The following is a 57,671-nucleotide window of genomic DNA, read 5'->3' as shown; positions in this document are numbered from 1 at the left end:
TGTATTTTCCACTTTGGCAATGGGCAGGAACTGTTCTGCCATAAAGATCTGGGTACCAGCATTCTTGAAGTGGCTGTATACGATCTCCACGGCGTCAAATTCACCTTTCATGAAGCCTTCCATAGCCACTGCGGCGGCCTGTTTTACATTTTCAAAGCTAAAGCTGGAGAAAAGGTGCCAGTAGTTGTCGATGGTCTTGTAACCGCCGTTCTTCTGGAAGAACTCATACCCTTTCTTACCGATGGGCATTATGGTTACCTGGCCTTTGGCAAATTGTTCTGCGTATTTCTCGCGGATGGTGGTTCGGGCCAGTTTGATCAGGTTGGAGTTATAAGCACCGCAGGCGCCACGGTCGGAAGTGATCAGCACGATCAGGACCTTTTCGACAGGGCGGTTTGCAGCCAGTGCCAGGTCAATATCACCTTCGCTGTTGCTTACAATGTTTTGGAGCATTTCCTGCAGCTTCAGCGCATAGGGCCGCATCTGGATGATGGCATCCTGGGCGCGGCGCAATTTGGCCACGCTCACCATTTTCATGGCTTTGGTGATCTGCTGGGTAGATGTTACAGATTTTATACGGTTACGAACTTCTTTCAGTTGTCCGGACATAATATAAGGCCCTTTTATTTAGGCCGCAAAAGTACTAAAAAACGGCAATTATTTTTGTTTTCACCCCGATTTATTCTGATTTATGCCCCTTAGCCGGCAAAAACATCAAAAAAATCCCGATCTGCTGCTTATTTTTAGCGTATTAACCATGCTTTTTACCCAAACATGCCACGATTTATGAAGAAACATCTCCTCCTGGCGGCCCTGCTCCTGGCAGGCGTATCCGCTGCATTTGCGCAAAACAAACTGACCGCACAGGAAAAAAAAGAAGGCTTTAAACTGCTGTGGGACGGCAAGACCAGCAATGGCTGGCGGGGCGCCTTCCGGCAAGACTTTCCCACCCACGGCTGGGAAATGAAAGACGGCATCCTCACCGTGTTGCCCAGCAATGGCGGCGAAGAAGGTGGCGGGGGCGACATTGTAACCGTAGATACCTACAGCGCCTTTGAGCTTCGCTTCCAGTTCCGCCTTACTCCCGGGGCCAATAGTGGTGTCAAGTATTTTGTGACCGAAGCTGAAGCTACCGGTGGCAAATCTGCCATAGGCCTGGAATACCAGGTGCTGGACGACGAACGCCACCCGGATGCCAAGCTGGGCCGTGATGGCGACCGCACCCTGAGCTCCCTGTACGACCTCATTCCCCGTAAAAACATTCCCGCGGCCATGAAGCCCATCGGCGAATGGAACGAAGGCCGCATCATTGTGCGCCCGGACAACCACGTTGAGCACTGGCTGAACGGCTACAAAATGGTGGAATACGAGCGCGGCTCCGAAGCCTACCGCCAGCTCGTGGCCATCAGCAAGTACAAGAACTGGAAAGACTTTGGTGAAGCCAAGGCCGGCCACATCCTCCTGCAGGATCATGGCAACAAGGTGTCTTTCCGTGACATCCGCATTAAAACGCTGTAGCAGCAGACAGGGCTCCCCGTAAAACAGCTATAGCCAGGGTATATTTCGTGCCAGGCCTGTATCAGTGCCTGTTTGCCCTCACTGGATAAGATAAAAAAATAGCGGCGCCCCCCCGGTGCCGCTGTTTCATTTTAGTGATTCCCCGTTCCTGCCCGTACAATGCCGGATAAACGTTAAATTGTGCAGGTCAACCGCGAACCTGCAATTACATTCTCCACCCCCACATCTAACGTTTATGCACGTACGAAATTTATGCTTCTCGCTTTTCGGCACCATTGCTTTATTTGCCTGCAATGGCCCGGCCAGACACGAGGCGGTGAACACACAGGCCACGGCCGATTCACTGAACAAGATCCTGGACGATTATTACGAAGATGAAATGCGCATGGTGCCGGTAGTAGCCACCTTCCTGGGCGATAACCGCTACAACGACCAGCTGCCGGTAGACATAGGCCAGGCCTGGCGCAATGAACTGGACAGCCTTTGTGCCGGCTACCAGGTAAAGCTCAAAGCCCTGGATACATCGGCCCTTACACCCAATGACCGCATTAGCCGGGATATGCTGCTGCGGGAAGTAACGCTCTTCCGCAAAGGGCTCACCTTCCATGATGAGCTGACGCCCGTTAACCAGTTCAGCTGCATTACGCTCATGCTGGCCCAGCTGGGCTCCGGCCAGAGCGCACAGCCTTTTGCCAACCAGCGGGATTATGAGAACTTCATGAGCCGCATGCGCCACTTTGCCGAGTGGTCTGATACCGCCATTGCCAACATGCGGCGGGGCATGGCGCAAAACTATGTGCTGCCCAAAGCATTGGTGGTAAAGATCATTCCCCAGCTCAAAGACCTTTCCTCCCCCGATACCGCGAAGAACGTTTTCTTTGCCCCGCTGAAAAAAATGCCGGACAGCATTGCCCCGGTAAGCCAGGCCGCCCTGCGCAAGGCGTATGACAGCAGCATCCGTGCTTACATCCTGCCTTCTTATGCAAAGCTGGCCAGGTTCCTGCAGGAGGAGTACCTGCCCAAAGCACGCACCAGCAGCGGTGTGGGCGCCCTGCCTGATGGCGCCGGTTATTACGCTTACCAGATCCAGAACTACACCACTACCGATAAGACCCCGGAAGAGATCTTCAACCTGGGACAAAGCGAAGTGGCCCGCATCCGCAAGGAAATGGAAGCCGTGAAAGACAGTGTAGGCTTTAAAGGTGACCTGAAGGCCTTCTTTACTTTCATGCGCACGGACAAGCAGTTCAATATTTTCAAGGACGATAAGTCCGTGATCGATTCCTTCCAGGCCATTTACCAGCGCATTAAACCCAAGGTGGATGAGCTGTACGGGCACCAGCCCAAGACGCCCTTCGAGATCCGGCAAACGGAGGCTTTCCGCGCCGCATCTGCCAGTGCGGAATACAATCCCGGCAGCCCGGATGGCAAGCGTCCCGGCATTTTCTATGTGCCCATCCTGGATGCAAAAAAATTCAGCTACGTGGGCATGGAATCCCTGTTCCTGCACGAAGCCATTCCCGGCCATCACTTCCAGATCTCCCTGCAACAGGAAGACACGTTGCTACCCAAATACCGCCGCTTTAACGGCAACAGCGCTTACCAGGAAGGCTATGCCCTGTACTGCGAAAGCCTGGGCAAACAACTGGGCCTGTACACCAACCCCTACCAGTATTTTGGCCGCCTGTCTGATGAAATGCTGCGCGCCGTGCGGCTGGTGGTAGATGCCGGCATGCACTCCAAAGGCTGGACCCGCGAACAGGCCATCCAGTTTATGGAAGACAACCTTTCCACCCCGGAACATGAGATCGTGTCCGAAGTGGAACGTTACATGGCCATTCCCGGCCAGGCGCTGGCTTACAAGGTGGGCGAGCTGAAAATTGAAGAGCTGCGGGATAAGTATAAAAAACAACTGGGCAGTAAGTTCAGCCTGCGCGATTTCCATGATGAACTGCTGAAAGATGGTGCGCTGCCGCTTTCCATCCTGGAAGAAAAAATGGACCGCTGGGCGGCCTCGCGCTAGTCTGCAGCAGGTGCGGCAGGCCCCGGCTATGAGGCAGGCATTCTCCCATAAAAGGGCCGCCTTTTCAACGGGAGCGCCTGTTTCGTATTCCCCGTAAAAAAATCCACTTTTTTAAGTATAAACGCTGCATTTTCCGCGGGTGTTCCCTGGAATGCAGCGTTTTTCTTTGCGGGGAGCCGTTTTTTGCGTGCTGATCGTTGAAAAGTGATACCTATGTTAAATTTTTGCAGATTTTATCGTTAAAATGCCCGCCAATGCTTAAATGTAGCCAATACGCTTATCACAAACCCTTTACTATGGCTGGTTTCATGGACCCAGCGGGTATTTAGTCCCCATCACGCAGGCGTATTAATATTACCGCCGCGCTTGCGCAGGCGATGCGGTTTATTCTGTACCTTTACGTAACACCTTCTAAAAACCCGCAGCATGTTTGAACTCATCAAAGAATACTGCCTTTCCCTGCCGGCAGTTGCTGTAAAAGAAAAGAGGAACGGAGGGCTTTATTTCTCCGTGTACGACAGGTTGTTTTGCATTCTTTACCAGGATGCACCGCAGCAGGTGGCCTTCAAATGTACACCCGAGGTGTTCCATTTCCTGATCAGCCGCCCGGCCATTGTACCTGCGCCCCAACTGGCGCGTTACCACTGGGTGCAGCTGGAACGCAGTGATGTATTCCCTTTCAGCGACCTGGCCATGCAGATCCATGCCGCTTATGATATGGAACGCAAAGCCGGCGAGCCCCAGGTAAATGTGATCCCCGTGCCGCGCAGCGCGCCTGCCATTTATTTTCCTACGCGGTAAGTGATACTGCGCTACTGCTTATTTCCCTATCTTGGTTGATACTGCTACTGGTTAACCTTTTTAATAAAACGATTTACTGGAGATAATGAAAGCGCATGGGCGAATGCCCGCGCCGGCAGCCTGTGGAGGGTAATCAGCGCAAACACCGCGCTGTTAAGATCATTCCGCTACAGTGTTCTATTTTACCGCAAGCGTGTATACGATATCAAACACCCCAAACCCGATCAACGTAAACGCAAACAGCCTTTCCAGCCTGGCAGTGTTCATCCGCACGGAAGTCCGTGCCCCCAGCCAGGAAAACGGCAATGCCGTTACCGCCAGCACAAGTGCAATAGACCAGTCGATATGGCCCAGGTGCCAGTGCCAGATAGTGCCGGGTATGGAAAGTAAAGCGGAGAGTACTACAGAGCAAGCTAACGCCCGCTTGATAGGCATATGTAGTTTTTTGATGAAGAAGGTGCTGAAAAGCACGCCTCCCGCATTAGCTAGCAGGCCGGATAAGAGCCCGATTGCAAAGGCAGCAACAATAATGTAGATGTTTACTGCGGAAGCCTGCTGGCCGGCGGTATTACTGGTGGTGTTGTAATTTTCTTTATCATGTTTCCGGAGAAAAGTAACGGCCAATGATACCCCCAGACCGATGATGAACAACGCGGTGAGCACCATGAGCGTTTTGCCTTTCAGGTAATCCGAGACCTGCGCTCCCATTACCGTAGCCGGTATGCCTACTACCGCACAAAGCAGGATCACTCTCTTGTCGAACAAATGTTCTTTCCGGTACACTGTGGACGCGGAAATAGTGCTGGTGATAGCAGCAGGGAGCGGAGACGCCAACGCATAAAATGGATTTATTCCTGCAAATATCTGTAGGGCTGGTGTACTGATGGCGCTACCGCCTTTTCCTAATAAGCCTGACAAATAACCTACTACCACCCCGATCGCAATTACGACCAGGTAGTTGTTTTGTTGTACTAAATCCATCATGGTCGGCGGCCCCCTCGTGCCGGGAATTACAGGTTGGAAGCAAACGGGTGTACAAAAAGCGATCGCCTTTTGCGTGTCATACTTCTCTCTAAACAGGTTGGTTTCAAAGCGGCTGCATTGCTGTAGCCACTGTGGCAAAGGTACAGTGAAACGGAAGCGTGATGGAATAACTATATGTAATGCCCAATAACTTGTAGTTATGAAAAAACGGGTGCATCTTTATCCTAAAAAGGCACCCGTTTACATTGATAATCAAATTAATATGCCAGATAAAATTTAGCGCGGCCGCCCTTCTTCATTTAGCCTATAAAAACGCTATACTACCGGTTTCCAGCCATCTTCGTAGCTGCGGCCCCAGCGTGCCATGGCGTCTTTATCGTTGAGGATATGGCCGTTTTCAGGATTGCAGTGCAGGGTATGGCCGGTGCGCTGCGCAATGTTGCCCAGCTGGCAAAGCAGTACGCTGCGGAAGCCGGTATTGATCTCCGCATGGAGGGACGCTGTGCCCCTTATGCTTTCCAGGAAATTATTGAGATGTACTGCATCGAGGAACTCACCGGCGGGGCTTACTACGTTGGTCACATCGTGGTGGGTTTCTTTCACTTCCTTGACCAGCTTTCCTTTTGCATCCAGGATCTTATAGCTATCGCCACCGCTGTTGTACAAGCTGCCGTGCTCCCCAAAGATGGCGAAGCCGCGGCCTGCGCCTTCCAGCTCGTAGTTATTGCAGCTGCGGCCTTCCCAGGTAATGGCCTTGCCTTGTGCAAATTCAAAGGTGATGGATTGTGTATCGGGGGTTTCCCAATCATCTTTGGGAAAGGCAAAACGGCCACCGCCGCTGCTTACTTTTTCCGGGTGCTCCACGCCCAGGAACCAGCGCATGCAATCTATTTCATGGGTGCCGTTGTTGCAGGCCTCCCCGGTGCCCCAATGCCAGCGCCAGTGCCAGTTGTAATGCACAATATTATCCAGGTATTCCTTGCGGGGCGCTGGCCCCTGCCACAAGTCCCAGTTCAGCGTGGAAGGCACGGGGATCACCTTGCCTGTACCAATGGGTGCACGGTTATTGACATACCAGCCACGCGCATAATACACGTTACCGATCACTTTATCTTCCCGGATCTCTTTTACGGCTTGTTGCATATTAGGCCAGGAGCGGCGCTGGCTGCCCATTTGCACCAGGCGGCCATACTTTTTGGCGGCGGCTATGAGCCACTCTCCTTCCTGTGGATTATGGCTGCAGGGCTTTTCCACGTACACATGTTTGCCGGCAGCGCAGGCCATGATGGCGGCGGGTGCATGCCAGTGGTCTGGTGCGGCAATGATGAGGGCATCAAAGTCCTTGCGCTCCAGCAGTTTGCGGATGTCGCGGATCACTTCCGGTTTGCGCTCCTGCACTTTGGCTACTGCGTCCAGGCCCTTTTTAATGGCGCCATCCTCTACATCACAAATGTAGGCGATCTCGGCGCCGGGCAGTTTTGCCACTACCTGGGCCAGCCAGTTGCCGCGGGAGTTTACGCCCATTACGGCGAGGATTATTTTGTTGGAAGGTGCTGCTTTGCCCAGCAGCGGGAAATTAAGCAGGGTAAGGCCCAGGCCGGCCAGGGTTCCGTTTTTCAGGAAGGTTCGTCTTTGCATGGTGGAATTTATTGTACCGGAAAATACAAAGACGGGAGCGGATTTCAAAACGTATACCGCATACTCACGCCGCCCGGCCCCGCTCCAATGTCCATCCGGTTAAAGCGGCTGAATAACTGGTGCCCGTGCTTATAATGGATCGCGTAATTCACCACATCAAACAACAACAAAAATCCGCCCTGGAAAATGATGGAATTGCCATACCCATGCAGGCGGTCTGCTTTCCCGGCATCCAGCGTATTATCGCCCCGGCTGCGGAGGTAAAGCCCCGTGGCAATGTAAGTAAGATCCAATGCGCCGTTGATGAGATAGATCTTTTCAATGCGGTTCTGTGCATCAATGCTTTGCTGCCAGTTATTGCTGCTGTCGGCAGCCTTGCGGGCGTGGATGTAACCGGCAATGGCGATGCCCAGGTTTGCCGTGTTCCAGATGGCATTCATCTGGTGGAAGTATTTCGTTTGCCCGTCCGTATTGCTGCTCACAATGAGGCCCACGCCAATATTCAGCACAGACCAGCTGCCCAATGCCACCATGCTGTTTTGGGTATAACGTACCCGGTCTGCATTGTATTGCGGAAGGGAAAAGGTCTGCTGGGCCACGGTGTGCAGGGGCCATAAGCAACACAGTAGCGCCAGTAACAGGCGTTGGGGACCGTTCATATACAGGGCTTTTAGGTGCATGCGGAAATTGCCTACTCCCTTACCAATTGCTGCCAGATCACATCATACACGCCGGTGGCGGGAATAGCGGCTGCCTGTGGCTTACCGGTAATGAGCACCGGCTGCCAGGCGGGATCTTCGGTGAGGCGACCGTGCGAGCCTTTAATGAGCGTAGCATCCAGCGGGATCACGTCCATCAGGTAGCGGAAGCCCAGTTTCTTCTTTATCAATTTTCCTACCACTTTTAGCTTCACCAGCGGGTCTGCGGGGTTCAGGAACATCTCCACGGGATCATAGCCCGGTTTGCGGTGAATGTCTACAATGCGGGCAAAATCCGGCGCCCTGGCATCGTCCTCCCAATAGTAGTACGTGAACCAACTGTTCCTGTCTGCCACGGCAACCAGGTCACCAGCGCGTTCATGATACAGCTCGTGGGTTTGCTTACCTTCCCGGTCCAGCACTTTTTCTATGCCAGGTGTGGCCTCCAGCAGTTCGCATATTTTACGGTAGGTAGCGCGGTCTTTGTCATTGATGTACACATGCGCCACCTGGTGGTCTGCCACGGCAAATGCCCGCGAGGCACCTGCATCCAGCAGTTCTGTGCCCCGCTCCACCCGCACGTTTATCAGGCCTTCTTTGCGCAGCAGGCGGTTAATGTGAATGGGATTATTGACCGGCGTAATGCCATACTCGGAGAGCACAATGATTGCAGCGCCCTTGCTTTCGTAGTAACGGATCAATTGCTCCACCACCTTGTCCACCGCCTGTAGCTCCGGGCCCACCTTGCTCATATCGTGCCCGAACTTCTGCAGGCAATAATCCAGGTGGGGCAGGTAGATCAGCGTCAGCGTAGGATCGTGCCACTGGTCTGTAAGAATGGAGGCATCTGCTATCCATTGGGTGGATTTGATATTGGCTCCCGGGCCCCAGAACTGGAACAGGGGAAAGGTGCCCAGCTTGTCCTGCAGCCGGTCCCGCAGGTCGGCCGGGTGCGAGTAGCAATCCGGCAGCTTACGGCCGTCTGAAAGGTACTGTGGGCGGGGTGTTACCGAAAAGTCCACGCTGGCGTACATGTTGTACCACCAGCACATTTGTGAAACGGTAAAGGAAGGGTCTATGCTGCGGGCGTGGTCCCAGATCTTGGGAGCATCCACCAGGTGATTGGATTGTTTCCAGAACTTGATCTCCGCATCGGTCTTATCATACCAGCCATTGCCTACAATGCCATGCTCACTGGGCCAGCGGCCGGTGAGATAGGTGCTCTGCACCGCAGTAGTTACCGCGGGCAGCATGGGCTGTATCTGTGATACGTGGTGCTTGCGCGCATATTGCTCCAGGAAGGGCGTGTGAGGCCCAATGAGCCCGGACGACAATCCTACCACATCAATAACAACCGTTTTTTTCATAGACATGTAAAGTTGACACCAAGAAGAGGTTCCGTTAGTAAAAGGCCGTTCCATGTGCCTTGTCAGCACAAAACTAGCCTCCGGGCTCCACAATTCCAATTTAACCTACCGGGCGTTCCCGGCTCACACTACGGGCGCTTTGCACGGTTTCAAATGTATCCTTAACCCATTGAAGCTCACGGATAATACCTTCCGTCATGTCAGTGCGGAGGTCTTCGGGCAGCACGTCCCAGGTGTAGGTTTCCACTTCCATATGCCGCGTAAAAGGCTGGCGGGCCTGTAGTTGCAGGATCTCGGAAATATCCGGCTGCGTAGAAGCAAGCACGCCGTAGTGGTCCAGGAAAATGGGCACGTGGAAATGGGCACGCCACTCGCTCACCCAGGGATTGTCTGCATCTTCCAGTGCGTTTGGCAGATCCGGATAGTGGATGAGCGTATCGCCTTTCCTGGCAATGACCTGGTGCAGGTAAATAGGTTCGTCAAACTGGCGGAAAGCATCCACCACCGCGGCCCTTGCGGGGCCAGGGGCCGGCAGGACTGCGCGCAGTGCAGCACTGATCTGCAGTTTGCCTACTTTGAGCTGGTGTGTTTTCAACAAAGAAAGTACGCCCTGCGGCGGCTCATAGGCTACCGCAAAATGACATACATCGTAGCACAACTGCACATGGTCCTTGAGCATCTTTTCTGCTTCCTGCTCGTCTATCCTATACTTGTCTGTAAGAATGGAGATGCCTACCGGCACCAGGGTTTGCTCATACCAGTCTATGTAACCGGCAATGTCTTCCAGCATACCATCCGGTTCCGGTTCAATATCAATGTGCACAAACGGGCCGCCGGTAATGCGCATGCGTGCCAGTTGCACCACTACCTCCACGATGTTGAGCGTGGCAGATGCAATGACATCATTCCACTTATCTTTTGCGTGCCAATGTTTGTAGGATAAAGGTGAAGTGGAGATCCCCCCTTCCATGCCCCTGGGGAGCAGGTTTGCCAGGATGCGCGCCAGGCGCAGGGTGTAGGCCACGCGGTCATACTCCGACCAATCCGGCACATGTACTTTGTCTTTCACTGTAGCTTCGTGAAAATCACCATAAGGGAAACCATTCATGGTAAACACGTAGCAATGTTCCGCATCCAGCCACGCTTTAAACGCAGTGAGATTTTCTTCTTTAGACAGCTGCAGGCTGGCCAGGTTGCTTAGGCGCAGCCCAATGCCAAAGGGTGCATTGGGAGATAGCGCCTGCTTCACGGCAGGTATATGTTTTTTCAGCTGGAAGAAATGATCTTCCCAGCTTTCGCCACTGTGAATGTTGGAACAATACGTTAAATGACCGTAGGAAGTTTCCATATCAAAAGTACCTCTCGGAAAGTTTGTTGCATTGAAATTGGTAATCAACAAAGATAAGCCCTTTATGCCACATGCAGGCCGGGGCTGCTAGGGCACCAGCGCATGCAGGGAAGCGGCAATGGATTTAAGCAACGCGGCTGCCTGTTTTAATTTTTCCAGGTCCATCTGGTGCACTTCTTCTCCCCTGCCCACCGCCCGCAGCAGCGTGATGGTGAGGCGGCCGCCCAGGTGCTCCCGGAATTCTTCCAGTCCTTTGATCACCGGGCTTTCCCCGCCTTCCTGAGCATCCAGCAAGGGGTGCCATACCGGTAGCCCCAGGCCGGCCAGCAGGTGCACAATGCGCAGCATATCCGCTTCGGAGATCCATCCTAACGTATATGAATACACGCTATCCAATGCTATGCCAATAGATACGGCTTCTCCATGTCTTAGTTCAAAGCGGGTAAGCGGCTCCAGTTTGTGCGCGCTCCAGTGCCCAAAGTCCAGCGGGCGGGAAGAGCCGCTTTCAAACGGGTCGCCCCCGCGGCCGATGTGCGCCATGTGCAGGGCCGCACACTGGTAAATGAGCTCCTGCATGGGCGCCATATCCCTGGCTGCCAGCGCACTGGCCGCCCTTTCCATCCAGGCAAAGAAACCGGCGTCCTTGATGAGGGCCACTTTCACAGCTTCCGCCATCCCCGCGGCCCAATCCCGGTCGTGCAGGGTAAGCAGGAAATCACTATCGTTAAACACCGCCGCCGGTGGCGCAAAGGTGCCGAGGAAGTTCTTCTTGCCCTGATAATTGATGCCGTTCTTCACCCCCACACCGGAATCATTCTGCGAGAGCACCGTGGTAGGGATGCGGATATGCCTTACCCCGCGATGGGCCACCGCAGCGGCATAGCCGGCCAGGTCCAGGAGGGACCCACCGCCGATGGCCACCAGGTAAGAATGACGGTCGATGCCGTATTGCTCCACCGCCCGGATCAGTTGGTCAAATAATGCAGTATTGTTCTTGGATGCTTCCCCACCCGGCAGCACCAGGATGGGTGCCAGGCTGAAATCTGCCAGGGTGGCGGCATAGGCCGTGACCTGGGCAACGAGTTGCGGATGATGAACGGCTACGCCTTCATCGATCACGAATAATAATTGCTGTTGCAAGCCTTCACTGCGGCGGGATGCGAGGAATTCTGCAAAAACCGGGTTGGCTGTATCAAAAAGACCTGTCGTAAAAAATACCTGGTAATGGTACGAAACCTGGAAAGCCTGTTCTAAAGATGATCGCATGGTAAAAATGTCAAAGTCACAATGCTAAAAGTACGCCTTTTGAAGCACAATGAACGTTGCATTTTTGCAGGATAAAAACCCACGGAAACCCGCGCGTATCCTGCATTGCAAAAGCATTGCGCGCAGCGCGGCGCCACAAGATCAGGTTACGGAAAAAGCACGTGCCAGGAGCATAGACACCGGCAGCAGGACCAGGATGATCAGCGCGTATTGCCAGTCTGCAAAGGCAGCTGCCCACGCGGCATTGATGACGATAAGGGCCAGGATGCCACCTTTTACGGCCTTGCCGATATTGGGCCCAATGGGCTCCCTTATGGCTACCATGAGTGGGCGGAAAATGATGAAAGCGGTGAGGGCCACAAAAGGCAGCGTGGGCAGCAAATGCCCGTTGCGCCAGGAAATAAGGAGAATAGTGCTCAGCACCAGGGCGTATAACAGTACCGCCAAACGCAGGGCCCTGTTGCTGCCTCCGTGCACTTCGCCGCGGCTGATCATGGTAATGGCGGCAATATAAATAACGGGCACGGCGCTGAGCCACCAGAAGCTTTGCAATACCCCGGGCAGGATGCTGATGCCCAGCAGGAGGTTCAGGCCGCGGCACAGGCCCATATTCAGCGGGCCCCAGAAATCGTGGTGCTTGCCCCAGCGGTCGTACCCGAGGGCAGACAACGCAATGGCGATGCCCAGTATGCCAGACGCCATGCTTACGGTAAATGCCGCCAGGATGCCCACCAGCAGCAGGTATACCCCTAATATCACGGCTTGTGTACGGGAAATAACGCCGCTTGGGATGGGGCGTTCCGGGCGCTCTGCGGCATCCAGCCGGGCGTCCATCACATCGTTAAATACAACGCCGCCCCCATACAGCCCCAGGGTGGCCAGGCAAAGGCAGGCCAGGGGCAGCATATCCAGGTAGCTGCTGAATTGGGTTTTAAGGTAACCCGCCACGGCTACACCGGCCAGGATATCTGCCACTGCGGTAAGAAGATTGGCGGGGCGCATAAGGCGCAGGTAACCCACCAGTTTGAGTACAATGTAATTCACGGATTTGGTTTGTGGAGCACCACGGCCTTGCCCATACGGCAGCCGCCCGCTCATGGCACTTGGTGAAATGCCTTTCTAAATCAATTTTACAGGTGCCGGGGATGCTTACGGTATAGATCCTTTTTTACTGCGCATCTCAACGGATAATTTTATTGTGCTTGTCTATGCGCGGTTGCTGGCCGCCACGCAGGATGGAGCTCCCGTTGAATTTCGCCGTCTGATCCACAACCGGCGCGGTTTCCCAGTCGGCCTCGTTGATCTGGCCACTCTGTGCGAACGCAGTGATCGCATTGCGGTAAGTTACCAAATGAATGTCATTCAAGTCAATACCACTTTCGTGCATCAGCGCTGCGGTCTTAGGCACGGCCAGCGGATCACTGATGCCCCAGTCTGCGGCGGAGTTCACCATAATGCGTTCGGCTCCGTATTGTTTCACCACTTCCACCATGCGCTCATTGCCCATTTTGGTAAAAGGATAGATGGTGAAGGCCGCCCAGAAACCGCGGTCCAGTACTTCCTTTACCGTTTCTTCATTATTATGATCCACGATCACCATTTTGGGATCCAGCCCGTGCTCTATCGCGATGTCCATGCTGCGCTGGGTGCCGCGTTTCTTATCGCGGTGCGGGGTATGGATCTGCACCGGCAAACCCGCTTCCTTAGCCAGTTCCAGCTGGGCGCGATAATATTTTTCCTCCAGGGCGGTCTGGTCGTCAAAGCCTATTTCACCAATGCCTACCACGCCTTCCTTGTACATGAAAAGCGGCAGTATTTCCATCACCTGTTCTGCCAGTGCTTCGTTGTTGGCTTCCTTGGAATTGAGGCCAATGGTGCAGTAATGTTTAATGCCAAACTGGGAAGAGCGGAAACGCTCCCAGCCTACCAGGCTGCTGTAATAATCCTTAAAGGTATCCACGCCCGTGCGGGGCTGGCCCAGCCAGAAAGAAGGCTCAATGAGGGCCACCACGCCGGCATCGGCCATGGCCTGGTAGTCGTCTGTGGTGCGGGAGGTCATATGCACATGCGGGTCAAAGAAGCGCATGCCTTTGATCTTGTCAAGGTAAATGGGCTCCTGGGCCTGGGGCTGGAGCGCCTTATCAGAAAGTGGATTACAACACATGATCCGTCTTTTTTGTGTGGTGATGGGTAAAAATAATACCGGCTAGCCAGCCAGCACCTGCGCTGCCAGCGGGGGCAGTTGCGGGTCTACGCTGCGGCCGGCAGCCCGGCGCTCCGCGGCATAATCGCGCAGCATTTGCTGTAGTGTTTTATTGTTGCGGGCCTGCAGGCCGGTAACCAGCCGCACGTCCTTACTGGTAAAAAACGCCTTGAGTACCAACTGGTTCCAGGCGGCTTCCGGCAGGTAGCGGGCGGGGTAGGGATTTTGCAGCATGATAGCGTCCAGCACGTTGCCAATATTGCTGCGGATGCCTTCGGCCGTTTGTGCCACCCAGCTTTCCGGCCAGGCCAGCAGGGGCAGGCAGGCGTACAGGGCGGTAAGCTCTTCCATGCTGCCGGTCTGGAAAAGGGTGCTGATGCTGCGCACGTAGGTGGCCGCATCGGCCGCGGGCCATTGGGCCAGCCACCAGGCGCGGGCCAGGCGGTCTGCCGGCCAGGCCTGTGGCGTAAAACCAGGCACCAGGGCATTTAACTGGTCCAGGGTTTCGGGGGAAAATTGGACAGGCTGTTTGCCGGTAAAACGGGGCAGCGCCACAAACGTGGTGTTCCAGGCCTGGAAGCCGCTGCTGGACTGGGCTTTAACCAGTTGCTGCTGCAGCCAGTCGCGGCCTTTTTCCGGCAGTTGTGCCCATAAAAGCGGTGTCAGTTGCGCTAACAAGGCCTGCTGGTCATAAACATAAGGCTGTTGAGTCATGGTATCCTGTTGAAAAGCCGCTAAAAATACGGAAATGCGCCCACAAAATTAAACGGCAAAAAGGGACGGCACCTGCAATAAAAATAATGGAATGGGTGTAAGGGGCACCGGGTGGGAGGTGTGTTTTCGGGGAGGGTAGCCGGAAAGCCGTGCCGGCATTGGGTTATAGCCAAAATAAAAGAGAGGCAACTAGTGCCTCTCCTTCCGCCATTCTAAAACCTGATTAATAACCAGGAGTATCGTTTAAAACTGTTTTGAAGACAGTAATTATTCATTTGTTTGCACCCTTAATATAAAACTTTTTCCTGCTAAAAAGCAAATAAATTTTTCAGGGGATTGATTGCAATATAGCCAATAAATTTGTTTTAGCCTCTATTTTTAACACTATTTAAGAAATGTGTAACCCATGGAAAACCCAACGGGCGGGCGGGCTACACAAGATTAGATTACCTGGTGCGGTTTTCCAGCACAATGAAAGGGATATGACGGTTCCAGGAAGGGGTTACCCCGTTTTCCAGCAGGCCTTTGGACATATTACCAAGGAAGATGTCGGGGTCCCCGTCGTGATCATAATCAGCTACCTCCATGCAGATCCAGCGCCCCATATTATGAACGGGAATAGCATGGGGAATAAATTGCATGGACTTGTCCTGTTCAAAATAAACCATTTCTTCCTCCGGCCGGTTAATGTGATCTGCAAAGAAAGCAATCGTGGCAATATCCACGTCCCCATCGCCGTCAAAATCCGCAGCCACAGCTTTATAGCAACCATGGATCGGGAAGAACCAGCGCTGTTCAAATTTCATATCTCCCTTGTTCAGGAATATATATACCCCATGGAATGGTTTCAGCACATTTGAGTAGTCCCCGTTATCCCCGCAGGTATAGACAATATCAGGCAGGCCATCATGATCCACGTCTGTATACTGGAAACTGGAGGACCCCCATACTGGTAAAAAGTCGAGCAACCGCTTCTCGGTAAAGCCTCCGTGCTGGTTATTATAAAACACCGAGATGCCTTCCTGTGCGTGGGCAAACAACACCATCACATCCAACCAGCCATCTTTATTAAAATCACCTGTTTGGGCTTGTATAGCTCCGGGAATGGCTTTGATCGTATCTATATTAAACTTACGGTCCGGTGTTTGGCGCATTAACAATAATGCACCCTGCTCATGTCCAAAACCACATACAACGTAGTCGGTCAGTTTGTCCTTGTTAAAGTCGCCGGCCACTGTAAACACAGGGCGGGGCTGAAAGGCGGCTACAATATTGTAATCCGGATCAGCATCTTTCTCCGGGTTAAAGCGGAGTTGTTCCCCACGCGCTTCATCTGTGGCTATCATCTGGCCGATGGTGGTGAATAAGCGCTGCACGGTGTCTGTACCCGGATCGCGGAACTGGCTGTAATGGACCACGGGAGAATGTGTCTGGAAAGTGTGCAACAGTTTACCACCAGGTTCATACACGTTGAGGCTACTTGTTTCTTCCGAAGCAACATAGAGATGCCCGGACGCGCTATCCCAGCCCAGCATGCAGGTGGTAGCTTCCAGGGCGGTATCTTTTACAGCCGGCACCTGAAGCTTGAACACGGCCCAGTCACTCACAAAAGGTTGCGGCAGGCGGGAGGTGTCCATTTTCTTCGGAGCCGTATGGAGATAGAACTTCACGATATCCATCCAATCTTCAAATTTCAACAAAGGATGATCACCGGGATTAGGCTGGAAGTATTCATCCTGGCCCCACACACGGATGCCAAGACGGCTGGCCATATTGGGCAATACGCCACGCTTCCAGGTGGCGCTGTCAAGTGCGGAAGGCGGCACGTATTTGTGGCAACTGGCGCAATATTGTTCGGCCAGTTCCTGGCCGTGGGAAATACCTTGTTTTTTTTCTTTGGGTTGTTTACAGCTGCTTACGAGGGCAGCTGTTAACCAGGCTACGCCTACCAGTGCGATAGCCGCTTTCAGGAACTTTTGTAGTTGCATAATGTAAAAAAAAGAAGAGGTAGTGAATGTACTACCTCTTCCATAGAAAACAAGTTAAATTATTTACGAACCTTAGTAACCACTGTTCTGGGTCAGGGTGGGCTGGCCACCTTTCAGGCCCAGGTCGATCTGGCGTTGCGGGATCGGGTATGCAGTATCCCTTGCAACGAAGTTTGCGCCAGTGAGGTCAGTGGTGATCTTACCTTCATACTGGTAGTAAGCATTCATCACTGCCGGTGCAACACCCCAACGAACCAGGTCAAAATAGCGCTGGCCTTCCATTGCCAACTCCAGTTTTCTTTCCAGCCGCACAGCAGCACGAGCGGAGGCCTGATCAGCGAAGGTGCCATAATCACCAGCTTTATAGGCCGGCAATTTGTACGCATTCCAGGAAGTAGGATGACCGTTTGCATCAGCGGTAAGTACTACCCAGGTTTCACCTTTGTCTTTACGTACTACCCAGTCACCAGCGCCCATCTTGATGGTGGTGCTGGCGGTATTGAATTCCGCATCGCTGTTGGTAGTTGCTTTTGCAAAGGCGATGTTATCATTAATGCTTACAAAACCAGCGGGTCTGTTAGCACGCTCTCTTACCATGTTGATATAAGTGGTAGCCTTAGCGAGAGAACCTGCTTCAATTTCAGCTTCAGCAGCCAGCAGCAGCACATCCGCAAAACGGATAATGTGCACGTTGATCGCGGAGCCCGGAGCCCAGGAGTGCGCGTCATAATACAGGCTCTGTGTTGCTTTGTAGTAAACGTTCTTCTTGGGAGCGTAGGGACCAGCATAGTCCTGCTGGCGGATCCAGTTTGCACCGGGGTGCGGACCCCAGTCCAGGTAGGGAACACCACGGCGGCCTACCGTCCAGTCCAGGCGGGGATCCACGGTTTTGGTATCCAGCGTGAAGGCGGTTGAACTGCTTTTACCCATATCGCTGATCACTTCAGTGGCGTTATTGTCGTTCAAAGGCAGCCCGGTAGTGGCATTCACCAGGTAAGAGTTTACCAGGTCCTGGGAGGGCTGGTAGAAACCGCAGCAGCCAAAGGGGCTGTTATACGGGAAGTTCAGCATATCACCCTGGTTAGCGTGGGTGATCTGGTTGGTTCCGTTATTTGCGGTCATCTGGATATCAAACACGGTTTCTGAATTGTTCTTCTTAGCCGGGTTGAAGTTATCCTCAAAGTTTACATTATCCAGGGAGTAGTGCAGGCCAGTGGCAGTTACACCTTGCGTGATCACGGCGTCAAACTGGGTCTTTGCCGCAGCGTAGTTGTGCTCATACATGTAAACCTTACCGAGATAAGCTTTAGCAGCCCATTTGTTTGCACGGCCGGCATCCCCATTGAAAGCGAGGTCAGTCAGGCTGTCTGCGGCAAACTTCAGGTCGTCCTCGATATGGGACCAGGAGTCATCCGCCGGTTGCTGGAAGTCGGTGGTAGTTTCGTCGATCCAGGGTACGCGCTTGAACATTTTCTTCAGTTCAAAGTAGTAGTGGGCACGCAGGAAACGGGCTTCCGCCTTGATGCTGGTTGCTTCCGCAGACTCCAGGCCAACGGTCTGGGAGAGGGACTTCAGCGTGGTATTGCAACGGGTGATACCATCAAATATTGCTTTCCACTTGGTATTAAAGAACCCATTGGCAGGATCAAACACACCAGTCATGATCTGGTTGATCGGCGGCTGGTCAATCGGGTTAGAGCCTTTGTGGGCATCGCCACCGGCCACGCTACCATAGATCCAGTTAGAGGGAGCTGCTTCCCAGGGACCGCCACCACCGATGGCGGCTACGTTTGCCTGCTGGCCATCCAGTGCGGCATAAGCGCCTATCAGGAAGCCACGGGTACCTTCAGGAGTAGCGATCAGGTCAAGGGGTAAAGCGCCATAGGGCGGTTTATCCAGGTAAGACTTGCTACAAGAGAATAGTGTCATGCCGGCTGCAAGCGCGGTTACACCTAGTATAAAGAATGATTTTTTCATTGTTTGCTTAGTTTAAAATTCAAAGACTCAGTACCATTCGCTGCTTAGAAAGTTACGTTTACACCCACCAGGAAGTTACGGGTATTGGGATAACCACCTGTATCGATACCGAAGTTAGTAGAACCGTAGTTGGAGCTGCCGCTACCGGTTTGCGGGTTCTGTGCAGTACCGATTTCCGGATCAATACCAGAGTATTTGGTGATGGTGAACAGGTTTGCAGCCTGTACATATACACGCAGTCTGTCGATGTGTGCGCGTTTGGTCATGTCAGCAGGCAGGGTGTAACCCAGTACCATGTTGCGGCAACGCAGGAAAGAACCGTTTTCTACATAGTAAGAGTTGGGTGCATTCACCGTAGAGGTGTAAGCAGTGGTTTCCTGGATAGGCGCTTTGGCGTTGTGATTGGTCGGAGTCCAGGAATTGTACACAGCGGTCTTGCTCTTCTGGCTTACGAAAGAAGAATAAAAGTCTGTCCACCACAGCACGTCGTTCCAGATCTTACCACCCTGGCTGCCATAGAGGAACATGCTCCAGTCAAAGCCTTTGTAAGTCAGGCCCAGGTTCAAACCGTAAGTGAATTTCGGGTTCGGGCTGCCCAGGAATTGTTTGTCATCCGCAGTGATGATGCCATCGCCATTGGTGTCAGCATATTTAAAGCGGCCTACACCGATACCGTCTTCGTAAACGGCTTCGGGGTTGTTGGTAGCTTTCTGTGCTGCGGCGTTAGCTGCACTTACTTCTTCTGCGCTGTTCCAGAAACCTACGATCTTGTAACCGTAGAAGGAAGATACGGGATGACCTACCGCGTTACGGATGATGTACTGTCCGTTGAAGCGGCGGGATTCCTGGTCGAAGTAAGTTGCATCAGATATCTTGGTGATGGTGTTCTTGTAGGTAGTGATGGTGGCAGTACCCGTGAAATGAAGATCGGGGGTAATGTCAAAGTTGCCCGTCACGCCTGCATCAAAACCAGTGTTCTTCATGCTGGAAATGTTCACATAAGGAGCAGTGGCGCGGCCCTGGGTACCGGGTACTTCCACCTGGTACAGCAGGTCCTTGATGTCTTTGCGATAGTAGTCGGCTGTAATTTCCAGTTTACCTTTGAACAGGCTTGCATCGATACCGATGTTGCTGTTCGCATCGCTTTCCCATTTAGCGTTCGGGTTACCGATCTGTGTCTGGTAGTAACCGAGGGTAGAGCCGCCGGCTGCACCGGTAATGTTGTAATAAGAGTTGTTCTTATCGGGACCGTACAGGGTGAAGGCGTTAGAGGGCGATACGTTGATCTGGTTACCCATTACACCATAACCACCACGGATCTTCAGGTCGCTGATCCAGGTAATATTCTTCATGAAAGATTCCTGGGAGATACGCCATGCAGCGCTCACCGCGGGGAAGTTACCATAACGGTTGTTGGAACCGAAGCGGCTGGAACCATCACGGCGGATCACACCACCGATCAGGTATTTATCGTGGAATGCATAGTCAACACGGGCAAACAGGGAATACAACGCGTCGTTGTAGTTGTTGCTGTAGTTGGTAGGCGTACCGGAACCGGTGGAGAGGGTTACGTAAGAAGGATCGAAGGAGAAATAACCGTTATTGGAACCGCCCACATTACGGCCAAACTCATTGAAAGCTTCAGAACCGATCAGCACCTTCACATCGTGGTATTTACCAAATGTCTGGTGGTAGTTCAGGGTATTGGTCCAGGTGTAATCAAAACCATTACCAGCGTTTTCTGTATAGCTGTTCACTTTATTGTTTTCAGAGTTTTCATACTCAGGGAAAGTGAACTGGTGGTTGTTGAAGGCGAAGGCCTGGCCACCAAAGCTGGTGCGCACGGTAAAGTATTTCAGGAAGTCCACTTCACCGTAAACGTTACCCAGCAGGCGGGTTCCGGTGGTTTTATTGTTGCGGGTACGTTCCTGGATAGCTACCGGGTTTCTGGCGTTACCGAGGCTCGGTGCTTGGGTACCGGCGTAATTGCCCATGATATCGTATACGGGGATGATGTTGGGTTCGCGGAAAGCCATGCCAATACCGCTACCTTCTGCCAGGATACCGATCTGCGGGTTGTCAATGACAGAATATGCAAGGTTTTCACCGATACGGATGCTATGGCTTACATTGTAAACACTGTTGGCACGAACGGTATAACGCTTTTCATATGTCCTGTCGAGGATACCTTGCTGGTTGAAGTAGTTGGCAGAGAAGAAATAGCTACCCTGGTCGCTACCGCCTGCAGCAGAGATATTATGGCTGGTGATGGGGGCCGGTTTGAAGATCTCGTGGAACCAGTCGGTACCTTGCTTGTTAGCTTTCATGATCTGTTTTGCACCGGGACCGCCTACCTGGGTAGGATCAGTATAGTTGGGATTCAGCTTGTAGGTGGCAGGATCTACCGCAGGATCGCCTTCCATTTTACCGGCGGGCAGGATATAATCGGGCAGTACGGGTGTAGAGCCGGTACCATACTGGGTAGGATCAGGAGTTTTGCCGGAGTTTGCATAAGCAGTCCACATCAGGTTTGCACTTTCTGTGGGGGTTGCCAGGTTCCAAACGTTACCGGAGGGTACGCGCTGGGTACCTACATAACCGTCGTAGTTCACACGGATCTTACCGGCGGTACCGCGGCGGGTGGAAACGATGATCACACCGTTTGCGGCGCGGGCACCGTAGATGGTAGCAGAGCTGGCATCTTTCAGTACCTGCATGTTCGCGATGTCGTTCGGGTTCAGGTCGTCAATGTTCTGGGTGGGTACACCGTCCACAACGTAGAGGGGGGTGTTGTTACCGAAGGTATTGATACCGCGGATCTTTACCTGGGGCGCCTGGCCGGGCTGGCCGCTACCTACTACGGTAACACCGGATACCTGGCCTTGCAGCTGGCTGTTAACGTTGGCCACCGGCTGTGTTTTGAGGTTGTCTACGTTTACAACGGCTACTGCACCAGTGAGGTCCTTTTTACGTTGCGCGGAATAACCGGTTACTACTACTTCATCCAGGGAGCCTACTTTTTCTTCCAATGTAACCATCACCGGGCCGGAGCCGATAACCTGTTCAACATTGTTGTAGCCTACGAAGGAGAAGACCAGCACCTGGCCTTTGTTTGCGGAAACGGAGAAACTACCGTCTGCTCCGGTAGCTGTTCCCTTTGTTGTGCCTTTAACGGCTACAGATACACCGGGCAGTCCAGCTCCGGACGCCTTGTCTGTAACCCTTCCCGTGATCTGTTGTTGAGCGAATGCACTGCTGCCGAGTAGCAACAAGAACGCACAGCAGCATAGCGCCAACATGTGGTAGAAGTGTTTTTTCATAACGTGGTATTTAAAAAATTAAAATGTGTGCAATCGAATGAAAAATTGGTACAAACAACTTAACTGCACCTGCGAAACCGGCAGGTCACAGTCGAGAGATTTTTTATGTTTTAGTAATGTTAGTTTGAAACGTGTTGTTATGAGGAATAGGCGATGCTCACAATGAAAAGCGATTTTGGCACCCTTGCTTTGTTCATAACGTGGTACTTTAAAAGTATTAAATTGGTTGACCTGTTTTTATAACGTGTAATGGAATGACCTTTTCATATAAATTCGGGTTCAATTTATAACATAAAATTAACAGATACAAGTATTCTTTTCACTTTTCTCAAAAAAAAATTCAAGCCGCTGCTGTGGCCCGCCTGCGCGGATTGCCCTGCTTAATTAGTATGTTTAGTCTTTTAAACTTATCTTCTTATCAACTGCAATATCATGAAAGTTTTTAACATCGTATGGTGCGTGCTGTTTATCGTGTTTGCCGCCCTTCAGTACAACGATCCTGATCCCTACATCTGGATGCCCATTTACTTATATGGCGCCTATTTCTGCTGGCAGGCCGCCCGTAGACGTTTTTATTTTACCGCCTACTGGATCGGCATTGCCGTGTACCTGGCCTACGCCCTCTTCCTCATCTTTACGGCCAACGGGGTGATAGACTGGGTGACCGTACACCATGAGGAAAGCATTGTACAGACCATGAAGGCGGAAAAACCCTGGATAGAGCAAACCCGTGAGTGCGGTGGCCTGCTCATCCTTATCGCCGTATTCCTGGTCAATTATTTTTATGGTAAGCGCCTGCGGCGCAATGCCAGGGCCTGACGCCCAATGACCCTACATAAAAAATCCCGCCAGGCATTGCACCTGGCGGGATTTCTATTTAAATACGGTGTACCGCTTAGCGGGCAAGCTGGAACCCGGTAATACCTACATACCCCTTCTCCCCTTCTGCCGCATGGATGCGGAACACCAGCTGGTGCGGCGTACTGCTCACCGGGCTGGCAAAGTGGATAAAGGCCTTGTTAGGCGCAGTAGTGCCGGCCCCGGGGCCAATGTGGGCCTCGCCAAGCTTGGTACCGCTTGGGCTATCCAGGAAGGCCTCCACCGTGTAACCATTAGCACTGATATCTTTTGCATAATAAATCACCTGCACACCACTGATACTACGCAGGTCCAGGTTGGCAAACGTAGCCGTGCTGGCACCTGCACCGGGCAGCAGCAGTTTCAGGCCATTTACTTCCACTACGGAGGCGCCTTCCATCTGGTCGGGGCTTACGGCATCCAGGGTGGCATTGCGCAGCGCCACGGTGCTGGAGCCGGTGATGGGCTTAATGCCGGGGCCTCCTTTGTCTGTGTAGCTGGCCGTGAGGTACAGCACACCGTTGGGTTTCACCGGCTGGCCCAGGCCAGGGTCCAGGCTGCCCGTAAAGGCCAGCGACGGGTGCTGGGCGGCGCTGCCGTTCAATGTCATAATATACTGTACCACTTCTTTGGCTTCGTTCAGGTTCAGGCCGGGGTGAGCAGGCATATTGGTTTCTCCCCAAACGCCACCACCACCTTTGATGATCTTATTGGCCAGGCGGTCTTCCGCGGTCTTGTCATCCTTGTATTTCTCTGATACCAGTTTAAAGGCAGGGCCAATGGATTTTTCGTCCAGCTTGTGGCACGACTTACAATCATTGGCTTCCATGATGCTCTTACCGGCCAGGGCGCCGGTGATCACCTGGTGGCCCTGGGGCAGGGCTGCCTTGTCTTTTCCTTCCATGTAATTAGCAGAGATGTAGGCATTCTCATTGCCACTGGTGATGGCGCCATCTTCTGCGTCGGTGATCTTTACATCGTAGCTCACTTTTTCACCGGGGAAATAGAACATCTGGTTACCTGCAATGCTGATCTGCACTTTGGGCATTTCATTACCGGCGTAGAGATTCACCGCGGCACTGCGGGTGCTGGCGCCTTTGTCATCCACCACTTCCACGTAGGCATTGTATTCACCGGCCATTTCATACGTGTACTGCAGTTCCGGTTTCGTGGTCTCTTTCTTATGGCCATCGCCGGTGTACCAGAGGTAAGTGAGCTTGTCACCATCCGCATCGTAACTGCCTTCTGCACTCAGCTTCACGGTGAGGGGCAGCTTGCCGGTGGTCTTGTCTGCCTTGATCATGGCTACCGGCGCCCGGTTGCCGCCATTATAATCTATGCGCGACAGGGCGGCATCTGCATTCTTGCTAAACCATCCGCTGCCATATTCCAGTACATACAGGCGGCCATCGGGGCCCATTTCCATGTCGATCATGGAATTGAACTTCATGTGCGGCACCACGCGTTCCATCTTGCTGAAGTGGCCTTCTTTGTCCATGGTCACGGCCATGATCCAACCGCGGATGAAGTCATAGATGAACAGCTTGCCGTTGTAATATGTTGGGAAGCGCGTAGCAGCGGGATAGTCTTCTGCATAGAACACCGGGCCGGCGCTGGCGCTGCGGCCACCACTGCCCACCTGCGGGAAGTCTACAGAAGGCCCGTACGGGTACCAGATAAAGGCCGGTTGCGCAGGCGGCAGCTCCCTTAAACCGGTATTGTTGCGGGAATCATTGACCGGGTGTTGGGGATCAAAGTAATCCCCGCTCTTACCGGTGGCATAATCATAACGCCGGTAAGGTTTATTATCCGCAATGAACAGCGGGTAGCCAAAGTAGCCGGGCTTTTGCGCCTGGTTGATCTCATCGTACCCTCTTGGTCCGCGCAGGGAATCATCATTGTTGGCGTCCGGGCCTACATCCCCCCAGTATACAAAGCCGGTGTGCTTATCCACTGAAATGCGGTAAGGATTGCGCGTACCCATCGCGTAAATTTCCGGGCGGGTCTTGGGGGTACCGGGTTTGAACAGGTTGCCCTCCGGTATGCTGTAAGAGCCGTCTTCATTGATCTTAATGCGGAGGATCTTTCCACGCAGGTCGTTGGTATTGGAAGAGCCACGGCGGTCGTCATAATGATCGTGCCCGGGGCGGTCGTCCATGGGGCCATAACCTTTGCTCACGTAAGGCTGCCCCGGCTCGTCAAACGGGGTGGTGTTATCACCTGTGGAAAGGTAGAGGATATTATCGTTGCCAAAGGCCAGGGAGCCGCCGGTGTGGCAGCACATATCGCGCTGCTCCTTCAGTTCCAGGATCACCTTTTCACTTTCCTTTTTCAGTTCATCCTGTTCAAAAATGAAGCGGGACAAGCGGTTGATGGCACTGTCCGGGCGGGCATAGTACAGGTACACGTAGTGGTTCTTTGCATAGTTGGGATCTGCGGTAATACCCAGCAGGCCTTCTTCAGAGTTCACGTTTGGCGTATCTGTATGAAAGTAAACTTTCAGGTCTGCCACCTGTTTCAGGCTGTGGTCCTGGTCTTTGTACAGCATCAGTTGCCCGCGGCGCTGTGCGATGAGCACATCCAGATTAGGCAGGATGGTCATTTCCGTGGGCTCAAAGAAACCGCCGCTGGTGAGCACCGTTTTGGAGAAGCGATCCTCGTCCGGTACACGCAGCGTGGTACAGCGGCTGTAGTCCAGCAGGGAGTTATTGCCCATGGCATATTGAATACCACCCAGCAACAGTTTTATCACGTTAGGCTCCTGGTACGATTCATCGGTGTGGCCCAGCTCCATGTAAAAAGCGCGGCCGCCGTCGTATTCATGGTACCAGCTGATGGGATGGTCTTCTCCCATCTTACCGCCCTGGTACGACTTTTCATCCACCTTCAGGATCACCTTTATGTCCTTGCTCACTTTCTTGAAATTATACCATTCGTCGGTATGCTCCCAGGTGCCCGGCAGGCCAGCGGTAGCGGGAAAGCTTTTGTCTGTTACCAGCAGTTTTGCCTGGTACGTACCGGCCGGGTGGTCCTGGAAATAGGCGCCCACCAGGCCACCATACCAGCCCCAGTCGTACTCCGTATCCGTAGCGGCATGCACGCCTACGTAGCCGCCGCCCGCCTGGATATAGCGTTCAAAGTCGGCCTCCTGGTAGTTGTTCAGTACATCGCCGGTGGTGTTGAGGAAGATCACTGCTGCATACTTTTGCAGGCTGTCTTCTGTAAAATAATCCGCGTTGGTGGTAGTGTCCACCAGGAACCCGTTAGCGGTGCCCATTTGTTGGAGGGCTTTTACGCCGGCGGGAATAGCGTTGTGGTGAAAGCCCATGGTTTTGGAAAACACCAGGACCCGGGGCTGCCCTTCGCGCTTTTGCTTGCAGCCCGTTACCAGGGCCAGCACCAGCAGGGTGCCAAGTAAGTAATGAATGTATTTCATGTGCAGTTTATAGCGATGGATAATTGCGCGTGTAATGTAATTTTAACTCAAAAATGCCAACGTTGGCATTAAAACAGGAAATAACACCCGTTTATCAGTGGGTGTCAGACAAGGTTACCACGCCGATGTTCTTCGATCCTTTTTTGCGGCCCAGTGCATAGTCTATGCCGCCCAGCAGGTGCCCGAGGTAAAGCGGGTCGTAGTAAGATTCTTTGGTATGTCCGAGTTCTGTGTAGAAAGCGCGGCCGCCATCATAATCGTGCCACCAGGCCATGGGGTGTACGTCACCATTTTTGCCACCGGTATAGGTCTTTTCATCGATGGTGAGCACTACGTGCAGGTCTGGTTGTATGTCGCGGAAGTTGTACCATTCATCCCTGCGCTTCCATTCATCGGGCAGGGCCTGGGTGGAGAAGCTGCGGTGACGGTCTGCCACGTGCAGCACGGCTTCCTGCTGGGCGGGGTGGCTTACAAAATAAGCGCCGGCCAGCTTGCCATACCAGGGCCAGTCGTACTCCGTATCGGTGGCTGCGTGAATGCCCACGTAGCCGCCTCCATGCTCAATAAAATGCTGGAATGCCACCTGCTGGGCACTGTCCAGCACATCGCCGGTGGTGTGCAGGAAGATCACCACTTTATACTGTTTCAGGTTTGCTTCCGTAAATACACTGGCATCTTCCGTGGTATCTACTGCAAAGTTGTTATCCTGGCCCAGTTTCATGATGGCCAGCTTTCCCACGGGAATCGCATCATGCCGGAAACCTTTTGTTTTGGAAAATACCAGCACTTTAGGCTGCGCTGCAAAAGCAAGCGAAATGGTGCAGCAGAGCAGCAGGGTGGTGAGGATGTGTTTCATATAACGGGAATAATTGTAAAGGATGTTTAGGTCCTAGGTCGCGCTTGTAAGCGATGTCTTTTGCGGTAACCGGTACCTAAGACCCAGGACCTAAGACCTGGGACAATTTTTTACAGCTGCTTCAACTTAAGATCCCGGTACCAAACCTGGTTACCATGATCCTGCAAGGCAATGCCGCCCTGGGGATAGGCTGCAAAACCTTTCCAGTTCTTGAATTTGCTGTTGTTCAGCATGGCTTGCCATTCGGGGGTACCGATGGTCACGTCAGCGGTTTTAAGACCGTTCAGGAACAGCTGGATGTGGCCATTCTTTTTAACGATCCTGGCGGTATTCCATTCACCTACGGGCTTGGCGTTCAGCTTGGGGGCTTTTTCCAGGTCGTAGAGGTCACCGGAGTTATGTTTGGGATTTTTGCCGTCGGGGTGTTTGGCATCGTCCAGTACCTGCATTTCAATGCCGGTGAGGTACGGTGCGTCAAACTGCGGGTCTTCGTGCACGCCGAAGATCAGGCCACTGTTGCCGCCTTCGGAGATCTTCCACTGGTAGCTCAGTTCAAAGTTTTCGTATTGATCGTTGGTCACCAGGTCCACGTGGTCACCGCCGGGTGTCAGTTGCAGGGCGCCATCCACCACGCTCCAGTGGGAGGCGGCGTCTTTACCGTTGTAACCATGCCAGCCGTTGAGGGATTTGCCGTCAAACAGCAGCTTCCAGCCTTGTTTCTGTTCTTTGCCGGAAAGGGTGTTCTGTGCGCTGGCGCTGCCCATGAGTGCAGCTGCGGCGAACAGGGTAAGGAAAGTCTTTTTCATAATTAGGTTCCGCTTTGTTTGATTGTTAAAATGGTTACAGGGTTAAATGGATGAACGCTTGGTGTGCAGGCGCTCATCCATTTTTCAGGCAACATTTATTTCTGCGCCAGTATATATTTTACGATCTCCTTGGCATCATCTTTCGCCAGGTCGGGGTGCGGGGTCATGGGTGTAGTGCCCCAGTGGCCGCTGCCACCGCTGATGATCTTGCTTGCCAGCATGTCGATGTTCTCATCGGTTGCAGGATACTTGTTTGCAATTTCCTTGAAAGAGGGCCCTACCACTTTCATATCCACTTTATGGCAGGTTTTGCAATCCAGGCTTGCTTCGAGGGTCTCGCCTTTGGATGCCGGAGCTCCTGCGCCCGGCGCTACCATTGAATTATCGGCCGCAGCCGGAGTTTCTGATTTAGCGCCTTCGGTAGCCTTATCATTCTTGCTACCACCACCACAAGCTGCCATAAAAACGGCGATCATCACCACAGACGCCAGCATTCCTTTTTTCATTAGTTTGACTTTTATTGGATTGAAAAATTGTTAGATTGATGTATTGCCAGGTTGTTTAAATCCCCAGGATCTTCCTGTTCAGCGCATCATTGGCACCGGTGCCGGCAAAGTCATCAAATGCGCGGTCGGTTACGCGGATGATGTGGGATGCAATGAAGGGGGCTCCTTCCCTGGCACCCTGTTCGGGATGTTTCAGTGCACACTCCCATTCCATGACGGCCCATCCTGCAAAATCGTACTGCGCCATTTTGCTGAAGATGCTCTTGAAATCCACCTGTCCATCGCCCAGGGAGCGGAAACGGCCCGGCCTTTCCACCCAGCCCTGGTAACCGCCGTACACGCCGGAACGGCCGGTGGGATTGAATTCTGCGTCTTTCACATGAAACATCTTGATGCGCTCATGGTAAATATCGATAAACTCCAGGTAGTTCAGGCATTGCAGCACAAAATGGCTGGGATCGTACAAGATATTCGCGCGTTTGTGACCGCCTACGGCTTCCAGGAAGCGCTCAAACGTAACGCCGTCGTGCAGGTCTTCACCGGGATGCAGTTCGTAGCACAGGTCCACCCCACATTCCTCATACACATCCAGGATGGGTTTCCAGCGCTTGGCCAGTTCGGCAAAGCCGGTTTCCACCAGGCCGGCGGGGCGCTGGGGCCAGGGATATACCGTGGGCCAGAGCAGGGCGCCGCTGAAGGTTACGGATGCATGGAGGCCCAGGTGCTGGCTGGCCTTTGCGGCATATTTCACCTGCTGTACCGCCCATTCCGTGCGGGCGGCAAAATTACCCCGCAGGTTTTCCGGCGCGAAGCCGTCAAACAGGTCGTTGTAGGCCGGGTGTACGGCCACCAGCTGGCCCTGCAGGTGGGTGGAAAGCTCGGTGATCTCCACACCGGCGGCATTCACCAGTCCTTTTACCTCGTCTGCGTAGGTCTTGCTTTCTGCTACCTTTTTCAGGTCAAAGATATTCGGATCGTTCGTGGGGAGCTGTACGCCCTTAAAACCAAGGCTGGCCGCCCATTCACAAATAGATTTCAGGCTATTGAAAGGGGCTTTGTCGCCCAGGAATTGCGCCAGGAAAATACCAGGTCCTTTGATCGTTTTCATGCAAAGAATTTTATCGTATAACCATTAACGTTAGATTTCAAATTTTGTCCATTTCTGCTCGCTGGCGGATGATTTCACCACGTTGTCGATGAAGGCCATGCCACGTACGCCGTCTGCCACGCTGGGATAGTCCAGGGTTTCAGGGGAAGGCGTGGTGCCATCTGCGATGGCCATGAGGTGGTGGGCAAAATTGCGGTACAGGTTACCGAATGCCTCCAGGTAGCCTTCCGGATGGCCGCCGGGCGTACGGGTATTTTTGTACATGAAGGGGCTTTGGAAATGGTATCCGGCGCCTGCACGGTAGATCTCCGTGGGCTTATCCAGCCATTTTACCAGCAGGGTATTAGGCTCCATCTGGTGCCATTCCAGGCCGCCTTTTTCACCATACACGCGGATGTTGAGGGCGTTCTCTTCGCCGGCTGCAATCTGTGAAGCCGTGAGCACGCCACTGGCGCCGTTATTGAACTTGAGCAGCACGGCACCATCATCGTCCAGGCGGCGTCCGGGTACTACGATATTGAGGTCGGCGCAGAGCTTATCGATCTGCAGGCCGGAAATGTATTCTGCCAGGTTGGCGGCGTGGGTACCAATATCGCCCATGCAGCCGGCCTTGCCGGATTTGCTGGGGTCTGTACGCCAGGCGGCCTGCTGGTTATCCTTTTCACCGGCGGTGCTCAGCCATCCCTGCGGGTATTCTACATACACCTTGCGGATCTGGCCCAGGGCGCCTGCTTTCACCATGGCGCGGGCCTGTTTTACCATCGGGTAGCCGGTGTAAGTGTGGGTGAGCAGCAGTTTGAGGCCAGTGGCTTCCACCTTGGCCTGCAGTTGTTTGGCCTCGTCCAGGGTGAAGGTGATGGGTTTGTCTATTGCCACGTGGAAACCTTTTTCCAGCGCCAGCATGGCGGGCTCAAAGTGCACATGGTTGGGTGTTACGATCACAATAAAATCCAGTCGCTGGTCGGCCGGTTTAGCGGCTTCCGTTTCCAGCATGGTCTTATAATCGGTATAGATGCGGTCGTCTGGCAGGAAAAGCTCCCGGCCAGATTCCAGGGCGCGCTGCGGGTCAGAACTGAGGGCGGCGGCGCTGAGGGTGATAAGGCCGTCCATATTGGCTGCAATACGATGTACAGCACCGATAAAGGCGTTCTTACCGCCTCCGATCATGCCCATTCTTAACTTACGGTTCATTGGTAAATCGTTTTATGCTATCTGATAACTGTTGTTCAAAATCCTGTTGTTCGTGGTCCGCTGTCAATAACGTGCTGTTTGTGCCGGTGGCATGTTCCCTTTTGCTGCATGGTTCCGTAGGAAGGGCCGTTCCGGCGGCCTTAAATTTATAAAAAGTATTTTCATATTTCCGGTCTTTTTCGGCGGGTTATGGGCGCATGGCGGGCGGGCCCGCCTGCCGTTTTGCCCGGGCCTACCAGCCTTTGGGCCGTAACCCGCTGTGGAGGCGGCTTTATGATATTGGGATTTTTATTATTCAAACTCATGCTAATATTTCTTTTTTAGCTACGCCCGTCGGTAAAATATTCCTACATTTACGCCCCAGCCAGCGCCCATGGCGCCGGCAATTTCCAAGTACACAATTTCCAACCACAGGTTTTGATGTAGAAAAATCCATGCAGCATATTGGAAATTGTTAACCGGGGACTGGAATTTACAGCACTGCTGCCAAGGTGGCATAAGCAACCAGTTAAGCATAATATTTGACTGCTGCTGTTGTAGCGTGTTCCAGCTGCCTGCTGCAACCAACTTAAATCCGATAATTCTTATAATAACATGTTAGGTTTTTTAACGAAGCTTTTTGGTGGTCATAAATCCGAGCGGGATATAAAATCCGTTATGCCGGTTGTGGCGCAGATCAATGAGGAATATGCCAAACTGCAATCCTTGTCTATTGATGAACTGCGCAACAAAACGCAGGAGTTCCGTACCCGCATCCAGGAGTACCTGACGGACATTGACACTGAAATAGCGAGCCGCAAGGCTACCGCCGATGAGGCCGAAAACATAGCCGATAAAGACGCGGTATACCAGGAAATTGACAAGCTCCGGAAAGACCGCGATAAAAAAATTGAAGAGGTGCTCAATGAGCTCCTGCCCCAGGCCTTTGCCGTGGTAAAGGAAACCAGCCGCCGCTTCAAGGAAAATACCCAGCTCACCGCCACCGCTACAGAACTGGACCGGGCCCTGGCAGTGAATAAAGATTATATCAACGTGGTAGGTGACAAAGTGACCTACAACAACAGCTGGAAAGCCGCCGGCCAGGATGTAACCTGGAACATGGTACACTATGATGTACAGCTGATAGGCGGTATCACCCTGCACCAGGGTAAGATCTCCGAAATGGCCACGGGTGAAGGTAAAACCCTGGTATCCACCCTCCCGGCTTACCTGAATGCACTGGCCGGTGAAGGCGTGCACATCGTAACGGTGAACGATTACCTGGCCCGCCGTGACTCTGAATGGAACGGCCCCATCTTCGAATTCCTCGGTATTACCGTAGATTGTATAGATAAACATCCCTCCAACTCCACGGAACGCCGCAATGCTTACCTGGCGGATATCACCTACGGTACCAATAACGAATTTGGTTTTGACTACCTCCGTGATAACATGGTGCACAACCCGGATGAAATGGTGCAGCGCAAGCACCACTTTGCCATGGTGGATGAAGTGGATAGCGTATTGATCGATGATGCGCGTACCCCCCTCATTATTTCCGGCCCTATTCCCAAAGGCGATGAACAGGAGTTCCATGAACTGAAGCCCCGCATCCAGCGCCTGGTGGATGCACAGAAACGCGTAACACAGCAGTTCCTGGTAGAAGCCAAAAAACTGATCAGCGAAGGCAAGGACGACCCCAAGACCGGCGGCCTGGCACTGATGCGCGCCTGGAGAGGCCTGCCCAAGAACAGCGCCCTGATCAAATACCTCAGTGAGCCCGGTATCAAAGTACTGCTGCAAAAAGCAGAGAACTACTACATTGCCGACCAGCAACGTGAAATGCCCAAAGTTGATGCGGAACTTTATTTCCACATCGATGAAAAAAATAACAGCGTAGACCTTACCGAAAAAGGCCTGGCCCTCATTACCCAATCTGGTGAAGACGCCAACTTCTTCATTATGCCGGACGTAGGTTTCGAGATCGCAGAGATTGAGAAACTGGACATCAGCGCGGAAGAAAAACTGCAACGCAAGGATACCCTCCTGCAGGACTTTGCCCAGAAATCCGACCGCATCCACTCTATCCAGCAATTGCTGAAAGCGTACACTCTGTTTGAAAAAGACGTGGAGTACGTAGTGATGGATGGTAAAGTGAAGATCGTGGATGAGCAGACCGGCCGTATCCTGGACGGACGCCGCTATTCTGATGGCCTGCACCAGGCCATTGAAGCCAAGGAAAATGTGAAAGTGGAAGCTGCCACCCAAACATTTGCCACCATTACCCTGCAGAACTTTTTCCGTATGTACCACAAGCTGGGCGGTATGACCGGTACGGCTACCACGGAAGCGGGCGAATTCTGGGAGATCTACAAGCTGGATGTGGTAACCATTCCCACTAACCTGCCTGTTTCCCGTATAGATGCAGAAGACCTGGTATACAAAACCAAGCGCGATAAATACCGGGCAGTAATTGAAGAAATAAAACAACTGCAGGCCAAAGGCCGCCCGGTGCTGGTAGGTACCACCTCCGTGGAAGTATCCGAGTTACTGAGCAGGATGCTGCAGCTGGAAAAAATACCCCACAACGTACTGAATGCCAAACAGCATGCCCGTGAAGCACAGATCGTATCTGAAGCGGGGCTGGCCGGCGCGGTGACCATCGCTACCAATATGGCGGGTCGTGGTACGGATATCAAGCTGGGGCCCGGCGTAAAAGAAGCGGGTGGCCTGGCCATCATTGGTACGGAACGGCATGAAAGCCGCCGTGTAGACCGTCAGTTGCGTGGCCGTGCCGGCCGCCAGGGCGATCCCGGTACCTCCCAGTTCTTCGTATCACTGGAAGATGACCTGATGCGCATGTTTGGCTCTGACCGCATAGCCGGTATGATGGACCGCATGGGCTACAAAGAAGGAGAAGTGATCCAGCACAGCATGATCAGTAAGTCTATTGAACGTGCGCAGAAGAAAGTGGAAGAAAACAACTTCGGCATCCGTAAGCGCCTGCTGGAGTATGACGACGTGATGAACAAGCAGCGCACCGTGATCTACGCCAAGCGTAACCACGCCCTGTTTGGAGAGCGCCTGGCCATTGATATTGACAATGCGTTCTACAGCGTAGCAGAGAACCTGGTGGTGATGCATAAAGACACCGGCGATTTTGACGCCTTTAAACGTGATGTGATCATCAACTTCTCCCTGGACACTACTATTACCCAGGAAGAACTGTCAAGAACAGATGCCCCGTCCCTCGCCACCAGGCTGTATAACGAAGCTACGGAGCAATACGAACGCAAGTCCAATAACATGGTGGAATACATGTGGCCCACGCTGGAAGCAGTGGCCCATGATAAAGGCCACCGTGCTACCAATATCGCCATCGAATTTACAGACGGCCGGAAAGGCATGGGTGTAGTGGCAAACATAGCCCGCGTGGTAGAGACCAAAGGACAGGAAGTAAGAGCAGCCCTGGAGCGCTCCATCACCCTGGCCCTGATAGATGAGTCCTGGAAAGAGCACCTGCGCGCCATGGATGACCTGAAACAATCCGTACAAAGTGCCGTATACGAACAGCGTGACCCGCTGCTGGTTTATAAACTGGAAGCGTTTGAACTGTTCAAACAGATGAACGTGGAGACCAATGGCCAGATCGTATCCTTCCTGACCCGTTGTGAACTGCACCACCGCCGTCACCAACAGGAAGAAGAAGCGGTAATGCAGGCAGAAGCCGTAAAGGAAGCTCGCCCTGAAAAGCGTACGGATATGAGCAAGATGAGAACTTCACACGAAGAGCTGAATGCGGCCGGTACTGCCAGCGTAGCAGCACCTGCGTATCACAACCCCGAGCCGGAAAGAACAGAGCCGGTAAAAGCGGGCCCTCGCATCGGCCGTAATGATCCCTGCCCTTGCGGTAGTGGTAAGAAGTACAAGCAATGCCATGGAAAGGATGCATGATCCTGCACCCTGGATGAAATAAATGAAAAAGAGCAAACACTGCGAGGTGTTTGCTCTTTTTTTACGCCACCCACTTACATTACCAATTTTTTTAACGCTTTCATTATGACACGCCATCTCCCTGCCAGTCACGAAATATCCATCCCTCCATTCCTGCAAAACACCCTCCCATTCCTGCACCCTCAAAATTGCCCTCCTCCTTTCCCTTCTTTAGGCTAAATTTGCGCTATGCAAGTCAACAGATACATTGACCATACCATCTTAAAACCTACCACCACCCGCGATGAGATCGTGAAGCTCTGCGGTGATGCCGCTGCGTACAACTTTGCAGCCGTATGCGTGCCCCCGCCCTTTGTGCGCCTGTCTAAACAACTGCTGGAGCAAACCCGCGTAAAAACCGCCACTGTACTGGGTTTCCCATTCGGATACTCCGCCATTGAAGCCAAAGTGGCCGAAGCCGTACTGGCCATTGTAGACGGCGCCGATGAACTGGATATGGTGGCCAATCTTATTGCCATCCGCAATGCCGACTGGGCCTATCTTGAAAAAGAGATCCAGGCGCTCACAGCCCTCATCCATGCCAAACAAAAAGTGATCAAGGTGATCATAGAAAGCGGCATACTCTCTGATGAAGAGATCATCAAATGCTGTGAGATCTGTGCCCGCTACCAGGTGGATTTTGTAAAAACCTCCACCGGCTATGCCGAAAAAGGTGCATCTGTGGAAGCGGTACAACTCATGCGTGCCCACCTGCCTGCCAATATCCAGATCAAGGCTTCCGGCGGCATCCGCACGTATGAATTTGTACAGCAACTCATTGCCGCAGGCGCCACCCGTATTGGAGCCAGCAGCAGCGTAGCCATCGTGGAGCAGCAGCCCGCCGGCAATAACAGCAGCTACTAACCTACACCCGCATCTTTTGCGCTACTTCAAAATGTAACCATCATGATGATAAAATGTTTTGCGATCCTCGGTTTACTCATGGGCGCCACCCTGGTGGCCGCCGCACAGGACAATACCACCCCGGTGATCGCTGCCAACCCACCCGTTGTGAAAGACGCCCGCATTGATATAATGATCCGCAAGCAGATCTACATCAATAACCTTGCTATCCGTAACCAGCCTGGTTTCCGGGTGCAGGTGCTCTCTACCAACAAACGCGGGGAGGCCAATGATATGAAAGCGAAAATAATGCAGCAGTTTCCCCAATACCGCACCTACCTGGATTATAACGCACCCTATTTTAAAGTGCGTGTCGGGGATTTCAAAAGCCGCGATGAAGCCACAGACCTCCGTGATAAGATCAGCAGCAGCGTAGGTGGCAGCGTATTCGTGGTACCCACCCTGATCAACCTGACCGCCGATAAAGAACCTACGACCAATGAAGAATAAGATACAGGCACTCGCAAAACAATACGCCCCTGCCTTCATCGACATACGCCGCCACATCCACGCCCACCCGGAGCTGTCGTTCCAGGAATATCAAACCGCCGCTTTCGTACGCGGGAAGCTGGATGAATATGGGGTGTCCTATACAGCAAACGTAGCCGGTACGGGCATCGTAGCTACGATCGAAGGCCGCAATCCGGGGTCCAGGACCATTGCCATCCGTGCAGACATGGATGCGCTTCCCATCACGGAAGCCAATGATGTGCCCTACAGATCACTCAATCCCGGCGTGATGCACGCCTGTGGCCATGATGTGCATACTACCTGCATCCTGGGCGCCACCCGCATTTTGCAGGAACTGCGCCAGGAGTTTGAAGGTACGGTGCGCGTGATCTTCCAGCCCGGTGAAGAAAAACATCCCGGAGGGGCCAGCCTCATGATAGCAGAAGGTGTGCTCGAAAACCCGCGCCCGGACGCGATCCTGGGCATGCACGTGCAGCCCAGCATGGAAACCGGCCTGCTCGGCTTCCGCGATGGTAAATACATGGCCAGCGCAGATGAAATCTACATCACCATCAAAGGAAAAGGCGGCCACGCGGCACAGCCCCACCTCACGGTAGACACTATCCTCGTGGCATCCCACCTGGTAGTAAGCCTGCAGCAGATCATCAGTCGCAATAACAACCCCTTCTCCCCGTCCGTGCTTTCCATCTGCGCGTTCAACGGTGGCTACACTACAAACGTGATCCCCTCGGAAGTGAAGCTGATGGGCACTTTCAGGGCGATGGATGAAACCTGGCGCTTCAAGGCACATGAACTGATCCGCAAACAGGCAATAGAACTAGTGCACGCCATGGGCGCTGAAATTGACATTGACATCCTGGTAGGCTATCCCTGCCTGTACAATAATGAAGCAGTAACGGCCCGCGCCCGTGCACTGGCATCGGATTACATGGGAGCAGACCATGTGCAGGACACAGAGCTGCGCATGGGAGCGGAAGACTTTGCCTTTTACTCCCAGGAAATCCCTGCCTGCTTCTTCCGCCTGGGTACCGGCAATGTGGCCCGTGGCATCCACTCTGGCGTGCACACGCCCACATTCGACATTGATGAAAATGCCATTGAATACGGCATGGGTACCATGGCTTTCCTGGCTGCCAGCTTTTAAAATCATATTGGCTTTACTTACTGCAAAATGCTGCCGGTACCCACTGGCAGCTTTTTTTTGGGGCCTGCGGCCAATGGCATGCATAAAAAAACGGCCTGCGCAAAGGCAGGCCGCTTCCAATATGTAGCATCCACTGCATTACATTTCAGGATACAGCGGGAACTGTTTCATAAACGCATTCACATCACCGCGTACTTTGGCGATGGTGGTTTCGTTATCACTGTCCATGATCAGCTGGTCTATCCAGGTTACGATCTGGCCCATGTGCTCTTCTTTCAGGCCACGGGTGGTGATAGCCGGGACGCCAATACGGATACCGGAAGTAACGAAGGGAGACTTGTCATCAAAAGGCACCATGTTCTTGTTGATGGTGATGTCTGCTTTTACCAGCGTTTGCTCCGCTTTCTTACCGGAGATGTTCTTGTTGCGCAGGTCTATCAGCATCAGGTGGTTGTCTGTACCGCCGGATACGATCTGGTAGCCCTTGTCCAGGAAGTGTTTGGACATGGCCTGTGCATTTTTCAGGATCTGTTTTGCGTAAACAGTATAATCGTCGGAGAGGATCTCGAAGAAAGATACGGCCTTGGCAGCAATTACGTGCTCCAGCGGGCCGCCCTGTATGCCGGGGAATACGGCCATATCCAGCAGGTTGCTCATCATGCGCACTTCGCCTTTGGGTGTTTTGAGGCCAAAGGGATTTTCAAAATCCTTGCCCATCATGATCATACCGCCACGGGGCCCGCGCAGTGTCTTGTGGGTGGTGGTGGTTACAAAATGGCAATGCTCAAACGGGGAGTTCAGCAGGCCTTTTGCGATCAGCCCTGCAGGGTGTGCAATGTCTGCCATTACAAAAGCGCCTACGCTGTCTGCAATTTCGCGGATGCGTTTATAATCCCAATCGCGGCTGTAAGCGGAAGCACCACAGATGATCACCTTTGGCTTTTCACGCTTGGCCACTTCTTCCATTTTATCGTATTCAACCAGGCCGGTTTCTTTGTTCACGCCGTAGAAGTGAGGCTCATACAGCTTACCGGAGAAGTTTACCGCGGAACCGTGGGTGAGATGGCCCCCCATGCTGAGGTCCAGGCCCAGGATCTTATCGCCTGCATTGAGGATGGCCAGCAGCACGGCCGCATTGGCCTGTGCGCCGGAGTGGGGCTGCACGTTAGCATACTCCACACCAAATATTTGTTTGGCGCGATCGATGGCCAGCTGCTCGCTGAGGTCCACCACTTCGCAACCACCATAATACCTTCTGCCGGGATAGCCTTCAGCATATTTATTGGTCATCACATTACCCATAGCCTGCATAACCTGGCTGCTGGTGAAGTTTTCTGATGCGATCAATTCAATGCCGTGGCGCTGGCGCTCCAGTTCCTGACGGATGATATCAAATATTTGCGTATCTCTTTGCATGATGAAAATTTGTGCAAATTTACAGTAATGGTGGGTCAAATGCAAGGTCCTGGCAAATCTGTCCGGTCCTATATCACTAAAACGTTGTATCTGCCCTGTTCACCAGCCCCGCAATCGTTGGCATTCATAAAATATTAGTAATTTTGCCGCATTGTCATTGAGAGGTCATCTGCACTTCTTCACGAAATCATATCGACTAAATGAAGGCGATCATACCCGTAGCCGGGGCTGGCACCAAGCTGCGGCCACATACATATACACAGCCTAAAGCGCTGATTCCCCTGGCCGGAAAAACCATTCTCAGTATCATCATAGACCAGCTGGTAGAAGCCGGGATCACGGAATTTGTGTTCGTGGTAGGCTACCTCGGTGAAAAAATACAGCACTACGTAGAGCAGAAATACCCGCAACTCACCTGTCACTTTGTGCAGCAGACCAGCCGCGAAGGCACGGGTCATGCCATCCTGCTTACCCGCAGTATTGTACAGGACGACGAAGTGCTGATCGTGCTGGGTGATACCATCGTGGAGTCCAATATCAAGGAAGTGATCGCTGCACCCCATTCCCTGCTGGGCGTAAAGAAAGTGGACGATCCCCGTAATTTCGGGGTGGGCGAAATGGATGAGAACCACATCTTCACCCGCGTGGTGGAAAAGCCGCAGATCCCCAAATCGAATATGGCGCTGGTGGGCCTGTATAAGATCCGTGAAACCGTGCAGCTGTTTGACTGCCTCCAGGACAACGTGAACAACAAGATCAAATCGCACGATGAATACCAGCTCACCGACGCCCTGGAATGCATGATCCGCCATGGCGTAAAAATGCAGGCGTATAAAGTGAGCAACTGGTTTGACTGTGGCCGCAAGGAAACCCTGCTGGAAACCAATGCCATCCTGCTCAAAAAGCAGAAACCCGCGGAACTGCCGGCTTTTGAAAACACCATCATCATTCCCCCGGTAAGCATTGGTGAAAATTGCAATATTAAAAATACCATCATCGGCCCTAACGTGGCCATCGGCGATAACACCACCGTTAATTACTCCATTGTAAAAGACTCCATCGTAGGCTCTTACAGCAACCTGCACGAGGTGGTGCTCAAATCTTCCCTCATTGGTTCGGATGCCAATATCCGCGGGCTTTCCCAGAGTTTGAACATCGGGGATAATACGGAGATTGACCTGGGGTAAGTTGTACAGCGTGTACTTTCCCGGTTGATGCCTGCGCACTGCCGTACATCGCCATACCCGGGCTCATTTGTGTAACAAACTTTAAGTACCTTGTATACTGTACCTTGTACCTTGTACAATGAAAAATCGCATCACCGAATTATTCCATATCCAATACCCCATTATCCAGGCAGGGATGATCTGGGCCAGCGGCTGGAGGCTGGCAGCGGCGGTCAGCAATGCCGGCGGGCTGGGGATCATTGGCGCAGGCAGCATGTACCCGGATGTACTGCGGGCGCACATACAAGCCTGCAAAGGCGCCACCAGTAAGCCCTTTGGCGTAAATGTGCCACTACTCTACCCGGATACGGAACAGCTGATCGGCATCATTGTGGAAGAAAAAGTTCCCATCGTATTTACTTCCGCAGGCAATCCCAAAACCTGGACACCGGTGCTGAAAGCAGCGGGCATCACCGTGGTGCACGTGGTATCCAGTACGGCGTTTGCCCTGAAAAGCGAGGCTGCCGGCGTGGATGCCGTGGTAGCGGAAGGCTTTGAAGCCGGCGGGCATAACGGGCGCGAGGAAACCACCACCCTGGTGCTGATCCCCGGCGTGGCCGCACAGTTAAAGATCCCGCTGATTGCCGCAGGCGGCATTGGCTCGGGAAAAGCTATGGCAGCGGCTTTTGCACTGGGGGCAGAAGGCGTGCAGGTGGGCAGCCGCTTTGTAGCCACACCGGAAGCATCATCGCATGAGCACTTCAAACAGGCGGTGGTGGCGGCCAAGGAAGGTGATACCATGGTGGCGCTGAAAAAACTGACACCGGTGCGCCTGCTCAAAAATCATTTTTACGACGCCGTAAAAACGGCTGAAGATGCAGGGGCCAGCCCCGAAGCACTCAAAAACCTGCTGGGCCGCGCACGCGCCAAAGCCGGCATGTTTGAAGGCAACCTGGAAGAAGGGGAACTGGAAATAGGACAGGTATGTGCGCTCATCGGGCAGATAAAACCGGCCGCCGAAGTGGTGCAGGAGATCTGGGATGAATTTGCAGCGACTACCCGGCGCATAGGTAGCCTGCTGGTATAAAAAGGCGGCGGGAGGTTTCCCGCCGCCTCCGTTTTATTTCTTAGCCTCCGTTACGGGCAATATCTGATTCTTTTCCATCTGCGCCAGCAACGCGTCAGTCACCTTCCGGTATGATTTCTCATTGAGCTCCATCACCCGGGTGGTCATATCCGCGGCCCATACCACCGCAGCATCCGGCCCTGGTGTATATACCGTCAGCATCCAGCGCTGCTCGTTGAGCAGGTTATCGCCCCTTTCTCCATTCAAGGCCAGGGAGGAATCCTGGTCTGTAGCCGGGCGCTTTATCGTGCCACCGCCCCAGGCATTGCCGTAGGCATCCATATACGAAGGCTGGTGCAGCAGTTCACTCAGGTGGGCCTGCCCATCGCAGGCAAACCATACTACCGCGTCAAATTTATTTTCCTGCATAAGCTGCGCATATTGGCGTTTGGCCTCCATGGAATCGCGGCTCAGGTATTGATAGCGGGCTGCAATATGATAAGCCTTCAGCCGGTCCTGCAATTGCATGCAGATATGCTGCCAGGTATTGCGGCTGAAATAGTTGCCCGTGCCAATGAGCAGCACATTAGCAAAGCTGCGCTGCTGGCGGTTCTCCACGGTAGTGGAAATGTCCACGGACGTATTCCGCCTGGCCATCCGGCCCATAGACTGGGCCATTGCCTGGCCAGCACCACAAAGCAACAGGCATAACACAATTAATCGTTTCATCGGTACTAACTTTTCCGGAAGATCCATTTCACCGCCTCGCCCCAGGTGATCTTTTTACCGTACATCAAAATGCCGGTGCGGTAGATCTTGCCCGCCACCCAGGTAGTACCCAGGAAACCCAGTATCAGTAACAGCATGGATAAGATCAATTGTACCCACGTTACCGTACCAGGCATGCCATAAGGCAGCCTGGCCATCATCACCACCGGTGAGGTGAAGGGAATAATACTGCCCCAAACCGCCAGTGCACTGGTAGGTTTGCTGACTGCTTTGAACATGATAAACAATGCCACGATCACTGGCATGGTCACCGGCAATGTCATGGACTGGGCCTCGTTTGCATCTTCGTTTACAAGGCTTCCCACGGCCGCAAACAAGGCTGCATAAAACAAGTAACCGCCCAGGAAATAGAACACAAAGCAAACAATGAGCAGGGGCGCATTCACAGCCTTCATGCCATCGCCAATGTGGTGCATCATCTGCTGCATATTAGCCATTTGCGGGGAGCTGGCCACCGCTGCATCTGCAGCGGCATGACCTAAGATGGCCGGCAGCGCCAGGGTCCAGAAGAACGTGGTGAGGCCTATCCAGATGAGGAACTGCGTGAGGCCTACTGCACCCACGCCCAGGATCTTGCCCATCATCAACTGGAAAGGTTTTACACTGGAGATCATCACTTCCGCTATGCGGCTGGTCTTTTCTTCAGACACCCCCCGCATTACCTGCATGCCAAAGAGGATGAGCACCATGTAGATCAGGAACCCGCTGCCATAGCCCACGCCAAAGGCTACGCCTGCGCTGCCCTGCTGGCCGGCGGCGTTTACCGGTGTTACCCGGATATCTGTGCGGATGCTGTTGAGCTTTTCTTTGTCAATGCCAGCTTTTTCCATGCGCAGGTCTTCCACGGCGTTTGTCACATCGCTATTCAGCTTTGCCTGCAGGGTAAGGCCGGGCTGCCCCTGGGAGTAGTATTGCACATTGAGGGTACTGATGCGGTCCATTTCAAAAGCAGGCAGGTACAGCACACCGGTAAACCCTTTTTCCTTGAAATGCACGCGGATGGAGTCTATGCGGGTATCCTGCTGGTATTTGTAATACACGCCATCCGCATCGCGCAGGCGGTCTTTGAACAGGCCACTTTCATCTACCACGGCAATGCGCTCATCGTTACTCTTATCCATCATCATGAGGCCAGGTGTTACGATCAGCGCGGCAAAGAAAACGGGCACCAGGAAAGTGGTGACCAGGAAGGACTTCTTACGTACACGGGTAAGGTATTCCCGCTTTATGATGAGCCATATTTTATTCATGGGTGCTTAAGTTTGGAGGGTTAATAAATGCTTACGCCATGTCCGGAACCGGCATGTCCATGGCTTTTACCTGGCGAATGAAAATATCATTAAGGCTGGGCAGGATCTCTTCAAAATGATTTACCTGTACATCCTGGCGGATGAAATGGTTCAGGATCTCATTGGTAGTACTGTCGCGGTTTTTACGGACAATATATTCATTGCCCTGCTGGCGTACCAGTTCAAAATGATAGGTGGCCATGTGTGCAAAATTTACCGGGCCATTGAAGCCGATCTTGTAAAGCCCTTCCTTGAAGTCCTGCTTGATCTGGTTTACCGCGCCATCCAGGATCTTCTTCCCCTGGTTGATCAGCACAATACTGCTGCAGATCTCTTCCACCTCGCCCATGCGGTGCGTGGAGAAAATGATAGTGGTGCCATCCTTTGCCAGTTGGAAGATCTCGTCCTTGATAAGATTAGCATTGATGGGGTCCAGGCCGGAGAAGGGCTCATCAAGGATGAGCAGTTTGGGCTTGTGCACAATAGTGGAGATAAACTGTACTTTCTGGTGCATGCCCTTGCTCAGTTCTTCAATCTTCTTGTGCCGCCAGTTGTTGATGTCAAATTTATTGAACCAATAGTTTATCTGCGCGTTGGCTTCGCCGCTGCTCAGCCCTTTTAACCGGGCCAGGTATTGCACCTGCTCTTCTACCTTCATTTTCTTGTACAGCCCCCGTTCTTCGGGCATGTAACCAATGCTGCCACTGTTTTCCAGGGCATGGTAAGGATGCCCATCAAATGTGATCCGGCCCTCATCCGGGAAGATGATGCCGGTGATCATGCGCAGCAATGTCGTTTTCCCGGCACCGTTAGGGCCCAGTAATCCAAAGATGCTACCGGAAGGAATGTCAAAGCTGATATCGTCTACTGCCTTATGGGTTGCGTAGTATTTTTTGAGGTGGGATACCTGGAGCAAATGCATAGTCGTGGCTTTGTGGATATAAAAGGGAAGATAATACAAAGCCCCGACATTTTATAATGCTGCAATGGCCACTGCCACGCGTTCCCCGTCCATGGCGGCGCTCACAATGCCACCGGCATAGCCTGCGCCTTCCCCACAGGGGTATAAGCCTTTGATCTGGGGATGCATGAGTGTATCGCCATCCCGCGGGATACGCACGGGTGAAGAGGTACGTGATTCCGTAGCTACCAGGATGGCATCGGCCGTGTAGTAGCCACGCATCTTTTTACCAAAAGCCACAAAGGCCGTTGCCAGGCGCTGGGCCACAGCGGCGGGCAATACCTGGAAAAGGTCCGTGGCATGCACGCCGGGTACGTAAGAGCATTCCGGCAGGGTGGCAGACACCTTGCGCTGCACAAAATCCGTCATGCGCTGCGCCGGCGCTACAAACCGGCCACCACCGGCGCTGAAGGCCCTGCGCTCCACCATTTGCTGGTAGTACATAGCCGCCAGCGGGCCTTTATCCGCAAAGGGTACAAAGTCTGTTTCATCTACGGTTACCACCATGCCGGAATTGGCAAAAGGGTTATTCCGTTTTGAGGGCGACCATCCATTCACCACCAGTTCTTCCGGGCTGGTAGCAGCGGGTGCAATGATACCACCGGGGCACATGCAGAAAGAAAACACCCCACGGCCTTCCACCTGTTCCACCAGGCTGTAAGAGGCGGGGGGCAGGTATTCTCCGCGCACTGCGCTGTGGTACTGCACACTGTCTATGAGTGCCTGCGGGTGTTCCACGCGCACGCCCAGGGCAAATGGCTTGGCCTGTATCAGTATTTCCTGGCGGTGCAGGAGCTCAAAGATATCACGGGCGGAGTGGCCGGTGGCCAGGATGGCATGCTTAGCGTTGAAAGTGGCGCCCGTGGCGGTTTTCACACCCTGCAGCTGCTCATTGTTTATAATAAATTCCGTGACCTTCTGTTCAAAATGTACTGCGCCCCCGCTGGCAATGATCTGCTCCCGCATGGCTGTGATGATATGGGGCAGTTTATTGGTACCAATGTGAGGGTGTGCTTCGTACAGTATCTTCTCATCGGCACCAAACTGTACAAAGATCTGCAGGATCTTGTTGATATCGCCCCGCTTGCCGGAGCGTGTGTACAGCTTACCGTCAGAGTAGGTGCCGGCGCCACCTTCTCCAAAGCAATAGTTGGATTCGGGGTTTACCACGCCGGAGCGGTTGAGCAGCGCCAGGTCGCGGCGGCGGGTGCGCACGTCCCGTCCTCTTTCCAGCACGATGGGTTTAAGGCCCGCTTCAATGAGGCGCAGCGCCGCAAAGAGGCCGGCGGGCCCTGCACCGATCACGATCACCGGGGTGGCCGTAGCGGGCAGTGAAGGATATGCTATGGGTGTAAATGACTGGTGATAATAAGGTTCATCCACAAACACCTGGAGGGTAAGCAGGTACCATACCTGGCGGGAACGCGCATCAATACTGCGTTTCAGGATATTATACCCGGTGATGCGGGTAGTTGCTACACCAAGTGCGGAGGCCGCGGCCTGCAAAATGTCGGGATGACTGGCAGCTGCGTATGGGAGCAGCTTTACGGAGATCTGTTGTTGCATGTGTTAAACGAGGTTAGGTGTTTATCCTAAAACTGTGAGCACTTTGAGTGCTGCCGGTAGCAAAATTAGCATTTCTCCCGTGTACCTGCTTGGGTTTTAAAAACTGGCAATGCTTTTGCAGGATGTAGGGGCCGCTTGCTGTATGGAAAATTTGTTTGTCTAAAAAACAAATTCCAAAGATCAAGCGTTGTACAACAACAATTGATCTTTGGAATACTATGTTCTTAAGCGGCCGGGGAAGGAGCTGCTTAGAAGGGTAAATCGTCTACGCTGCTGGTTGCTGCTGCACCACCGCCTGTACCACCGGTGAACTCCTGGGAACCACCGTAGTTAGGCTGGGGATCAGCGCCGGGCGCACCTGCCATCATGGATTCCATGCGCCAGGCATCGAGATTGGTGATATAGTTCACCTTACCGTCTTTTTCCCAGCGGGTGCCTTTGATGTTGAAATACACTTTCACGTTTTCACCTTCCTGGAAACGGTCCACGATTGCGGTGCGGTCCTGTACTGCCTGGAACTTGATGTAATTGGTGATAATACGACCATTGATATCGTCGGATTTTTCAATTACGAACTCCCTGGTCTTAAACGTCTCGCTGCGCTGCATGGTGTTGTATTTCACAACCAGTTTACCTGTAATTTCAAAACTCATATATTATAGTATTTTTTTCGGTGTTGAATCGCCAAAGATACGGCAAAAGATAAGGGAAAGCATAATTAGTTCCTAAATTTATTTTTCCTCATAGTATGTGGATAATCTCATTCAATCCCCTAAATTTGCACCCCGGTTTGCACCAACCGAAGGCAAACCGTGAAGCAGGCAAAACCTGCTTCTCTTATCAAACACGCTACTGTAAAGGATATGAGGCAAGCATGTCTTTACCGGTGTTTCTATTACCCCTGGTTTGTACTATATTATTTTCGCCGGGATTATTATTTTATTGAAGAAAAACAGTGAACAGGAAATGGGAAATTATTGTATATCAACTCAGTTTTTCCAATGGGGACCGGCAGGTATAAATAGCAGTAAAAATCATATATAGCGGCGGCTAAAACAACGCAATAAACGGGAGTCTGACTGCTGTAAACAAGGCTATAAAAACAAGGTTAGATTAATTTTTTTTTCTAGTTTTTTCTATAGATATTCGTCTCCCTGTCCAAAAAAAGTTGTTGAGTCCCAGTTAGCAACTTATCATTTCGAGAACACCTTAATTACTAAACAAATAATTATTTCTAGCTCAATGAACAGAACTTGCGAACAAGTTTGGGAAAGGTGTCTGAATATAATTAGGGATATCGTGGAGTGGCAGCCGTTTAAGACCTGGTTTGAACCTATTAAACCGATCGGGCTTGAAAACAATGTTTTAACTATTCAGGTACCCAGCCAGTTCTTTTATGAATACCTGGAAGAACATTATGTAGGATTACTGGGCAAGACCATCAAACGTGAGCTGGGCAAAGAAGCTAGACTGGAATATCGTATTGTAGTAGAGAATGGTACACCGCATCAACACCCTAAAACGGTGAACATGCCTACCCAGTTTGCGAAACAAGTAAAGGACAGTGAAGTAGATTTTCCACTAACGATTCAAAACCCGGTAAAGAACCCTTTTGTCATCCCCGGCATCAAACGGGTGCAGATCGATTCTCAGCTTAATCCTAATTACACCTTCGACGCATTTATTGAAGGGGATTGTAACCGTGTGGCACGCCGCGCCGGTAAAACCGTATCTGAAAAGCCCGGTGGTACCTCGTTCAACCCCCTCGTGATCTACGGCGGTGTAGGCCTCGGTAAAACACACCTGGCACAGGCCATCGGCAACGAGGTGAAGACCATTCACCCCAACAAGGCTGTATTGTACGTAAGCGCCGAGAAATTCATTAACCAGTTCATCGATCACTCCAAGAATAATATCATCAACGACTTCATCCACTTCTATCAACTCATAGACGTGCTGATCCTCGACGATATTCAATTCTTTGCACGCGCAGAAAAGTCGCAGGACGCTTTCTTTGCCATTTTCAACCACCTGCACCAATCCGGCAAGCAGCTCATCCTCACGTCGGATAAGCCACCCAAAGACCTGGACGGTGTACAGGAACGCCTGCTGAGCCGCTTCCGTTGGGGCCTCAGTGCAGACATGCAGGTGCCCGACTTTGAAGTACGCATGGAGATCCTGGAAATGAAGATGCGCAATGACGGGCTGGAAATGCCCAAGGAAGTGATCAAGTACGTTGCCTATAATATCCAGAGCAACGTACGCGAACTGGAAGGAGCCCTGATCTCCCTGCTGGCACAGTCTTCCCTGAACCGCAAGGAAATAGACCTGGAACTGGCCAAACGTGTATTGAAATCCTTCGTAAAAACATCTTCCAAGGAGATCACCATCGAAAGCATCCAGAAAATGGTGTGCGATTACTTTGAGGTGCCTTACGACAAGCTGCTGCAGAAAACCCGCAAACGCGAGATCGTACAGGCCCGCCAGATCACCATGTACCTGGCCAAGTCCTTTACCAAAAACTCACTCAAAACCATCGGTGAGCACTTTGGCGGCAGGGACCACACCACGGTGATCCACTCCTGCCAAACCGTGAAAGACCTGATGGATACTGATATTACGTTCCGCGATAACGTGATGGAGCTGCAACAGAAAGTACAGCTGGCTTCCATGTAAAATTATGCTCCCGTAGCGCTGTAAAAAAATACAGCAGGTTCTCATGTGAAATGCTTTAGCGGAGCTCCAGAAAATACTGCTGGCTCCCATGCGAAATTCTTTTTGATTCCCCCCTCTTTGAAACACCAGTCGCAATGGCTGGTGTTTTTTTGTACCTGCGGGCCAGTCCACCAGCCCTTTGAAGATATTACAGTGATACGCAGCACGAAAGCCAGTACATGAAAAAACGCGCCTCCCCGTGGAAGAAGCGCGCTGTAATTTGTCCAGGATGCTGTGCTATTGCTCCCGCAGAGCCAGGATGGGCAGCTTATTCAGCCTTGCCAGCCCTTTGGTGTTGCTCCGGGAAAAGAGGCTGTTCCAGATACCGTGGCGGCGGGGCACCATGATCATCAGGTCTATCTTTTCATCCTCCACAAACTGCGCGATGGCATCTATCACGTGGCTGTCCTGTATCCGGTAATAGGCAGGCGATGCTGGAGCCAATGCCTCACGGATCAGGGCTTCCCCCTTCTCTTCTTCAATGTGGTCATCCAGTACGGGCGTATCCACATACACCACCTTCAGCTGTGCGCCGGGTGCAAGTTTCACGGTTTCCAGGATGTCTGCGAAAGGCATGCCCGGCGTGATATTCTTATAATTGCAGGCGTAGCCCACGTTTTGCAATGGTTTAAAAGTAACATGTGGCGGCACCAGCAGCACGGGAGCCTTCAGGTGACGCAGGGAGTTGATGATCTCATTGTCCCACGACAGGAGATCATCATAGCGGCCGGCGGCGCCCATAAACACCATCACCTCTTTGCCGGTGTCCACCAGTGATACCAGTTCTTCATGGATGTTACCGGGTACCAGTAATGACCGCACTTTCAGCTGGGGATAATGGGCCTTGATCCAGTCCAGTTCCGCTTCCAGCTCGCGTTCCGCATGTGCGTAGTCTTCATTCACGGAAGCCAGCGCCACGCCCTCGCCGGCCATGCCGGTGGATAGCTCATAAATGTGCAACAGTACATATTCCAGGTCAAGAGCGGCTGCTTGCTGATGTGTGAATGCCAGGGCATACCGCGTAGCATTTTTTGCGGAAGCGCCAAAGTCTGTGGGCATCATAATCGTGTAAGCCATGGTATAAGATTTAGTTTTTTAAAAAAATTCCGAACTATTGTTTAATGCGCCTTCACCAGGCGCTCCGATCATTTGCCTTGCTACTAAATCATTATTAGTTAAGTGCTTAACCAATAAACAAATCAAAAAAGATCAATCGCTGCGTTTCAGGTTCTGGTACATCCGTTCCAGCACATCCAGGCAGCTGGCAATATCATCCATGGGGATATTGCGGCTGGCCTGGGCGTACATTTCTTCCACCCAGGGCCGGATGGTTTGCCGCAGCTGGCGCCCGTCCGGGGTGAGGTAGACCAGGCGGTTGCGCCGGTCGTTCCCGTCTTCCTGGCGGAACACCAGGCCGCGCCTGGACAGGTTGTCCACCAGGTACGTGATGCTCACCTTGTCTTTTACCGACTGGGCTGATATTTCCTGCTGGTTAATCCCGTCCTGCTCCCAGAGAATGCCCATCACCTGCAGCATTTCAAAGGTGAGGTCCATGCCATGTTGCTTTACTTTCTGCTGTATGAACTGGCGGAAGGCCGTGTTCATGCGCGTCAGCTCCCTGGCGAACACCGTGGTAATATCAATTTTGGTTTTGCCCATGCTGTTATAAAGTTAAGTATTTAACTAATTCCTTCCTGCTGATTTTTGTCATAAAAAACCCTGCCAGGAAAACCGGCAGGGTTTTTATAGGCGATTGCATTTTCGTATAATTTGGACTGGTAGCTGCCAAACAGCTTTAACAGCGTAGCCGGATCATTGGTGATAATGCCGTCTGTTCCCCAGGCTGGCCCGGGCCTGTATATCCTGCGCGGTATTCCAAAGCATACCACCTTGAAGGGTGAGATGTGATCAGAGATAGGGTGTTAAGCCAGCCACCAGTTCCTGTTGGAAAGTGCGGCCTGCATCGCGGTTGTACCACTTCTGTATTTCCACCTTCACGGTTTCAAAAGGTGCTTTTTCTGCGGCCAGCTTAAGATACAAAGCCTGGCATTCCGCGGGACGCGGGCCCCATACCAACAGGTCTTCCTCTTCCCGGTTGCGGATAATGAGCTTGGGAATGGATTTACTGGTACCGGTAAGGTAATTGTTGATGCGGTAAGGCGGGCTATCGCGCAGTTCATATGTAACGGTGACATGCTCACTCAGTTGTGCGATCATGCGCAGGAAGGGAATGGTATTGGCCGCATCGGCACACCAGGCCTCCGTGATCACGATCCAGTGCTGTGGTGCGGTGATCTTTGCCGCCATTTCCTTTGCTTCCGGCAGCAGTACCCCGCTGCGCATCCAGCGGTTCATGTGCGTGAGGTTCAGTTTTGTAAAGTCAATGTATTTGGGATCGTTGTAAGGCGCGGGCGGGTTAGGGTCGTGTAAAAGTTGATCATAATATTCCACATACCATTGAAAATTCATTGTCTGTTCCATGACACAGCTACATTTTAATCCTCCCGGAAGTTACGATAAAAAATGACATTGCCGGTCTTTTGAGGGACCGGCAATGCTCACACACAGTTGCTCTTTTCCTAGAAGTTAGTATTCTTGATCAAAGTAGCCTTGGTAGAATCGGCAAAGTCGCACAGCACCATGCCATAACGGCCATGGGTGTTTGCCGTGAAGTAGCTCACCACCTGCGGGTTGATGGCATTAGACACCGTAGTGATGCTGGGAATACCGAAGATGAGTGATTTGTAACCGCTGCAGAAATTGATATACAGTGTGGAAGCCGCGCCATTCCTGGCTTCTGTAAGCAGGTTGGTAATGTTGGTCCACTTAGCGTTATTATCCGGCACCACGTAGTTGTCCTGCACGCGCGCGGTCACTGCATTGCTGATGGTGAAGGTGGTGTTATCCGCCCAGTTGGTAGCATCAATGCCTTTAGGTGTGCCGGTGGCACTGAAACGGCGCAGCAGCACGATCTTGCCACGGGCATCGCCCAGGGTGGGCATGGTAGCGGTCAGGGAAAACAGGCCGGGGTAGCGGGCCACATAGCTGTCGAACGTAGCCTCGAAGGTGCGGGTGGTGTTAGAAGCGTCGTATTCTTCCTTTACGCTCATGATGATGGCCTCCGTAGGATGCGCCTGCATAAAGGTTTGACAGGCGGTGAGCACGTCGTCAAAATTCATGTTCTGGTAAATGGAACCGTGATGAATGGCAAATGCATCATCAATGTGGCGGCAGCGGATATCCAGGAAGCGGATGCCGTTGTTCAGCTGGTCCGCAATGGTGAGGTTCTGGCACTTTGCCGTACCGCCGATGGGCTCAAAGCGCGCACCACTGTCGTGCGTACCGGGAATGCTCAGGGAGGACAGGTTGCGGCTGTCATCGATGGCGCTCATCCAGTTGTTAAGGTACACGGTGCCGGCAGCCTGCAATGCAGTGCCGGATTGGGTTACAGCCAGTTCATTTGCGGGCAGCACATCTCCAGATGACTGTTTGGAGCAGCTAACAAATGCAGTGGAGGACAGCAACGCAGCCGCAGCCAGGAGAACATGATGTTTCATGGAATTGATTTGGTTTATGGTGAAAGTTGAACAAGCAAACAATGGCCACCGGTGGTTACCAGGCACACGTTTTCCCTGCGGTTTGGGACCGATATGGCGCAATAAGATCTGTTGGAATCCACTTGCAGTACACGCGTAAAAAGCGGCGCAACTATTGCAACAAAGGAGTTAACAATTCCGTAATACAAGTTTATCCGCTATCGTGCGTTTATAATAAAAACACCCACGCAGATAGCCTGCGCGATGCCAGCTTACTTTTGAGCGTACTTATGTTAATGACTATGCGACCCGGACGCCCACTGCTTTTCAGCCTGCTCTGCTGCACCCTCCTGCTCACCGCGTGTAACAAGCACATACGCCGTGCACAGGGCAGCCGCCCCCAGCCTTTCTTTACGCCTGCCCCGGCAGACAATGACAACATGCTGATGGGCAATCCCAGCAAGGCCACCCCAGACACAGCCAGTGCCAATAACTACCTGATGCAGAAACCTTACTACACGCTGTGCTATAACCGCAGCACAGGCAAACCCAATTGGGTGAGCTGGCATATTAGCAAGGATGATCTTGGCTCACAGAGCCGGGCCAATAATTTCCGGCCAGACAGCGCCCTGCCTGCGGGCTGGTATCATGTATCTGACAGGAGCTATGTGGGCAGCGGCTTTGACCGGGGGCACAACTGCCCATCCGCCGACCGCACCGCTACCAGCGCGGCCAATTCTGCTACATTCCTCATGAGCAACATGATGCCCCAGGCACCCAATAACAACCAGCATACCTGGGCCAGTTTTGAAAACTATATCCGTAGCCTGGTAAAGGCCGGTAATGAAGTGTACGTGATCATGGGCAGCTATGGGAGTACCGGCACCGGCAGCAAGGGCACCCTCACCGCTATTGACAACGGGCACGTAATGGTGCCATCACAGATCTGGAAAGTAGTGATCGTGCTGCCCGATGGTGACCATGACCTGGCCCGCATGAACAGCAGTACCCGCGTCATTGCGGTGAACACCCCCAATATCAATACCCTCAACAGCGATTGGACACAATACCTCACCACCGTAGACGCGATTGAAGCTGCCACGGGTTATGATCTGTTGTCCAATGTGGCGGATAGTATACAACAGGTGATTGAAGCCCGGACAGATGCGGGGAAATAGGGGGTTATGTGAAGGAGGCTGTAACAACTACGATGCCCATGCCACGGTGTTCAACTGGCGTTATAAATCATTGGCACCAAAGGACGCTAACACAAATGTGTTATCCTGCCAGCTCCCATTTTTTATTATTTTTAATTGATTGTTAGTCCCTCCTACTCCGCGTTCTAACACCCTATCATTATTATTTTTTACCCCACAATTTATCTCATGGATTTCAAAGACATCATCAAACAACTTGCTGACAGGATCATCAAGAACAAAGAACTCGTACAAACAGAAGAAGCAACTAAACATTCGTTCGTAATGCCTTTTATACAGGCATTGGGTTACGATGTGTTCAATCCTATGGAAGTAGTACCTGAATTTGTGGCAGACCTGGGCATTAAAAAAGGAGAGAAAGTTGATTATGCGATCGTAAAGGATGGCCAGCCCATGATCCTGATCGAATGTAAACACTGGTCATCCAACCTTGATCCGCACAACAGCCAGCTTTTCCGTTATTTCCACACCACCAAGGCTAAGTTCTCCATACTGACAAATGGCTTTGAATCCAGGTTTTATACGGATCTGGAAGAGGCAAATAAAATGGATGAAAAGCCATTTTTTATATTTGATCTCCAGGATATCAAGGACAACCAAATAGAAGAGTTGAAAAAGTTCCACAAGAACTATTTCAACACGGAGACCATTGTATCCACAGCCAGTGAGTTGAAATATCTTGGCTTATTGAAAAACCTGTTGCACGGAGAATTAAATAACCCCTCCAGTGACTTTGTGAGACACTTTGCCAAGCAGGTATATACCGGCGGCATCCTGACTCAAAAGGTGCTGGACCAATTCAGCAGCCTCACTAAAAAGGCCTTCCAGATCTACATTAACGACATCATTACCGAAAGGCTTAAACAAGCGTTAAAAACGCAGGAAACCGATGAACAGCAAACCACAGAGACAAAGGAACCAGTAGCTGATACGGAGCCAAAGATCGTCACTACACAAGACGAACTGGATGCATACCAGATCGTCCGCTCTATCCTGAGAAAGGTAGTTCCGGTATCGCAGGTCACGTACCGTGATTCCCAGTCCTACTTTGCCGTCCTGTTTGACGATAACAATAGAAAGCCGATCTGCCGTATGCACTTTAACGCCAGTAAAAAATATATCGGACTTTTTGATAGTGAAAAAAGTGAAACTAAAAAAGAGATGAAGTCACTCGATGATATCTTTCTGTATGCAGACGAGTTGACTGCAACAGCGCTCTCTTACATTAAGGCTCCCGCTGCTACCGCATAACTGCACATTCATGCCCATAAAGCGCGAAGGCCTCCCAATGAATGGCAGGCCTTCGCGCTCTTTATTTCTTCTTCTTTTTCTTTTTCAGTTTCTCCAGCTCCTCATTGTGCTGGTCTATCAGCAGCTGCCAGTTATCATTGGGTGTTTCTTCAGAAAATACGATCGTTTCCCGGTAATCATCCTTATCGATCTTCATTTCATGAACGTCTTTACCCAGGTACTTCTGGATCTCCGTAAGAATAGGTTTCTCCTCCTCGCTGCAAAATGAAATGGCCTGCCCTTTTTGTACCCCGCGCCCGGTACGGCCTACACGGTGCACATAATTTTCCGGGTCTTCCGGCAGGTCATAGTTCACTACATAATCCACGTTGGGGATGTCAATACCACGCGCATTGACATCGGTGGTGATCAGTACTTTTATATCGCCTTGCTTGAATTCTTCCATCACTTTCAGGCGGTCCTGCTGCTCTTTACCGCCGTGCATCACCAGGGTTTTAATGCCCACGCGGTCCATGGCGGCGGCTACACGCTCTGCCCTCACCTTCGTGCGTACAAACACCAGTATTTTCTTCTCCGGGAATTCTTTTACAATGCGTTCCAGGAAAAAGCGCTTGTCATCCATGGCAATGTAAGACACGGCATGCGTTACGTTCTTGGATACCGGGTCCTGCGGCGAGATCTGGATACGGATCGCGTTGCGTACAATGGAGTATGCCAGGTCCTTGATCTCTTCATCAATGGTGGCGGAGAAGAACAAGGTCTGGTGGCGGCGCGGCAGGTGCTTCAGCACATCGCGGATATCACGGATAAAACCCAGGTCCAGCATATGGTCTGCCTCATCGAGGATGAGGATCTGCACCTGGCTTAGGTCAATATGTTCCTGGTTGATCAGGTCGAACATGCGGCCGGGGGTGGCAATGAGCACATCCACGCCTTTCTTCAGCTGGGCCACCTGGGCAGCCTGCTCTACGCCACCAAACAATCCCAGGATGCTCAGTTCCGTATACTGCCCCAATTGCTGGAATACACCAGATATCTGCACGGCCAGTTCCCGCGTGGGCACCATCACCAGGCAACGCACCTCGTTGCGCCCGGTGGGGCGGCGTTGCTGTTGCAGCATGTGCAGCACCGGGATGGCAAACGCGGCGGTCTTGCCGGTACCTGTCTGGGCAATGGCCAGCACGTCATCGCCTTTTAAAATAGAGGGAATAGCCTTGTACTGAATGTCGGTAGGCCGGCGAAATCCAAGTTCCGCCAGGCTTTTCTTCACATCCGGGGAAATGTGGTACTGTTCAAATTTCATATGGGGCAAAGGTAAGGAATTGTGGGTGGTCTTGGCTTTAGGTTCCAGGTCTCAGGACTTAAGTCCTAGGTCTTAAGTACTTCCCCCTGCTAAGCAGGGCCTGGTACCTGGGGCCTAAGACTTAAGACCCAGGACAATTATTCCCTACCTTTGCAAAAAATTTTCCCTTAGTGGTCAAGATCGCAAATATTGAGCTGCCGGACTTTCCCTTGCTGCTGGCACCCATGGAAGATGTTACGGATCCGCCTTTCCGGGCGGTATGCAAGGAGAATGGGGCCGACCTGCTCTACACGGAGTTTATTTCCAGTGCAGGGCTCATCCGCGATGCCATCAAATGCAAGCGCAAGCTCGATATCTTTGACCAGGAACGCCCTGTAGGCATCCAGATCTTTGGCGGCGACGAGGAAAGCCTCTCTCTTGCTTCCAGGATCGTAGACATTACCAATCCGGACTTACTGGACATCAACTTTGGCTGCCCCGTCAAGGGCGTCGTGGCCCAGGGCGCCGGGTCCGGCGTGCTGCGCGACATTGACCTCATGGTGCGCCTCACAGCCGCATGCGTAAAGTCCACTTCCCTGCCCGTGACGGTAAAGACCCGCCTGGGCTGGGATGAAGACAGCATGAACATCGAAGAAGTGGCGGAGCGCCTGCAGGATGTGGGCATTGCCGCCCTTTCCATCCATGGCCGCACGCGCATGCAGATGTACAAAGGCGAAGCCGACTGGACCCTTATCGGTAAAGTGAAAAACAACCCCCGTATTAAAATCCCCATCTTTGGCAACGGCGATATCAACACGCCGCAGAAAGCATTGGAATACAAGAACCGCTATGGGGTAGACGGCATCATGATAGGCCGCGCCGCTATTGGTTATCCCTGGATATTCCGGGAAGTGGCACACTATGTTAAAACCGGCGAAACCCTGGCCCCGCCCACCCTGGCGGAGCGTGTAGCCGTTTGCAAATACCACCTGCAAAAATCTGTGGCCTGGAAAGGCCCTAAAGCGGGCATCTATGATATGCGCAAGCATTATTTCCAATACCTCAAAGGCTTACCCAATATCAAAACCTACCGCAGCCGCCTGGTGCTTTCTACAGACCCGGCGGAGATTGAAGGCGTGCTGGATGAGATACTGCTGGCTTATGCAGATTACGAGATCCCGCATGCCCCCATTGAACTGGTGAACTACCATGAGAACTGTCCCATGTGATCAGGGCAATACTTCAAACAGCAGGAGCTGCGGCTTTTCCAGGAAATTAAAATTATTGTCGGCCACACAGATCAGCGTAGTATGCCCGTTGCGCAGTTTAGGGCCAAAGGTCATACCTTCTATGTTGTCAATGTAGACAGGTAGCTTGTCCATGTCCAGCAGGAGGCGCTTTGCCGCGGGATGCGCCGTGGGCTTATCTTTCAGGGAAGGATTGTCGATGATGTTCTCCGCCTTGCTGATGTCTGCCAGGAAAATGCGCACCGTAAAGGCCAGGCGGCCTTCGGAGAAAGAGCGCTCCAGCACCAGCAGGTGATTGCTGTCTATGGCCAGGATGTCTGATACCCCGTTCATCTGGATACCATTTGGATCTTTGGCCGGGCGGGCCACGGGCTGTAGTTTGTAGGCATATTCACCGGTATGCGCATGGGTAACTGCATCAAATTTATAAAGGCGGATAAATGCTTTATTATCCGTAAGCCCGGCCCTTGGCCCGTCTTCATACAAGGGCTCTTCCACATTGGTGAAAAGCAGTTTATAACCAGGGGTGAATGAAAGCCCTTCCAGCACTGCATTCTGGCGCGGGCCTTTTTCTATGGATTGCATGTACAGGTTGTGGGGCAATGCAAAAGTATCCTGCAGGCGGCCCGTGGAATCCATGATAAAGATGCCGGGATTTGTAAGCACAGCATAAGCACCGCCCACAATGCGCTCTCCCTCACTGGTCCATACCAGCTGCTGCTGGAGCGGGTTGTAGCGGATAGCCTCCGGGTCTGGCGTCTTCGATGCGTCTTTGGCAAAGGATGGATAAGTGCTGCCACCGGCTTGTTTGAGGGTGGTCACCCGGGTAAAGATCACGGTGTCTATGCCTTTGGCGGAAAGCAGGATGTTCGCAGTATAAAAACGTGCGGCGCTTCTCGCGGAGCGGTCGTCGGAGATGAGATAATATTGCTGGCGGGCGGAGTCGTAATCTATGCCGGACAGGCCGCCTACCGGTGTGCCCTCGAATTTCCAGGCGCGGGGCAGGCTGTATTCCGACAGGAAACGCAGGCCGGAGATCTTCTGCTGGGCGGAGGCCGCGAGGGAGATGCAGCA

At 52.5% G+C, this 57,671-nt stretch carries 45 protein-coding genes (2 of these 45 cut by a window edge); 14 read left to right on the top strand and 31 right to left on the bottom strand.

All coding sequences use genetic code 11. From position 1 onward, the window contains the following. Nucleotides 1–609 carry the 5' portion of an ATP synthase F1 subunit gamma gene (gene atpG, locus DCC81_RS06155; RefSeq protein ID WP_108685689.1) on the bottom strand. The gene continues 294 nt to the left of window position 1, outside the view, so 609 of the gene's 903 nt are visible here — the first part of the coding sequence; the start codon lies at nucleotides 607–609; its stop codon lies beyond the left edge, outside the window. Nucleotides 610–786: 177 nt separating this feature from the next. Between atpG and DCC81_RS06150 the strand changes: the two genes are divergently transcribed. The 3 genes from DCC81_RS06150 to DCC81_RS06140 all read left to right on the top strand — a co-directional run bounded on the left by DCC81_RS06150 (nucleotide 787) and on the right by DCC81_RS06140 (nucleotide 4,342). Further along, nucleotides 787–1,518: a 3-keto-disaccharide hydrolase gene (locus DCC81_RS06150; RefSeq protein WP_108685688.1), complete on the top strand. Its 732-nt coding sequence runs from the start codon at nucleotides 787–789 to the stop codon at nucleotides 1,516–1,518. A gap of 235 nt (nucleotides 1,519–1,753) precedes the next feature. Beyond that, entirely contained in the window at nucleotides 1,754–3,541 is a 1,788-nt protein-coding gene (locus DCC81_RS06145) for a DUF885 domain-containing protein (protein WP_108685687.1), read from the top strand. Between the two features lie 426 nt (nucleotides 3,542–3,967). After that, entirely contained in the window at nucleotides 3,968–4,342 is a 375-nt protein-coding gene (locus DCC81_RS06140; protein WP_108685686.1) for an MmcQ/YjbR family DNA-binding protein, read from the top strand. Nucleotides 4,343–4,519: 177 nt separating this feature from the next. On the opposite strand, the gene DCC81_RS06135 is transcribed toward DCC81_RS06140, so the two are convergent. The 12 genes from DCC81_RS06135 to DCC81_RS06080 form a co-directional block, all read right to left on the bottom strand. Continuing rightward, a complete protein-coding gene (locus tag DCC81_RS06135) occupies nucleotides 4,520–5,323 on the bottom strand; it encodes a sulfite exporter TauE/SafE family protein (protein WP_240612954.1) in 804 nt (267 codons plus the stop codon). Nucleotides 5,324–5,641: 318 nt separating this feature from the next. Then, nucleotides 5,642–6,964, bottom strand: coding sequence for a Gfo/Idh/MocA family protein (locus DCC81_RS06130; RefSeq protein WP_108685684.1), 1,323 nt, complete (start codon nucleotides 6,962–6,964; stop codon nucleotides 5,642–5,644). 44 nt (nucleotides 6,965–7,008) lie between these two features. Beyond that, entirely contained in the window at nucleotides 7,009–7,623 is a 615-nt protein-coding gene (locus DCC81_RS06125) for a DUF6992 family protein (RefSeq protein ID WP_133177566.1), read from the bottom strand. A 32-nt stretch (nucleotides 7,624–7,655) separates the two neighbouring features. Further along, the gene (locus tag DCC81_RS06120; protein ID WP_108685682.1) at nucleotides 7,656–9,029 is read right to left on the bottom strand and encodes an alkaline phosphatase family protein; all 1,374 of its coding nucleotides are present in this window, start codon (nucleotides 9,027–9,029) and stop codon (nucleotides 7,656–7,658) included. Nucleotides 9,030–9,129: 100 nt separating this feature from the next. Continuing rightward, nucleotides 9,130–10,377 (bottom strand): metabolite traffic protein EboE, encoded by a 1,248-nt coding sequence (gene eboE / locus DCC81_RS06115; protein WP_108685681.1) that lies wholly within the window; start codon nucleotides 10,375–10,377, stop codon nucleotides 9,130–9,132. A gap of 87 nt (nucleotides 10,378–10,464) precedes the next feature. Then, nucleotides 10,465–11,643: a 3-dehydroquinate synthase gene (locus DCC81_RS06110; RefSeq protein WP_108685680.1), complete on the bottom strand. Its 1,179-nt coding sequence runs from the start codon at nucleotides 11,641–11,643 to the stop codon at nucleotides 10,465–10,467. A 141-nt stretch (nucleotides 11,644–11,784) separates the two neighbouring features. Further along, nucleotides 11,785–12,687 (bottom strand): UbiA-like protein EboC, encoded by a 903-nt coding sequence (eboC, locus tag DCC81_RS06105; RefSeq protein WP_240612911.1) that lies wholly within the window; start codon nucleotides 12,685–12,687, stop codon nucleotides 11,785–11,787. 136 nt (nucleotides 12,688–12,823) lie between these two features. Beyond that, nucleotides 12,824–13,807 carry a TatD family hydrolase gene (locus DCC81_RS06100; protein ID WP_108685679.1) on the bottom strand — a complete coding sequence of 328 codons (984 nt, stop codon included), beginning with the start codon at nucleotides 13,805–13,807 and terminating at the stop codon, nucleotides 12,824–12,826. A 42-nt stretch (nucleotides 13,808–13,849) separates the two neighbouring features. Beyond that, nucleotides 13,850–14,560, bottom strand: a complete 711-nt coding sequence (locus tag DCC81_RS06095) for an EboA domain-containing protein (protein WP_108685678.1) — start codon at nucleotides 14,558–14,560, stop codon at nucleotides 13,850–13,852. A gap of 446 nt (nucleotides 14,561–15,006) precedes the next feature. Beyond that, complete coding sequence (locus DCC81_RS06090; RefSeq protein ID WP_108685677.1) at nucleotides 15,007–16,548, bottom strand: FG-GAP repeat domain-containing protein; 1,542 nt, start codon at nucleotides 16,546–16,548, stop codon at nucleotides 15,007–15,009. Between the two features lie 72 nt (nucleotides 16,549–16,620). Beyond that, nucleotides 16,621–18,525: a RagB/SusD family nutrient uptake outer membrane protein gene (locus DCC81_RS06085; protein ID WP_108685676.1), complete on the bottom strand. Its 1,905-nt coding sequence runs from the start codon at nucleotides 18,523–18,525 to the stop codon at nucleotides 16,621–16,623. A 44-nt stretch (nucleotides 18,526–18,569) separates the two neighbouring features. Then, nucleotides 18,570–21,845 carry a SusC/RagA family TonB-linked outer membrane protein gene (locus DCC81_RS06080; protein ID WP_108685675.1) on the bottom strand — a complete coding sequence of 1,092 codons (3,276 nt, stop codon included), beginning with the start codon at nucleotides 21,843–21,845 and terminating at the stop codon, nucleotides 18,570–18,572. 432 nt (nucleotides 21,846–22,277) lie between these two features. Here DCC81_RS06080 and DCC81_RS06075 point away from each other — a divergent pair, with 432 nt between their 5' ends. Next, entirely contained in the window at nucleotides 22,278–22,664 is a 387-nt protein-coding gene (locus tag DCC81_RS06075; RefSeq protein ID WP_108685674.1) for a transmembrane 220 family protein, read from the top strand. 76 nt (nucleotides 22,665–22,740) lie between these two features. Here the strand turns inward: DCC81_RS06075 and DCC81_RS06070 are convergent, their stop codons facing one another. The 6 genes from DCC81_RS06070 to DCC81_RS06045 form a co-directional block, all read right to left on the bottom strand. Continuing rightward, nucleotides 22,741–26,139 (bottom strand): ThuA domain-containing protein, encoded by a 3,399-nt coding sequence (locus tag DCC81_RS06070; RefSeq protein ID WP_205686260.1) that lies wholly within the window; start codon nucleotides 26,137–26,139, stop codon nucleotides 22,741–22,743. A gap of 94 nt (nucleotides 26,140–26,233) precedes the next feature. Next, nucleotides 26,234–26,995, bottom strand: coding sequence for a ThuA domain-containing protein (locus tag DCC81_RS06065; RefSeq protein ID WP_108685672.1), 762 nt, complete (start codon nucleotides 26,993–26,995; stop codon nucleotides 26,234–26,236). 110 nt (nucleotides 26,996–27,105) lie between these two features. Then, nucleotides 27,106–27,801, bottom strand: coding sequence for a 3-keto-disaccharide hydrolase (locus DCC81_RS06060; RefSeq protein WP_108685671.1), 696 nt, complete (start codon nucleotides 27,799–27,801; stop codon nucleotides 27,106–27,108). Between the two features lie 95 nt (nucleotides 27,802–27,896). Further along, nucleotides 27,897–28,307: a c-type cytochrome gene (locus tag DCC81_RS06055; RefSeq protein WP_108685670.1), complete on the bottom strand. Its 411-nt coding sequence runs from the start codon at nucleotides 28,305–28,307 to the stop codon at nucleotides 27,897–27,899. Between the two features lie 55 nt (nucleotides 28,308–28,362). Continuing rightward, complete coding sequence (locus DCC81_RS06050) at nucleotides 28,363–29,415, bottom strand: sugar phosphate isomerase/epimerase family protein (protein ID WP_108685669.1); 1,053 nt, start codon at nucleotides 29,413–29,415, stop codon at nucleotides 28,363–28,365. A 30-nt stretch (nucleotides 29,416–29,445) separates the two neighbouring features. Further along, complete coding sequence (locus DCC81_RS06045; RefSeq protein WP_108685668.1) at nucleotides 29,446–30,606, bottom strand: Gfo/Idh/MocA family protein; 1,161 nt, start codon at nucleotides 30,604–30,606, stop codon at nucleotides 29,446–29,448. Nucleotides 30,607–31,200: 594 nt separating this feature from the next. Between DCC81_RS06045 and secA the strand changes: the two genes are divergently transcribed. The 4 genes from secA to DCC81_RS06020 all read left to right on the top strand — a co-directional run bounded on the left by secA (nucleotide 31,201) and on the right by DCC81_RS06020 (nucleotide 37,096). Continuing rightward, nucleotides 31,201–34,539: a preprotein translocase subunit SecA gene (secA, locus tag DCC81_RS06035; protein ID WP_108685666.1), complete on the top strand. Its 3,339-nt coding sequence runs from the start codon at nucleotides 31,201–31,203 to the stop codon at nucleotides 34,537–34,539. Between the two features lie 228 nt (nucleotides 34,540–34,767). Continuing rightward, the gene (gene deoC / locus DCC81_RS06030) at nucleotides 34,768–35,442 is read left to right on the top strand and encodes a deoxyribose-phosphate aldolase (protein ID WP_108685665.1); all 675 of its coding nucleotides are present in this window, start codon (nucleotides 34,768–34,770) and stop codon (nucleotides 35,440–35,442) included. A gap of 42 nt (nucleotides 35,443–35,484) precedes the next feature. Beyond that, entirely contained in the window at nucleotides 35,485–35,931 is a 447-nt protein-coding gene (locus tag DCC81_RS06025; protein ID WP_108685664.1) for an SPOR domain-containing protein, read from the top strand. Continuing rightward, entirely contained in the window at nucleotides 35,921–37,096 is a 1,176-nt protein-coding gene (locus DCC81_RS06020) for a M20 metallopeptidase family protein (RefSeq protein WP_108685663.1), read from the top strand. The genes DCC81_RS06025 and DCC81_RS06020 overlap by 11 nt, the downstream gene beginning before the upstream one ends. A gap of 138 nt (nucleotides 37,097–37,234) precedes the next feature. Here the strand turns inward: DCC81_RS06020 and DCC81_RS06015 are convergent, their stop codons facing one another. Then, nucleotides 37,235–38,512 (bottom strand): serine hydroxymethyltransferase, encoded by a 1,278-nt coding sequence (locus tag DCC81_RS06015; protein WP_108686483.1) that lies wholly within the window; start codon nucleotides 38,510–38,512, stop codon nucleotides 37,235–37,237. 200 nt (nucleotides 38,513–38,712) lie between these two features. Between DCC81_RS06015 and DCC81_RS06010 the strand changes: the two genes are divergently transcribed. Continuing rightward, nucleotides 38,713–39,699, top strand: coding sequence for a sugar phosphate nucleotidyltransferase (locus DCC81_RS06010; protein WP_108685662.1), 987 nt, complete (start codon nucleotides 38,713–38,715; stop codon nucleotides 39,697–39,699). Nucleotides 39,700–39,817: 118 nt separating this feature from the next. Further along, on the top strand, nucleotides 39,818–40,765 hold the full coding sequence (locus DCC81_RS06005) for an NAD(P)H-dependent flavin oxidoreductase (protein ID WP_108685661.1): 948 nt from the start codon (nucleotides 39,818–39,820) through the stop codon (nucleotides 40,763–40,765). 33 nt (nucleotides 40,766–40,798) lie between these two features. Here DCC81_RS06005 and DCC81_RS06000 read toward each other — a convergent pair whose 3' ends face one another. The 5 genes from DCC81_RS06000 to DCC81_RS05980 all read right to left on the bottom strand — a co-directional run bounded on the left by DCC81_RS06000 (nucleotide 40,799) and on the right by DCC81_RS05980 (nucleotide 46,002). Continuing rightward, nucleotides 40,799–41,473, bottom strand: coding sequence for a hypothetical protein (locus tag DCC81_RS06000; protein ID WP_133177564.1), 675 nt, complete (start codon nucleotides 41,471–41,473; stop codon nucleotides 40,799–40,801). A gap of 5 nt (nucleotides 41,474–41,478) precedes the next feature. Further along, entirely contained in the window at nucleotides 41,479–42,783 is a 1,305-nt protein-coding gene (locus tag DCC81_RS05995; RefSeq protein ID WP_108685659.1) for an ABC transporter permease, read from the bottom strand. Between the two features lie 31 nt (nucleotides 42,784–42,814). Beyond that, on the bottom strand, nucleotides 42,815–43,744 hold the full coding sequence (locus DCC81_RS05990) for an ABC transporter ATP-binding protein (RefSeq protein WP_108685658.1): 930 nt from the start codon (nucleotides 43,742–43,744) through the stop codon (nucleotides 42,815–42,817). Nucleotides 43,745–43,795: 51 nt separating this feature from the next. Next, nucleotides 43,796–45,349 (bottom strand): NAD(P)/FAD-dependent oxidoreductase, encoded by a 1,554-nt coding sequence (locus DCC81_RS05985; RefSeq protein ID WP_108685657.1) that lies wholly within the window; start codon nucleotides 45,347–45,349, stop codon nucleotides 43,796–43,798. A 248-nt stretch (nucleotides 45,350–45,597) separates the two neighbouring features. Next, nucleotides 45,598–46,002 carry a DUF3127 domain-containing protein gene (locus DCC81_RS05980; RefSeq protein WP_108685656.1) on the bottom strand — a complete coding sequence of 135 codons (405 nt, stop codon included), beginning with the start codon at nucleotides 46,000–46,002 and terminating at the stop codon, nucleotides 45,598–45,600. 589 nt (nucleotides 46,003–46,591) lie between these two features. Here DCC81_RS05980 and dnaA point away from each other — a divergent pair. Then, entirely contained in the window at nucleotides 46,592–48,025 is a 1,434-nt protein-coding gene (gene dnaA, locus DCC81_RS05975; protein ID WP_108685655.1) for a chromosomal replication initiator protein DnaA, read from the top strand. 276 nt (nucleotides 48,026–48,301) lie between these two features. Here the strand turns inward: dnaA and DCC81_RS05970 are convergent, their stop codons facing one another. From DCC81_RS05970 to DCC81_RS05955, 4 genes are all read right to left on the bottom strand, one after another. Next, entirely contained in the window at nucleotides 48,302–49,141 is an 840-nt protein-coding gene (locus DCC81_RS05970) for a universal stress protein (protein WP_108685654.1), read from the bottom strand. Nucleotides 49,142–49,273: 132 nt separating this feature from the next. Beyond that, a complete protein-coding gene (locus DCC81_RS05965) occupies nucleotides 49,274–49,723 on the bottom strand; it encodes a MarR family winged helix-turn-helix transcriptional regulator (RefSeq protein WP_108685653.1) in 450 nt (149 codons plus the stop codon). 249 nt (nucleotides 49,724–49,972) lie between these two features. After that, nucleotides 49,973–50,545, bottom strand: coding sequence for a thioredoxin family protein (locus DCC81_RS05960; protein WP_240612909.1), 573 nt, complete (start codon nucleotides 50,543–50,545; stop codon nucleotides 49,973–49,975). 98 nt (nucleotides 50,546–50,643) lie between these two features. Further along, nucleotides 50,644–51,621 (bottom strand): phosphatidylinositol-specific phospholipase C, encoded by a 978-nt coding sequence (locus DCC81_RS05955; RefSeq protein ID WP_108685651.1) that lies wholly within the window; start codon nucleotides 51,619–51,621, stop codon nucleotides 50,644–50,646. A gap of 281 nt (nucleotides 51,622–51,902) precedes the next feature. Between DCC81_RS05955 and DCC81_RS05950 the strand changes: the two genes are divergently transcribed. Next, nucleotides 51,903–52,778 (top strand): DNA/RNA non-specific endonuclease, encoded by an 876-nt coding sequence (locus DCC81_RS05950; protein WP_240612908.1) that lies wholly within the window; start codon nucleotides 51,903–51,905, stop codon nucleotides 52,776–52,778. A 207-nt stretch (nucleotides 52,779–52,985) separates the two neighbouring features. Further along, nucleotides 52,986–54,068 (top strand): type I restriction endonuclease, encoded by a 1,083-nt coding sequence (locus tag DCC81_RS05945; protein ID WP_108685649.1) that lies wholly within the window; start codon nucleotides 52,986–52,988, stop codon nucleotides 54,066–54,068. A gap of 61 nt (nucleotides 54,069–54,129) precedes the next feature. Here the strand turns inward: DCC81_RS05945 and DCC81_RS05940 are convergent, their stop codons facing one another. Continuing rightward, nucleotides 54,130–55,371 (bottom strand): DEAD/DEAH box helicase, encoded by a 1,242-nt coding sequence (locus DCC81_RS05940; RefSeq protein ID WP_108685648.1) that lies wholly within the window; start codon nucleotides 55,369–55,371, stop codon nucleotides 54,130–54,132. 170 nt (nucleotides 55,372–55,541) lie between these two features. Here DCC81_RS05940 and dusB point away from each other — a divergent pair, with 170 nt between their 5' ends. Next, nucleotides 55,542–56,579, top strand: a complete 1,038-nt coding sequence (gene dusB, locus DCC81_RS05935; protein ID WP_108685647.1) for a tRNA dihydrouridine synthase DusB — start codon at nucleotides 55,542–55,544, stop codon at nucleotides 56,577–56,579. Here dusB and DCC81_RS05930 read toward each other — a convergent pair whose 3' ends face one another. Further along, nucleotides 56,580–57,671, bottom strand: the 3' portion of a protein-coding gene (locus tag DCC81_RS05930) for an esterase-like activity of phytase family protein (protein WP_108685646.1). Its footprint extends 33 nt past the window's final position; the window shows 1,092 of its 1,125 coding nt (coding positions 34–1,125); its start codon lies beyond the right edge, outside the window — the gene reads right to left on this strand; its stop codon occupies nucleotides 56,580–56,582.

It is taken from the genome of Chitinophaga parva (assembly GCF_003071345.1).
GTDB classification, from domain to species: Bacteria; Bacteroidota; Bacteroidia; order Chitinophagales; family Chitinophagaceae; genus Chitinophaga; species Chitinophaga parva.
The sequence above is the reverse complement of the archived record's forward strand: the minus strand, read 5'-3'. Positions and strand labels throughout refer to the sequence as shown.

What these genes read in the sequence shown, in the direction of transcription:
- DCC81_RS06150 (WP_108685688.1), top strand. Translation starts at nt 787, where the DNA reads ATGAAGAAACATCTCCTCCTGGCGGCCCTGCTCCTGGCAGGCGTATCC.
- DCC81_RS06145 (WP_108685687.1), top strand. Translation starts at nt 1,754, where the DNA reads ATGCACGTACGAAATTTATGCTTCTCGCTTTTCGGCACCATTGCTTTA.
- DCC81_RS06140 (WP_108685686.1), top strand. Translation starts at nt 3,968, where the DNA reads ATGTTTGAACTCATCAAAGAATACTGCCTTTCCCTGCCGGCAGTTGCT.
- DCC81_RS06135 (WP_240612954.1), bottom strand. Translation starts at nt 5,323, where the DNA reads ATGGATTTAGTACAACAAAACAACTACCTGGTCGTAATTGCGATCGGG.
- DCC81_RS06130 (WP_108685684.1), bottom strand. Translation starts at nt 6,964, where the DNA reads ATGCAAAGACGAACCTTCCTGAAAAACGGAACCCTGGCCGGCCTGGGC.
- DCC81_RS06125 (WP_133177566.1), bottom strand. Translation starts at nt 7,623, where the DNA reads ATGAACGGTCCCCAACGCCTGTTACTGGCGCTACTGTGTTGCTTATGG.
- DCC81_RS06120 (WP_108685682.1), bottom strand. Translation starts at nt 9,029, where the DNA reads ATGAAAAAAACGGTTGTTATTGATGTGGTAGGATTGTCGTCCGGGCTC.
- eboE (WP_108685681.1), bottom strand. Translation starts at nt 10,377, where the DNA reads ATGGAAACTTCCTACGGTCATTTAACGTATTGTTCCAACATTCACAGT.
- DCC81_RS06110 (WP_108685680.1), bottom strand. Translation starts at nt 11,643, where the DNA reads ATGCGATCATCTTTAGAACAGGCTTTCCAGGTTTCGTACCATTACCAG.
- DCC81_RS06100 (WP_108685679.1), bottom strand. Translation starts at nt 13,807, where the DNA reads ATGTGTTGTAATCCACTTTCTGATAAGGCGCTCCAGCCCCAGGCCCAG.
- DCC81_RS06095 (WP_108685678.1), bottom strand. Translation starts at nt 14,560, where the DNA reads ATGACTCAACAGCCTTATGTTTATGACCAGCAGGCCTTGTTAGCGCAA.
- DCC81_RS06090 (WP_108685677.1), bottom strand. Translation starts at nt 16,548, where the DNA reads ATGCAACTACAAAAGTTCCTGAAAGCGGCTATCGCACTGGTAGGCGTA.
- DCC81_RS06085 (WP_108685676.1), bottom strand. Translation starts at nt 18,525, where the DNA reads ATGAAAAAATCATTCTTTATACTAGGTGTAACCGCGCTTGCAGCCGGC.
- DCC81_RS06080 (WP_108685675.1), bottom strand. Translation starts at nt 21,845, where the DNA reads ATGAAAAAACACTTCTACCACATGTTGGCGCTATGCTGCTGTGCGTTC.
- DCC81_RS06075 (WP_108685674.1), top strand. Translation starts at nt 22,278, where the DNA reads ATGAAAGTTTTTAACATCGTATGGTGCGTGCTGTTTATCGTGTTTGCC.
- DCC81_RS06070 (WP_205686260.1), bottom strand. Translation starts at nt 26,139, where the DNA reads ATGAAATACATTCATTACTTACTTGGCACCCTGCTGGTGCTGGCCCTG.
- DCC81_RS06065 (WP_108685672.1), bottom strand. Translation starts at nt 26,995, where the DNA reads ATGAAACACATCCTCACCACCCTGCTGCTCTGCTGCACCATTTCGCTT.
- DCC81_RS06060 (WP_108685671.1), bottom strand. Translation starts at nt 27,801, where the DNA reads ATGAAAAAGACTTTCCTTACCCTGTTCGCCGCAGCTGCACTCATGGGC.
- DCC81_RS06055 (WP_108685670.1), bottom strand. Translation starts at nt 28,307, where the DNA reads ATGAAAAAAGGAATGCTGGCGTCTGTGGTGATGATCGCCGTTTTTATG.
- DCC81_RS06050 (WP_108685669.1), bottom strand. Translation starts at nt 29,415, where the DNA reads ATGAAAACGATCAAAGGACCTGGTATTTTCCTGGCGCAATTCCTGGGC.
- DCC81_RS06045 (WP_108685668.1), bottom strand. Translation starts at nt 30,606, where the DNA reads ATGAACCGTAAGTTAAGAATGGGCATGATCGGAGGCGGTAAGAACGCC.
- secA (WP_108685666.1), top strand. Translation starts at nt 31,201, where the DNA reads ATGTTAGGTTTTTTAACGAAGCTTTTTGGTGGTCATAAATCCGAGCGG.
- deoC (WP_108685665.1), top strand. Translation starts at nt 34,768, where the DNA reads ATGCAAGTCAACAGATACATTGACCATACCATCTTAAAACCTACCACC.
- DCC81_RS06025 (WP_108685664.1), top strand. Translation starts at nt 35,485, where the DNA reads ATGATGATAAAATGTTTTGCGATCCTCGGTTTACTCATGGGCGCCACC.
- DCC81_RS06020 (WP_108685663.1), top strand. Translation starts at nt 35,921, where the DNA reads ATGAAGAATAAGATACAGGCACTCGCAAAACAATACGCCCCTGCCTTC.
- DCC81_RS06015 (WP_108686483.1), bottom strand. Translation starts at nt 38,512, where the DNA reads ATGCAAAGAGATACGCAAATATTTGATATCATCCGTCAGGAACTGGAG.
- DCC81_RS06010 (WP_108685662.1), top strand. Translation starts at nt 38,713, where the DNA reads ATGAAGGCGATCATACCCGTAGCCGGGGCTGGCACCAAGCTGCGGCCA.
- DCC81_RS06005 (WP_108685661.1), top strand. Translation starts at nt 39,818, where the DNA reads ATGAAAAATCGCATCACCGAATTATTCCATATCCAATACCCCATTATC.
- DCC81_RS06000 (WP_133177564.1), bottom strand. Translation starts at nt 41,473, where the DNA reads ATGAAACGATTAATTGTGTTATGCCTGTTGCTTTGTGGTGCTGGCCAG.
- DCC81_RS05995 (WP_108685659.1), bottom strand. Translation starts at nt 42,783, where the DNA reads ATGAATAAAATATGGCTCATCATAAAGCGGGAATACCTTACCCGTGTA.
- DCC81_RS05990 (WP_108685658.1), bottom strand. Translation starts at nt 43,744, where the DNA reads ATGCATTTGCTCCAGGTATCCCACCTCAAAAAATACTACGCAACCCAT.
- DCC81_RS05985 (WP_108685657.1), bottom strand. Translation starts at nt 45,349, where the DNA reads ATGCAACAACAGATCTCCGTAAAGCTGCTCCCATACGCAGCTGCCAGT.
- DCC81_RS05980 (WP_108685656.1), bottom strand. Translation starts at nt 46,002, where the DNA reads ATGAGTTTTGAAATTACAGGTAAACTGGTTGTGAAATACAACACCATG.
- dnaA (WP_108685655.1), top strand. Translation starts at nt 46,592, where the DNA reads ATGAACAGAACTTGCGAACAAGTTTGGGAAAGGTGTCTGAATATAATT.
- DCC81_RS05970 (WP_108685654.1), bottom strand. Translation starts at nt 49,141, where the DNA reads ATGGCTTACACGATTATGATGCCCACAGACTTTGGCGCTTCCGCAAAA.
- DCC81_RS05965 (WP_108685653.1), bottom strand. Translation starts at nt 49,723, where the DNA reads ATGGGCAAAACCAAAATTGATATTACCACGGTGTTCGCCAGGGAGCTG.
- DCC81_RS05960 (WP_240612909.1), bottom strand. Translation starts at nt 50,545, where the DNA reads ATGGAACAGACAATGAATTTTCAATGGTATGTGGAATATTATGATCAA.
- DCC81_RS05955 (WP_108685651.1), bottom strand. Translation starts at nt 51,621, where the DNA reads ATGAAACATCATGTTCTCCTGGCTGCGGCTGCGTTGCTGTCCTCCACT.
- DCC81_RS05950 (WP_240612908.1), top strand. Translation starts at nt 51,903, where the DNA reads ATGCGACCCGGACGCCCACTGCTTTTCAGCCTGCTCTGCTGCACCCTC.
- DCC81_RS05945 (WP_108685649.1), top strand. Translation starts at nt 52,986, where the DNA reads ATGGATTTCAAAGACATCATCAAACAACTTGCTGACAGGATCATCAAG.
- DCC81_RS05940 (WP_108685648.1), bottom strand. Translation starts at nt 55,371, where the DNA reads ATGAAATTTGAACAGTACCACATTTCCCCGGATGTGAAGAAAAGCCTG.